This window comes from Methylobacterium sp. 77 (genome assembly GCF_000372825.1).
Classification (GTDB): Bacteria; Pseudomonadota; Alphaproteobacteria; order Rhizobiales; family Beijerinckiaceae; genus Methylobacterium.
In genome coordinates this window covers 2,142,779-2,200,449 of sequence record NZ_KB910516.1, presented here as the reverse complement: position 1 = coordinate 2,200,449, position 57,671 = coordinate 2,142,779, and the positions used below count along the sequence as shown (strand labels likewise).

The 57,671-nt window shown below is 64.3% G+C and carries 48 protein-coding genes and 1 tRNA gene (2 of these 49 running past the window's edge); 25 read left to right on the top strand and 24 right to left on the bottom strand.

All coding sequences use genetic code 11. From position 1 onward, the window contains the following. From A3OK_RS0110440 to A3OK_RS0110425, 5 genes are all read left to right on the top strand, one after another. Positions 1–128: the end of a hypothetical protein gene (locus A3OK_RS0110440; RefSeq protein WP_155911996.1), read on the top strand. The gene continues 820 nt to the left of window position 1, outside the view; 128 of the gene's 948 nt are visible here — the last part of the coding sequence; its start codon lies beyond the left edge, outside the window; its stop codon occupies positions 126–128. A 121-nt stretch (positions 129–249) separates the two neighbouring features. Then, positions 250–540: a putative quinol monooxygenase gene (locus A3OK_RS0110435; RefSeq protein WP_019904809.1), complete on the top strand. Its 291-nt coding sequence runs from the start codon at positions 250–252 to the stop codon at positions 538–540. A gap of 150 nt (positions 541–690) precedes the next feature. Next, positions 691–1,698 carry an aldo/keto reductase gene (locus tag A3OK_RS0110430; protein ID WP_019904808.1) on the top strand — a complete coding sequence of 336 codons (1,008 nt, stop codon included), beginning with the start codon at positions 691–693 and terminating at the stop codon, positions 1,696–1,698. 122 nt (positions 1,699–1,820) lie between these two features. Beyond that, positions 1,821–1,997, top strand: a complete 177-nt coding sequence (locus A3OK_RS23965; protein ID WP_155911995.1) for a hypothetical protein — start codon at positions 1,821–1,823, stop codon at positions 1,995–1,997. A 305-nt stretch (positions 1,998–2,302) separates the two neighbouring features. Beyond that, positions 2,303–3,748, top strand: a complete 1,446-nt coding sequence (locus A3OK_RS0110425; protein ID WP_026597116.1) for a DUF6538 domain-containing protein — start codon at positions 2,303–2,305, stop codon at positions 3,746–3,748. 75 nt (positions 3,749–3,823) lie between these two features. Here A3OK_RS0110425 and A3OK_RS0110420 read toward each other — a convergent pair whose 3' ends face one another. The 5 genes from A3OK_RS0110420 to A3OK_RS0110400 all read right to left on the bottom strand — a co-directional run bounded on the left by A3OK_RS0110420 (position 3,824) and on the right by A3OK_RS0110400 (position 10,632). Beyond that, the gene (locus A3OK_RS0110420) at positions 3,824–5,827 is read right to left on the bottom strand and encodes a hypothetical protein (RefSeq protein ID WP_155911994.1); all 2,004 of its coding nucleotides are present in this window, start codon (positions 5,825–5,827) and stop codon (positions 3,824–3,826) included. Between the two features lie 504 nt (positions 5,828–6,331). Beyond that, entirely contained in the window at positions 6,332–6,565 is a 234-nt protein-coding gene (locus A3OK_RS0110415) for a hypothetical protein (RefSeq protein ID WP_019904805.1), read from the bottom strand. Further along, positions 6,558–8,594 carry an AAA family ATPase gene (locus A3OK_RS22670; RefSeq protein WP_019904804.1) on the bottom strand — a complete coding sequence of 679 codons (2,037 nt, stop codon included), beginning with the start codon at positions 8,592–8,594 and terminating at the stop codon, positions 6,558–6,560. Before A3OK_RS22670 ends, A3OK_RS0110415 begins: the two co-directional genes overlap by 8 nt. 154 nt (positions 8,595–8,748) lie before the next feature. Next, entirely contained in the window at positions 8,749–9,024 is a 276-nt protein-coding gene (locus A3OK_RS0110405; protein ID WP_019904803.1) for a hypothetical protein, read from the bottom strand. A gap of 798 nt (positions 9,025–9,822) precedes the next feature. After that, on the bottom strand, positions 9,823–10,632 hold the full coding sequence (locus tag A3OK_RS0110400) for an IS5 family transposase (RefSeq protein WP_019904802.1): 810 nt from the start codon (positions 10,630–10,632) through the stop codon (positions 9,823–9,825). Positions 10,633–10,683: 51 nt separating this feature from the next. Here A3OK_RS0110400 and A3OK_RS0110395 point away from each other — a divergent pair, with 51 nt between their 5' ends. Then, positions 10,684–11,673 (top strand): aldo/keto reductase, encoded by a 990-nt coding sequence (locus A3OK_RS0110395; protein WP_036302237.1) that lies wholly within the window; start codon positions 10,684–10,686, stop codon positions 11,671–11,673. Between the two features lie 151 nt (positions 11,674–11,824). Further along, positions 11,825–12,748, top strand: a complete 924-nt coding sequence (locus A3OK_RS0110390; RefSeq protein WP_019904800.1) for a hypothetical protein — start codon at positions 11,825–11,827, stop codon at positions 12,746–12,748. A gap of 142 nt (positions 12,749–12,890) precedes the next feature. Here the strand turns inward: A3OK_RS0110390 and A3OK_RS0110385 are convergent, their stop codons facing one another. Next, positions 12,891–13,874, bottom strand: coding sequence for a LysR family transcriptional regulator (locus tag A3OK_RS0110385; protein ID WP_019904799.1), 984 nt, complete (start codon positions 13,872–13,874; stop codon positions 12,891–12,893). Positions 13,875–13,904: 30 nt separating this feature from the next. Between A3OK_RS0110385 and A3OK_RS0110380 the strand changes: the two genes are divergently transcribed. After that, positions 13,905–14,567: an SDR family NAD(P)-dependent oxidoreductase gene (locus A3OK_RS0110380; protein WP_245259341.1), complete on the top strand. Its 663-nt coding sequence runs from the start codon at positions 13,905–13,907 to the stop codon at positions 14,565–14,567. A gap of 89 nt (positions 14,568–14,656) precedes the next feature. Further along, a complete protein-coding gene (locus A3OK_RS0110375) occupies positions 14,657–15,988 on the top strand; it encodes an LLM class flavin-dependent oxidoreductase (protein ID WP_019904797.1) in 1,332 nt (443 codons plus the stop codon). 173 nt (positions 15,989–16,161) lie between these two features. Here A3OK_RS0110375 and A3OK_RS0110370 read toward each other — a convergent pair whose 3' ends face one another. From A3OK_RS0110370 to A3OK_RS0110360, 3 genes are all read right to left on the bottom strand, one after another. After that, positions 16,162–18,402, bottom strand: a complete 2,241-nt coding sequence (locus A3OK_RS0110370; RefSeq protein WP_019904796.1) for a xanthine dehydrogenase family protein molybdopterin-binding subunit — start codon at positions 18,400–18,402, stop codon at positions 16,162–16,164. Positions 18,403–18,412: 10 nt separating this feature from the next. Next, positions 18,413–18,886: a (2Fe-2S)-binding protein gene (locus A3OK_RS0110365; protein ID WP_019904795.1), complete on the bottom strand. Its 474-nt coding sequence runs from the start codon at positions 18,884–18,886 to the stop codon at positions 18,413–18,415. A 189-nt stretch (positions 18,887–19,075) separates the two neighbouring features. Continuing rightward, entirely contained in the window at positions 19,076–19,969 is an 894-nt protein-coding gene (locus tag A3OK_RS0110360; RefSeq protein ID WP_019904794.1) for a LysR family transcriptional regulator, read from the bottom strand. 133 nt (positions 19,970–20,102) lie between these two features. Here A3OK_RS0110360 and A3OK_RS0110355 point away from each other — a divergent pair, with 133 nt between their 5' ends. Continuing rightward, positions 20,103–20,939 (top strand): SDR family NAD(P)-dependent oxidoreductase, encoded by an 837-nt coding sequence (locus tag A3OK_RS0110355; protein WP_019904793.1) that lies wholly within the window; start codon positions 20,103–20,105, stop codon positions 20,937–20,939. Between the two features lie 139 nt (positions 20,940–21,078). Then, a complete protein-coding gene (locus A3OK_RS0110350; RefSeq protein WP_019904792.1) occupies positions 21,079–22,134 on the top strand; it encodes a hypothetical protein in 1,056 nt (351 codons plus the stop codon). A gap of 77 nt (positions 22,135–22,211) precedes the next feature. Here A3OK_RS0110350 and A3OK_RS0110345 read toward each other — a convergent pair whose 3' ends face one another. Further along, on the bottom strand, positions 22,212–23,342 hold the full coding sequence (locus A3OK_RS0110345; RefSeq protein ID WP_196805482.1) for an NADH-dependent flavin oxidoreductase: 1,131 nt from the start codon (positions 23,340–23,342) through the stop codon (positions 22,212–22,214). Between the two features lie 130 nt (positions 23,343–23,472). Here A3OK_RS0110345 and A3OK_RS0110340 point away from each other — a divergent pair, with 130 nt between their 5' ends. Further along, positions 23,473–24,366 carry a LysR family transcriptional regulator gene (locus tag A3OK_RS0110340; protein ID WP_019904790.1) on the top strand — a complete coding sequence of 298 codons (894 nt, stop codon included), beginning with the start codon at positions 23,473–23,475 and terminating at the stop codon, positions 24,364–24,366. A gap of 43 nt (positions 24,367–24,409) precedes the next feature. Here the strand turns inward: A3OK_RS0110340 and A3OK_RS0110335 are convergent, their stop codons facing one another. Further along, complete coding sequence (locus A3OK_RS0110335) at positions 24,410–25,213, bottom strand: metallophosphoesterase (protein ID WP_019904789.1); 804 nt, start codon at positions 25,211–25,213, stop codon at positions 24,410–24,412. Continuing rightward, positions 25,210–25,761, bottom strand: coding sequence for a metallophosphoesterase (locus tag A3OK_RS0110330; protein ID WP_019904788.1), 552 nt, complete (start codon positions 25,759–25,761; stop codon positions 25,210–25,212). Before A3OK_RS0110330 ends, A3OK_RS0110335 begins: the two co-directional genes overlap by 4 nt. Before the next feature lie 452 nt (positions 25,762–26,213). Here A3OK_RS0110330 and A3OK_RS22665 point away from each other — a divergent pair, with 452 nt between their 5' ends. From A3OK_RS22665 to A3OK_RS0110295, 6 genes are all read left to right on the top strand, one after another. Beyond that, positions 26,214–26,363: a hypothetical protein gene (locus tag A3OK_RS22665; RefSeq protein WP_245259340.1), complete on the top strand. Its 150-nt coding sequence runs from the start codon at positions 26,214–26,216 to the stop codon at positions 26,361–26,363. 3 nt (positions 26,364–26,366) lie between these two features. Continuing rightward, positions 26,367–29,480, top strand: a complete 3,114-nt coding sequence (locus A3OK_RS0110320; RefSeq protein ID WP_019904786.1) for a DUF499 domain-containing protein — start codon at positions 26,367–26,369, stop codon at positions 29,478–29,480. Positions 29,481–29,490: 10 nt separating this feature from the next. Then, the gene (locus A3OK_RS0110315; RefSeq protein ID WP_019904785.1) at positions 29,491–30,138 is read left to right on the top strand and encodes a DUF3780 domain-containing protein; all 648 of its coding nucleotides are present in this window, start codon (positions 29,491–29,493) and stop codon (positions 30,136–30,138) included. Further along, a complete protein-coding gene (locus tag A3OK_RS23570; RefSeq protein WP_196805431.1) occupies positions 30,135–33,062 on the top strand; it encodes an anti-phage-associated DUF1156 domain-containing protein in 2,928 nt (975 codons plus the stop codon). Before A3OK_RS0110315 ends, A3OK_RS23570 begins: the two co-directional genes overlap by 4 nt. A gap of 26 nt (positions 33,063–33,088) precedes the next feature. Next, positions 33,089–35,830 (top strand): helicase-related protein, encoded by a 2,742-nt coding sequence (locus A3OK_RS0110300; RefSeq protein WP_019904782.1) that lies wholly within the window; start codon positions 33,089–33,091, stop codon positions 35,828–35,830. 91 nt (positions 35,831–35,921) lie between these two features. Continuing rightward, positions 35,922–37,460, top strand: a complete 1,539-nt coding sequence (locus A3OK_RS0110295; RefSeq protein ID WP_019904781.1) for a hypothetical protein — start codon at positions 35,922–35,924, stop codon at positions 37,458–37,460. 208 nt (positions 37,461–37,668) lie between these two features. On the opposite strand, the gene A3OK_RS0110290 is transcribed toward A3OK_RS0110295, so the two are convergent. From A3OK_RS0110290 to A3OK_RS0110235, 12 genes are all read right to left on the bottom strand, one after another. Next, complete coding sequence (locus tag A3OK_RS0110290) at positions 37,669–38,373, bottom strand: ImmA/IrrE family metallo-endopeptidase (protein ID WP_245259339.1); 705 nt, start codon at positions 38,371–38,373, stop codon at positions 37,669–37,671. 22 nt (positions 38,374–38,395) lie between these two features. Beyond that, on the bottom strand, positions 38,396–38,710 hold the full coding sequence (locus tag A3OK_RS23565) for a helix-turn-helix transcriptional regulator (protein WP_081631181.1): 315 nt from the start codon (positions 38,708–38,710) through the stop codon (positions 38,396–38,398). A 167-nt stretch (positions 38,711–38,877) separates the two neighbouring features. Beyond that, positions 38,878–39,612, bottom strand: a complete 735-nt coding sequence (locus tag A3OK_RS0110285; RefSeq protein ID WP_019904779.1) for an E2 domain-containing protein — start codon at positions 39,610–39,612, stop codon at positions 38,878–38,880. Beyond that, positions 39,605–41,215 carry an adenylate/guanylate cyclase domain-containing protein gene (locus A3OK_RS0110280; RefSeq protein ID WP_019904778.1) on the bottom strand — a complete coding sequence of 537 codons (1,611 nt, stop codon included), beginning with the start codon at positions 41,213–41,215 and terminating at the stop codon, positions 39,605–39,607. Before A3OK_RS0110280 ends, A3OK_RS0110285 begins: the two co-directional genes overlap by 8 nt. A gap of 9 nt (positions 41,216–41,224) precedes the next feature. Next, positions 41,225–42,349 (bottom strand): adenylate/guanylate cyclase domain-containing protein, encoded by a 1,125-nt coding sequence (locus A3OK_RS23310; protein WP_019904777.1) that lies wholly within the window; start codon positions 42,347–42,349, stop codon positions 41,225–41,227. Positions 42,350–42,564: 215 nt separating this feature from the next. Further along, positions 42,565–43,353, bottom strand: a complete 789-nt coding sequence (locus A3OK_RS23960) for a hypothetical protein (RefSeq protein WP_155911993.1) — start codon at positions 43,351–43,353, stop codon at positions 42,565–42,567. Positions 43,354–43,758: 405 nt separating this feature from the next. After that, a tRNA-Ser gene (locus A3OK_RS0110265) sits at positions 43,759–43,850 on the bottom strand. Positions 43,851–43,862: 12 nt separating this feature from the next. Further along, on the bottom strand, positions 43,863–44,693 hold the full coding sequence (locus tag A3OK_RS0110260; RefSeq protein ID WP_019904775.1) for a glycosyltransferase family 2 protein: 831 nt from the start codon (positions 44,691–44,693) through the stop codon (positions 43,863–43,865). A 126-nt stretch (positions 44,694–44,819) separates the two neighbouring features. Next, positions 44,820–46,358 carry an AMP-binding protein gene (locus A3OK_RS0110255; RefSeq protein ID WP_019904774.1) on the bottom strand — a complete coding sequence of 513 codons (1,539 nt, stop codon included), beginning with the start codon at positions 46,356–46,358 and terminating at the stop codon, positions 44,820–44,822. Positions 46,359–46,489: 131 nt separating this feature from the next. Next, positions 46,490–47,821 (bottom strand): methyl-accepting chemotaxis protein, encoded by a 1,332-nt coding sequence (locus A3OK_RS0110245; protein ID WP_245259338.1) that lies wholly within the window; start codon positions 47,819–47,821, stop codon positions 46,490–46,492. A gap of 573 nt (positions 47,822–48,394) precedes the next feature. Beyond that, positions 48,395–50,539, bottom strand: coding sequence for an HWE histidine kinase domain-containing protein (locus A3OK_RS0110240; protein ID WP_026597110.1), 2,145 nt, complete (start codon positions 50,537–50,539; stop codon positions 48,395–48,397). An 80-nt stretch (positions 50,540–50,619) separates the two neighbouring features. Continuing rightward, positions 50,620–50,925 (bottom strand): SelT/SelW/SelH family protein, encoded by a 306-nt coding sequence (locus A3OK_RS0110235; RefSeq protein WP_019904771.1) that lies wholly within the window; start codon positions 50,923–50,925, stop codon positions 50,620–50,622. A 282-nt stretch (positions 50,926–51,207) separates the two neighbouring features. Here A3OK_RS0110235 and A3OK_RS0110230 point away from each other — a divergent pair, with 282 nt between their 5' ends. The 7 genes from A3OK_RS0110230 to A3OK_RS0110200 all read left to right on the top strand — a co-directional run. Then, entirely contained in the window at positions 51,208–51,789 is a 582-nt protein-coding gene (locus A3OK_RS0110230; protein ID WP_051093000.1) for a LemA family protein, read from the top strand. A gap of 49 nt (positions 51,790–51,838) precedes the next feature. Beyond that, on the top strand, positions 51,839–52,588 hold the full coding sequence (locus tag A3OK_RS0110225; RefSeq protein WP_196805480.1) for a TPM domain-containing protein: 750 nt from the start codon (positions 51,839–51,841) through the stop codon (positions 52,586–52,588). A gap of 1 nt (position 52,589) precedes the next feature. Beyond that, positions 52,590–53,201 (top strand): TPM domain-containing protein, encoded by a 612-nt coding sequence (locus A3OK_RS0110220; RefSeq protein ID WP_019904768.1) that lies wholly within the window; start codon positions 52,590–52,592, stop codon positions 53,199–53,201. Between the two features lie 123 nt (positions 53,202–53,324). Next, positions 53,325–55,385, top strand: a complete 2,061-nt coding sequence (locus A3OK_RS0110215) for a carbon starvation CstA family protein (protein ID WP_019904767.1) — start codon at positions 53,325–53,327, stop codon at positions 55,383–55,385. 5 nt (positions 55,386–55,390) lie between these two features. Then, positions 55,391–55,615, top strand: coding sequence for a YbdD/YjiX family protein (locus A3OK_RS0110210; protein ID WP_019904766.1), 225 nt, complete (start codon positions 55,391–55,393; stop codon positions 55,613–55,615). A 223-nt stretch (positions 55,616–55,838) separates the two neighbouring features. Then, on the top strand, positions 55,839–57,134 hold the full coding sequence (locus A3OK_RS0110205; RefSeq protein ID WP_026597109.1) for a DUF898 family protein: 1,296 nt from the start codon (positions 55,839–55,841) through the stop codon (positions 57,132–57,134). Beyond that, positions 57,134–57,671, top strand: the 5' portion of a protein-coding gene (locus tag A3OK_RS0110200; protein ID WP_019904764.1) for a M48 family metallopeptidase. The gene runs 560 nt beyond the window's last position; only the first 538 of its 1,098 coding nucleotides appear in the window; the start codon lies at positions 57,134–57,136; its stop codon lies off the right edge, out of view. The genes A3OK_RS0110205 and A3OK_RS0110200 overlap by 1 nt, the downstream gene beginning before the upstream one ends.

Here is a 57,671-nt window from a genome sequence, read left to right as displayed (position 1 = left end):
GACCGACCGGCTTGGCGCGGGTGGGCGACACCGTCTGGGTGGCGGAGGGCCAGCTCGACTACCTGATGAATCCCGAGAAGAAGGGTCAGACCCCGACCTTCCAATTGCGCGCGGTCCGCGCGCCCTGACGCGCGCCGCGATCATTTCGTTCGAGCGCCCGAGGGCCGCCCACGCGCGTCCGGGCGTGATCGACCGTCGCCGCGCCGTCCGTCGTGCAGTGTCCAGTTCCAGCGAAGGGCAAGGGAAATCATGATCACCATCGTCGCCGAAGCGACCGCCAAACCCGGCCACGAGGCCGCAATCCGCGCCGCCCTGGACGCTTGCGCGCGGCTCAGTCGCGCCGAACCGGGCAACGTCGTCTATCAGCCGCTCGAAGAGGTGGAACGGCCCGGCCGGTTCCTCGTCTACGAGATCTGGCGGGACGAGGCGGCCATCGCCGTCCACAACGAGACGGAACACTTCGGAGCGTTGATCGGCACCGTGAAGCCGCTCTGCGACCATCTCGCCATCCGACGGATGACCGCCTTCCCGGCCGCCTGACGACCGCGACGTCCCGGCATTCGACGTCCGGACTGTCGAGACGTGCAAGCCGCTCGGGGAGCGGCACCCCAAGCGCCCATGACCGCTGCGCTTGCCAAGGTCGCCGCGCCCTGACGCGACTTGATCCCGCTTTCACGAGAAACTTGAGCCATGAGATACGATGTCTTCGGCAGGACGGGCCTGCGCGTATCCGAGATCGCCCTCGGAACCGGCACCTTCGGCACCGGCTGGGGCCACGGTGCGGATGCCGCCGAGAGCGGGCGCATCTTCGACGCCTACGCCGAGGCGGGCGGCAACTTCATCGACACCGCCGACGTCTACCAGTTCGGCCAGTCCGAGGAACTCCTCGGCGGGCTCCTGGCCGGGCGACGCGAGTCCTTCGTGCTCGCGAGCAAGTACACCAGCGGCTCGTCGCCCAACGCCGACCGGCTAGTCACCGGCAACAGCCGCAAGGCGATGGTCGCATCGGTCGAGGCGAGCCTGAAGCGGCTGCGGACGGACCGGATCGACATCTACTGGGCGCATCATCCCGACGGCCTCACGCCGTCCGAGGAGATCGTCCGTGGGTTCGATGACCTCGCGCGTGCCGGCAAGATCCTCTACGCGGGCCTCTCGAACTTCGCCGCCTGGCGCCTGTCCCGCGCGGTCACGGTCGCGGAGATGACCCGGTCCGTGCCCATCGCCGCGGCGCAGTTCGAGCATAGCCTGGTTCACCGCCATCCCGAGGCCGACCTGCTTCCGGCGTCGGAGGCTCTCGGGCTCGGCGTCGTCACCTGGTCGCCGCTGGGCGGCGGGATGCTGACGGCCAAGTACCGGCAAGGTGAGAAGGGCCGTGCCGAGGGGTTCGGCGGAAAGGTGTTCCGGCCCGAGGACACCGCGCAGAGGACAGACATCCTCGATACGGTGCTCGCGGTCGCGGCCGAGCTCGGTGCCACGCCGGATCAGGTCGCCGTGGCATGGGCCGGAACGCATGGCACCGTGCCGATGATCGGGCCACGGTCCCTCGCTCAACTGAAGAGCAATCTCGGCGCAACGACGCTGGAACTGTCGTCGGAGCATCTCGACAAGCTCGACGCAGCGAGCGACCTCGAGCTTGCCGCGCCGCCGCGTCGGAGAATGCGCTGGGGTGCGAACGAGGTCCGGCGTGTCGTGCCCTGAGATCTCGCTTTCGGCAGGCTTCCGAGGAGGGGACCGACCGTGAGGCAGCGGCCTGCCGCCGGATCACGGTCGGTTGCCGCGAGGCAGTCCAGTCCTCTCAATACGCGTCGGCGAACCACGTCGTGTCCCGTCAGGCAAACGTCTTCGCGATCGAGCCGTCCTGCCGGCAGTATGGTGGACCGGATCTCGGGCGAGACAGCGAGCGCTCGACCATCCGCGTCGACGGATCGGCGGCCTACACCGACATCACACGCGGTAGCACCGAGGGCTATCGGTTTAGCCCTGGACTGAAACCATGAACATACCGGCACCGGTCCGATGCCCGATCACGGCCGAAAGATGCCTGACGCTGTCGCGGCATTCCACGGGCCAGAGTTTTCCACCCTCTTACGCAGCAGGGTCAAACGCGATCTGGCCGAAGAAAAAGCCGCTTGTTTGCCAATGGCTTACAGCAGCTTAGGGTAGATGGCGGAGACGGAGGGATTGTCCGAGACCCTCTGCTAAGCCCTTGTTAACCATATAAGTGCTTGGCTTGGCGGAGGATTCCGGGACATGTCTCGGGACATATCGGGGTCATAAGGCCCCTTATCCACCGGAGGACCTCGTGCCTCGCAAGCCGGACCCAAGGAACGCCTATCTGGAGCTTCATGACGGGTATTACCGCGTGAGCATGGGTGTGCCTGCGCCTCTGCGGTCGCTCGTCGGCTGCGCCCGTCTGAAGCAAGGATTGGGCACCAAATCGCTGCTCTCGGCCAACGTCCTGAAGGGTCCCATCGTCAAGGACTTCAAGGCGCGCCTCGATAAGGCTTGGCTTACCCTGGGAGGACGAAAGGGGTCGGAGTTGCAGGAGGCGACCGCCTGGGCAGGCATCCTCGCCCACTCTGGCAAGCCAGGCGATCAGGCGTACGACTACTACGCGGCCGCTCTGCGGGACCGGGAAGCCGAGATATGGTCGGCCGGTTCTCGAACCGAGACCGATCTGGACGAGGATGGTGAGGTCTTCGAGTTCGAGGTGCCCACTCGCGAGGCGAAGGAAAAGGCGGCACAGTTCGGAGCGGTGGCTCGCGGTACGGCCACGCCCATCGCCCTGCATCATCCCGCCTTCATGAAGACCCTGAAAATCAAGGAGCGGTCGCTGACGGACGACCCCAGGGCGCTCAAGATCCTTCTGGAATGGTGCGCGGCTCGGGACGTTCCCCCTTACCTGGAGCGGTTCGACGTCAAGGCCGCAGTCCGCTTCATGGACGAGCTGCAGGACTTCACGGGCCTCGGCTGGGCCACTGCCACGAAGTACCTTGGCCGGCTGCGGCGCTACTGGACCTACCTCGTCCTGCGCACTCCGGTGGACCGGAATGTGTTCGCCGACCTGCACCTGGAAAAGCCGTCCGTCGACCACGACGAGGAGGAGCGCGCCTTCACCGACACAGAGGTCCAGACGCTTCTGATGAGCAAGGCCGACCCCGGCATGCTGGACGTCATGCTGATCGCTGCACTTACGGGCGCCCGCCTGGACGCCGTGATCGACCTTAGGGTCGGCGAGTGCGCCGACGGCTGGTTCACGTTCAAGCCGCAGAAAAAGGAGAAGTCAGCTCGGGACGTCCCGATCCATTCTGCCCTGAAGGCGATGGTCGCCGGCCGCGCCATGGGCAAGGCCCCCGAGGACGATCTCTTTCCGGAATGGCCGGCAGCAGTGGCGAAGGGGTCGATACGGGAGAGGAGCGCCTATTTCTCCAAGCGCTTCACGAAGTACCGACGCGCTCTCGGTGTGGATGAGCAGGTCGAGGGCAAGCGGCGCTCGCTGGTGAACTTCCATAGCTTCCGCCGGTGGTTCATCACCAAGGCCGAGCGGGCCGCGGTCGATGGCGACCTGCTCGCCGCCATCGTCGGGCATAAGCGTTCCGGCCTTACGCTCGGGCGCTACTCGGAAGGCCCCGAGATGGCCGCCGCCAAGATCGCGGTCGCCAAGGTCATGCTGCCTCCGTTGGACGGCAGTCCGGTGACAGAGGCGCAGGCGCTGACGCCGCGCCGACGGAAGACCAGGACGAGCTGAACTATGAAATTGTAGATGGCCGCGGACCGCAGCTGCCCGAAGGCCGTCTGTGATCCGCGTCCTTGCTTCTGTGTTTCAAGCTGCTTTAATGGACGACGGTCCAGAGTTCAGTGAGATCCATTCTCCCGAAGCGATCTTCGCCTTCCGCTCGGCCGCCTGCTTGTCAGCGTGCTCACCAAGTGCCTCGTCCGTCCAATCAGAGAAATCAGGCTCCTCGCGTTCGAAGGGCTCTTCCAACGCGCAGATGATTGGTCCGACGATGAAGGGAAGCTCCCTGTCAAAGCGGAAGTCCAGGCTCGCGCGGTCTTCATCGTCCACGCAATCCGCGTAGAGTCTGGTCATCTCCAGTTCGAATGCGCGTAGCTTAAATTCGTAATAATCATCTGCGGCTTTAGACAGCGTATCAGCCATCTCGTCGATCTCAGATGCCTTCAGTTTGCCTGCTGGCTTATCAGACTGTCTGAGCGTGCCCGCACTCGCAGCCGGTATGAGGTTGGATCCCCCAGCGACGAGATATAGCCCTTGATCGTCCGAAGTGTTGGCCTGTCCAGTCGCCTCATACAGAACGACACCCTGTTTGGCCAAACGCTCGGCCACCGAGGGCATGCCAAAGGAGTTCAAGGCGTCGACCGTGCCGTCCGGGTGTCTGGCAACTTTGCCGGAAACTTGTCGGAAAGTGCCCTGATGGGGCCCAGAAACACCCGTTTTCGCCCGTTTAGGCCCGATGAAAACGCTGGTTTCCTGAGGAAGCTCGGTGTCGGGATTTGCCCCTAATAACCCGGATTTGTCGGGATCCTCTAGGGAAGCATGCACGGAAAGAGGGGTCTTGTCGGGACCTTGTCGGAACAACAAGCCACCCGTCCGAAAATCCAGATCGCGCATCATGGCCTCGGTGGCTACCTTGGAGCGCAGATAGAACTCCGGCAGGTACTCGCCATACTTGTCGTTCGTATCATCACGCTCGAAGGCATGACCCTGCCAGAGGCGTCGCTCCTCCTTGTCGATCTTCCTGCAGCCGTAGTGCACGTGCGCTACGCGCAGCATCGTCGCGATGTAGTCGCGGATGCTGCTCGCCTTCAGTCTGGGAAGGTCGAGTCCGAGGCGGACCTTTCGGATGCGCTCGCCAATCGAGTCCGCTGATAGTGCGACCCAATCCCCATCACCCCACGATTGGATTTCCTGGAGTGCAGACCAAGCCACAGGAAGCGAAGGTCGGATCTTGTTCGGCACCTCCTCCCTCTCATCCGGATTGAGGTGAAAGACGCCATCGACCAATTGCGCGCTTGTGGCTTCGGCTGCAGCTTCGACGCGGCACCCGAAAGCAAGCATAAGAACGAACCACCGGCGAACCGGTTCATCTGCGGCGAAAGCGAGAAGCAGCTTGACTAACTCATCACGCTTCGGTGCGTAATTATCGGCCTTGGGGCGGGGCTGGCGAACGATCTTGGCAATTCGCGTTCCCTTGCGGATAATTTCCGGCCTGAACTTTGACTTGATGATGTTGTGCATGTCTGGCTCTGCAGCCCAGGTAAATGCACGCGACCACAAGGATGCCATGGTCGAAATAGAGCTGACCTTGTATCCGCGAGATGCAAGGTGGTCGAGTACCTCGTGCTGCAAAGCCGGCGTCAACTTAGAAATCTTCGTGTTCTTCAGCAGTGCCGCGAAGGTAGGCTCCATCATTGTCCAAAGCCGATGAATGTAATTGAGCCTCTTTCTCTGAGATCGCATCCATGGCTTAGTAGCTGTGCCTTCAGGCGCGGGCATCAGTGGCGGCAGCTCCTTCGGAAAAGTATTCACGAATTCAAGAACGATATCATAAACGATAGGGTCTCCCCCTAAATACTTTTCGTCAATACCGTTCGCGTAATTGATAACCTTCTCAATCGCTAGATTTAATTCTGTCGTGTAGAGTGAGTGTCGAAGCGTGTCTTGCTCGACCGGGCAGTACCACCAGACGTACCAAGTCTTGCCGCCATTCTTCTTGATGCCGTATTCGCGGTAGGTCCAGTCGCAGTCCTTGACGGTGCATCGACGCTCCGTGGCTGACACTTCGCGGGGGCTTGAACGCTTCGGCATGGTACGAAATCCTTTTGGGTGGCGGCATTTACGAAAGCCACAAGCTCCGTCAGCCGGTACCAGATCATTCTCTTGCGCCGCAGATAGCCAATACGGTGGTCCTGTCGGGCGCGTCGAAGTTCCTTGTCTTCAAGCAGTTTACCGAAACGACGATATGCCTCCGCCTCGTTAATTAGCTCTGAGACTGACCATTCCGCGATAGAAGTTTGGTTGAAAGGTTCTGATGATACATGGTTTATAGTTTCATCACTCAGCCCTTGCTCCGTGTGGGCAGAGTGGGGCATGACGTTGGAGTTGTGCTCAGCCATTGGTTTCAATCTCTCAGTGTTCGTGCCGAAGACGAAAAACAGATTGATTTTATGTGACCTAACTATTGGTTATTACCATTGTTGCGATCACATGCTAAAGTCTAATCAAAATATATATGCGGTTTGATTTGAATGCATGCTGCCGTCTGGCCGAACTTGCTTCGCGACGGGTCCCGCCTGCCGGAGGCGAAATGCGCTACCTAGGCAACGGGTGAATTGGTAATGGGAAATGTAAGACGTTACCTTCGACCTTTTTCCGAAGGCGAGACTCCAGCGCGGCCTCCTCCGCGACCTGCATGCCGAGGTCGAGCTCAACCAGGACGGCGCCGATCAGGTCGTCGAAGGTCTGCGGGTCGTGATGGAGGGCGCGTCTTGCCCTCAACAGGCCGAGCATGACCTGCGCGATGCGCTCGTCGGAGTCCTCAAGCATTGGGACCTCCCCTGCCGGACTTGCGATCCTGCTTGTCGCCAGCCATCGGCGAGCCGGCGATGATCGCGCGGACCTCGGCCCCGCTCATGACCCGGCGTTCGACCAAGCGTCGAGCGATCCGGTCGATGACGTCGGTGTTACGGCTCACCAAGTCGCGGCTGATCTCGTACAAACGGGAGAGGTCGTCCTCAACCAGGCGCCTGAACGCGGGGTCCACCCGAAGTAGCGCCAACGCGTCCGCCTGGTCGCCTCGGTAGAGCAAACTTTGTCCCAGTCCCCACGAAGCGTGCTTCCCGGCCACTAGCGCTGTGGCGTGCGCCAAGTCAGAGCCCGAACCGCCTGCCGAGCCCGCAGTGACCGCATCCCACTGCTGATCGGCGGCGCGACCGGCCAAGACGCTGACGATGAGTGCGTCGAGGTCGGTTACCGACATCACTGACGTGTCGTTGTTGAGTCGGCTTAGGGTTCGTCCTGCAAAGGCCCCCTGGGCGACCAGAGAGACCGTTCTGACGTCTCCGACAGCTTGGGTCTCCAAGATCACCGCGTGACTGGCTTCGTGCCTTGCAACCGAAAGCTGCTGCGCTGGCGTGCGAGTTTCCGGTGGAACGATCCGACCGATGAGGTCCGCCAGGTTCATCTGGCGCTTGCCCGCCAGGGCGACCATACGGGCGCCCCCAACCCACCCGGCGATGTCAGCCCCGGTTGCGCCGATGCCGATGGCTGCGATAGGCCCGAGATCCTCGTTGGCGAGGTCGTCCACGAGGTGCTGGCGCAGAATGCCCTCGATGGCGTCCTCATCCGGCAGGTCGATCCTCACGACGCGGTCGAGGCGTCCAGGCCGCACGAGGGCGGGGTCGAGCCTTTCCGGGAAGTTGGTCGCCCCGATGATGACAAGCCTCGACGCCGGGCTCGATACCGCACCATCCAATGTCATCAAGACGTGATTTACAACAGTTACCCAGTAGTCGCGATGACGACTATCGCAGGTCTCTCTATTTGGCAGGCTATCTAGCTCATCAATGAGCAAGACGCCCCCGTTTTGAGATGCTTCTAAAAATACCTCGTCGACCTTCTTGCAAATGTCGTTGAGATATCCGTTCGTCTGAGCGAACCACGAGGACACGCTTGTCGCAGTAATACGTACGCCGAGCGACTTGGCAATACTGCGCGCTAGCGATGTCTTGCCTGTTCCGGGCGGGCCGGCCAGGATGAAACGCGTCGCCGCCGGCCATGGCGCTCCACGCCGATGTGCCTTGACGGCCTCAACCAAAGCCTTGGCATGATCTCCTGCTGGCCCATAACCACAGGTATCCTCGACGAGGGGAACGTCGGCAAGGTCGGAAGAGGCTGCCCGCTTCGAGGCCGAGGCTGCCTTGAGTCGTCGGACGCAGTCCCGGGGCGTGCTGCCCTTGCGGATGCAGCCTGTGATCTCGTCGAAACCCAAGCCCTGGACGATGTCGGCGGGTAAGCGGCCGGCACGGCGCCCGGTGACGAGCCGGATTGTCGCCCGGAGAGCCTTCGGGGTAGGTGGCTTCAGCTCGATGCGGAGGTCGGCAGTCGTAATGAGGGCGGCAGGCAGGTAACGCTCGGGCGCGGTCGTTACGCCAACGACGCTACGACCCGCCCCTAAAGCGGAAGCGACGAACTCCCCGCCCATGCCCGACTTGTCGCTGACCTTGCTCGAACCGCTGCGCTTGATCACCTCGGTCCAGGCCCGCATCGACGTGAGGGCATGAGCGATGGGCCCGATCCAGTCCGGTCCCGGAACGGCCACCACCAGCGCGAGGCTCGGCGGCGCTTGGATGCGGGCGAGGACCTTTGGCGGCAGCATCGCATGCAACATGCTGATCGCGAGCACCGTGCTGACGCTCGCCGTGGCCAGCACCTCCTCAGGCGTGGACGGCTTGGTCTCGTCGGTGGGCTCACCGTCCTGCGGATAGCCGTCGTCGTAGGCGTCCTCGAAGTCTCGGTTGGCCTTCCGGGGAAGGCTCTTGAGGATGCTGGCGGGGATCTTGGTCTTCTTGGTCATGGCGGCCTCGTAGGGCCGCCGCGCGCATGCGCCGGTCAGGCCCTGGGATGGGTGTCGGGAAGGGGTGTGGGAAGGAGGCTCGGCGAGCGTTTCGGCTGGCCGGCGAAGCGCGGTATCTTGAAGACGGTCATGGTGATGTCCTGGTGGGAGGGGGTCAGCCTTCGGGGAGGTCGTCGCCCTCGGTAGGGCGACGCTGGCCCCAGGGCGTGCCGCTGAAGTCGGTCGGCCAGGAACCGGTCCGCTCGGCGACGCGGCGGCCGCGGGCCTCTGCCTCGGCGTGGGCGGCGCGCGCCACGACCAGGATGGCGTCGCGCAGGGCGGCCCGAAAGACGGGTTCGTGGAAGCCCCTCATGATGAAGAGCCGACGAAAAAGTTCGCCCACGAGGTCGTCGTTGGTCCGGGTGTCGTCGTCGATGGGATGTGTTGTCATGGCGGCCTCTGACGCGGGCCGCCGGGGCGCTGGATGCGCGCCGCCTAGGCCCGGGTGATAGGAGAGGTGGGAAACGTGGCGCTGCCTGAGGGCAGGCGAGGTTTCCATATGAGGCGGCCCAGGGTCACGGACGGGTGTCTCTGTTCGACAGGGTGCGGAGGGCACCAGCTTCGTGGATTCACATTGAATCGCAGAGCTTATACGTCAAGGCCAGGGATTCGAAAGATCTCGCATCTGTGTAGTTTGAGCTGATGGGGCCTGTGGGGCGCTGTGGAAGATACCCCAAAGTCCAGGGTAATTTTCGACATTCACGCCCGTCGACCTCCAACCCCTACGCCGTCTTGTGGTTAACAAGCTTCGGTGACGGCGGGCACGCATCGCGACTTCGAGGCACCCTTTGAGGGCCGCTCCAAAGATCCGAATTGTGCACCCAAAGTTTCGCGTATCGGCGGTTTAGGGGTCGACGAAAAAGGCCGTCCTTTGCTGGGCGGCCTTTGAGATGAGGTGGGCCGTACCACCTTTACTGCTGCCGTCTCTAAGCCGCCAACCGGCGCATCGGGAGCGGTTTAGGCCGGTTCTATGCCGGATTGTTATAAGCCTTAGAGGATTTAGTCCTCTAATTCCGCCCGTGCTTCCGCCCGACATGTGATGGACCGTGCCGACCCCGGTTGCGGTCGCAATCGCGCGCAGTCCATTCGCCCCTAACGGGCCTGCGCCATCGCCGGAGCGAAGACGCTATGAAGTACCGCAAGCTTGGAAATTCCGGCCTGTCCGTCTCGAACCTGATCCTAGCGCGTGTTATGAACCTGTCATCAGTCGTTCTGCCTGTTTCAGCATGAGACAGACGAAGGCGACCATATGAAGTCCTGCCAGCGTGCTGGCATAACGTTCGTAATCCTTGACCAGGCGCCGACAGCGCGTCGCCCAGGCGAAGGACCGCTCCACCACCCAGCGACGCGGCAGCAGGACAAACCCGCGTTTGGCCTCGGGCGCCTTGACCACCTCCAGGGCGATACCGTGTTCCTGGGCCGCGTCCGCCGCCCGCGCGCCGGTGTAGCCCTGATCGACGAAGCCCGTCTCGACGCTTCCGCCCGTCTCCGTTTGCACCGCGCCGGTCAGGCGATCGACCTCGCCGCGATCGTCGGCATCGGCCGGGGTGACATGCAGCGCCACCACGTGGCCGGGCGTGTCTACCGCCAGATGCACCTTCGAACCCCGCTTGCGCTTGGCCCCGTCGTAGCCCGCCCGCTCGCCGCTCTCGGGCGAGGACCGCAGCGTTCGGCTGTCCAGGATCACCGCCGACGGCTCCGGCTCCCGGTCCCCCGCTATCCGTAGAACCGCCCGCAGGTCCCCGGCCACATCGGTGAAGCACTCCGCAGCCAGCCAGCGCTGCGTCTGCTGGTACACCGCCGCCCACGGCGGCAGGTCGTGCGGCATGAACCGCCACGGCGCCCCCGTCTTCACGATGAACCGCAAGCCGTTGAACACCTCCCGCAACTCGTGGTCGCGCTGACCTGAACTCTCCCGCAACAACGCCAGATACGGCGCAACCAGCGCCCATTCCTCATCGGACACGTCAGAGGGATAGCCGGCACGACCTTCGCTCATGCCCAAAAACGCAAACCACACCCTTTCAGTTCATAACAGCCTCTAGGGACCATGGGGTTGGGCACCGAGACGGACGAGACAGAATCCTTCGCGATCCTCGACGCATTCTTCGAGGCCGGTGGGAACGGCATCGACACGGCCGACGTGTACGGCAAGGGTGCGTCGGAAGAGCTCCTTGGCCGTTGGCGTGCAAGCCGTCCGAGCGACGTCACGGATCGAGCCGTGACACTGACCAAGGGCCGGTTCGGGACGGGGCCGGACGTCAACGACGTCGGGACCTCCCGCCGCCATCTCCATCGCTCGCTGGAGACGTCGCTCCGCCGGCTGAAGGTGGAGACCATCGACCTCTACCAGCTTCACGGCTGGGACCCCCTGACCCCGGTCGAGGAGACCATCGCCTTCCTCGACGCCGCGACCCGCGCGGGCAAGATCCACCACGTTGGCCTGTCCAACTTCACCGGCTGGCAGATGCAGCTCTTCCTCTCGACCGCCAAGGGGATGGGGGCCCCCGTACCGGTCACCCTGCAGCAGCAGTACAGCCTGATTTACCGTGAGATCGAGTACGAGGTGATCCCCGCGGCCCTGCACAACGCCGTCGGCCTGCTGCCGTGGTCGCCGCTGGCCGCCGGCTTCCTCAGCGGGAAGTACGTGCGGGGCGGCGCGTCCTCGGATGGCCGCCTGGCCGCGGACAATCCCATGGTCCAGCACCAAGCCAAGCAATTGCACGACAACGACGCCAAGTGGGCGACGCTCGACGCCGTGAGGCAGGCCGCCGAGCGGATCGGGGCGACGCCGAGCCAGGTCGCTCTCGCCTGGGTGATGGCCCAGGCATCCGTGACCGCCCCGATCATCGGCGCACGTACGATGGAGCAGTTGCGCGACAACCTCGTGGCGGCGAACCTCGTCCTGGATGCCGACGTGACCGAGACGCTGTCGCAGGTGAGCGCCCCCAGGCCGGAGGATTACCCCTACGGCCGCTTCGGAGCCCTCCAGCGGGAACGCTATATCGACTCAAGCGAGCAGGCCCTTCGCGAGCTCTGAGCGGTCGATGCGACGGACCGGAGCCGCCTTGTACGACTCCGGTACGATGCTTTGCTTGGTTCGTGCGCCCGGTGACACGTCTCGCGCGTCATCCCCCTGGGATCGCACGACGCCTCGTCCCGCGCGCTGCCGCTCACCCAAGGACACCACCTTGCCCAAGATCACGACATCCGTCGACTATTCCGACCGCGACGCCGCCATCGCCATCAACTCGTACACGACGGTCCTTCGCCACCCGAAGGTCCCGCACGAGCTTTTCGCGACCTACTGGCGGGACGTTCACGGCCCCTTGTGCTCGCGGATCCCCGGGCTTGGCTGGTACGTACAGACACACCTCTCGCGCGAGCAGGACGCCCGTCTCTGGCCCGCGATGGAGGGTATCAGGCCGTTCCCGGACTACGACTTGGACGGCGGCGTCGAGATCGGCTTCCACTCAGCCAAAGACCAGGCCGCATTTAACGAGGCATGCCCGATCCTGTTCGCGGACGAGCAGAACATGTTCGCCGCCACCGTCGCCTACGCGCTGCCGAACGGGTCGACCACGTTGGTAGACCGGGTCGCCGAACCCTCCCCGAACGCCGACGATGGGCTCGACCGCATCCACCTCCACCTCGGCGCCGTCCACGACGATGCGGCGGCGTTCGGCGACCGCGTCGGCCGTCTCGCCCAGGCGCTCGCCGCCGAGGAGGCGGTGCTTCGGCTCCGCCTTCACCTGCCGGATGCCTACGACAACGCCCACCCGGCTCCCCCGGCGCCCAACGTGGGGCACGAGGTCCCTGCCGAACGGCGCCTCGTCGCGATCCTCGACATCGCATTCGCCTCGCCCCTGGACCGGAGCACCTTTTACGCCTCCGATGCCTTCATCCAGGCCGCCGAAGGCCTGAAGGCGGACATAGCCTTCGCCTCCCCGTTCGCGGTCAGCGGTGTCTATACGTATGTCCGCGACAAGCAGCTCACGCTCGCCGGCCTGCGGGGTAGCCGTCCTGCTCAGCTCATCGAAAGGCTCGGTGCCCGGAACCAAGTCGCCGAGGATGTCCGGCACCTGCTGCACACCGGCAAGCTTCTGGGTCGCTGACGACCCAGGCCGGGACGCTCATAAGGTCGGCACTCAAACAGCTTGACTGTGGGAGCGGCCGCATCCGACCCGACATGGTCGTAGAAGCCTTTCGGAGCGATCCTCCAAAGCGAACGCCCGGGGCGTCGCGGATCGCGGCAACCTACCGTATCCAGCCTGCCTTGATCGCCGCCGCGACCTCATCGACGAACAGGCGTGTCTTCGCCGGCACCAAGCGCCCTGGGGGCATGACCGCGTAGACGCCGCCATCCTCGCGCCCGCCCCAGCCCGGTAGGACCTCGACCAGCTCGCCAGCGCGCAGGGCCGGTCCCGCCAGCCAATCAGCCGTGAAGGTGATGCCCGCGTCCGCGATGGCGGCGGCAAGCAGCACTTCGGAATGATCGGCGACGAGGGTGCAGGCCGGGCGCACCGTATGGCGCTTGCCCTCCTTCGTCAGAGGCCAGTCCGGCCAAGCCGCGAAGCCCGTGAAGCCCAAGCAGTCATGGTTTGTTAGATCGGCCGGACCGTTCGGCGTGCCACGAGCGGCAAGGTAGGCCGGGGAAGCTACGAGCAGGTTCCGGTAGGTTGCTATCCTGCGGGTCGTCAGCGAACTGTCGCGGGGCTTGCCCGCCGCCACTCGGATGGAGACGTCGACGCCCTCCGCCACAAGGTCGACGAAGCGGTCGGTGAAGCGTAGGTCGAGGCGGATCTGCGGGTGGCGAGCGAGAAAGCCAGGTAGGATCGGAGAGACCCACTGGCGTCCGAAGGTCAGGGGCAATGAGGCTCGTACGAGACCCTGCGGGCTTGCGGCGTGGTCGCTGGCTTCTCGGTTAGCGCTCGCTAGTTCCTCCAGAAGCGCCTGAACGCGCCGGCAGTACGTTGCCCCGACTTCCGTCAAAGACACGCGGCGTGTGGTCCGGGAGAGCAGGCGGACTCCGAGGCGCTGCTCCAACTGGCTCACGCGGCGCGAAAGCACGGAGGCGTCGCGTTCGAGCACCTTCGCGGCCTCGGTGAAGCTCCCAGCCTCTGCCACCGCGACGAAGGCGGTGAGATCTTCGACGCTGGCCTGATCCGATAATTCCTGCATGATCTGCACGAGTGTAATGCTGCTGACCCGGATTAATCCGAGCCAGTGCAAGACGTACATCGTGTTCATCGAAAACGCGAGGAGATGACAGTGACGAAGACCTTTCTCAGCATCGGCGCCGGCCCGGGTATGGGCCTTGAGACCGCGGAGCGCTTCGCTCGTGAGGGCTTTCAGGTGATCCTGAGCGCCCGCAACGAGGGCAAGACGCAGGAACTCGCACAGCAGCTCAAGGCGAAGGGCCACACGGCCGAGGTGCGCACGGTGGACGCGAGCGATCCCGCGAGCGTGGCTAATCTCGTCGAAACCGTTGAGCGCGAGTTCGGCAGCGTCGACGTCCTGCACTACAACGCCGCCGGCATGCGCCAGGCGACCCTTGCCGACCAGCCGCGCGACACCTTCAACGCCGATCTCGCCGTGAACATCGGCGGCGCCATGGCGGCTGCCCAGGCGGTTGCACCGAAGATGGCCGAGCGCGGTACCGGTACCATCCTATTCACCGGCGGCGGCTTCGGCCTCCAGCCACACCCGGACTACCTGTCGCTCAGCATCGGCAAGGCTGGCATCCGCGCCCTGGCTCAGGGCATTTTCGAGACCTTCCAGGAGAAGGGCATCCACGTCGCGACTGTCACGGTGGCGGGCTTCGTGAACGCCGGCTCCGAGGATGCGAAGGCGGTAGGCGAGCAGTTCTGGCAGTTCCACACGCAGCCGAAGGGCTCGTGGGAGATGGAAGCCGTATACACGCCCAAGGGCTGATCCCGATCCGTCACCGGCCGGCTCCCATGCCGGTCGGTGGCGTCGTTCCGCGCTCAGGCGCGTTCTCCCGAACCCTATGGAGCGCCCGCATGGCCCAGGAACGCCGGCTTCACCTCGGCGCCTTCATGCGCCCCGTGGGCATCCACACCGCATGGTGGCGCTATCCCGGGGCCTATCCAGACGCCAACTTCAACTTCGAGCACCTGGCGCACTTTGCCCGCCGGTTGGAGGCGGCGAAGTTCGACGCCTTCTTCATGGCCGACCATCTCGCGGTGATGAACATGCCAATGGCGGCTTTGCGCCGCTCGGCCACCGTGACCTCGTTCGATCCGCTGACCTTGCTCCCGGCGCTCGCTGTGCTTACCGAGCGCATCGGCCTGATCGCCACTGCCTCAACCACCTACAACGAGCCCTATCATGTGGCCCGCAAGTTCGCCTCGCTCGACCACATCTCGAAGGGTCGCGCAGGCTGGAACCTCGTCACGTCGCACAACCCCGACGAGGCGCTGAACTTCGGCCGCGACGAACATCTCGGCCACGCCACCCGCTATACCCGCGCCCGCGAGTTCTTCGACGTGGTCACCGGCCTGTGGGATAGCTTTGCCGACGACGCCTTCCCGATGGACCAGAAAAGCGGGGTATTCTTCGACCCCGCGAAGATGCATGTCCTCGACCACCACGGCGAGAACCTGAAGGTGAAGGGGCCGCTGAACGTCGCCCGTCCGGTCCAGGGCTGGCCGGTTATCGTGCAGGCGGGCGCGTCCGAGGCGGGGCGCCAAATCGCAGCCGAGACCGCCGAAATGGTCTTCGGCTCGGCCTCTACCCTGGAGGCGGCCCAGGCCTTCTACACCGACGTGAAGGGCCGCATGCCGGCGGTTGGGCGCGACCCCGACCACCTCAAGATCCTGCCGGCTTGCGTGGTCGTCCTTGGCGCGACCGAAGCGGACGCGAAGGCCAAGAAGGAACGCCTCGACGACCTCGTCCATCCCGACAGCGGGCTCGCCAACCTTTCGGTGCGCCTCGGCGTCGATGCCTCGGGCTTCGACCTCGACGCGCCGCTGCCGGACCTACCCGAGACGAATGCGAGCAAGAGCAACCAGGCGCAGATCGTCGCGTATGCCCGACGCACCGGCGCGACCGTCCGGGAACTCGCCCGCAAGGTCGGCGGCTACGGCGGCCTGCACATCGTAGGCACATCGGCCCAGGTCGCCGACCGGATGCAGGAATGGCTGGAGACCCGCGCCTGCGATGGCTTCAACCTGATGTTCCACACCGTGCCCGAGGGGCTCGACGATGTGGTGGACGGGTTGGTGCCGGAGCTTCAGCGGCGCGGCCTTTTCCGCACCGAGTACGAGGGTGCGACCCTCCGTGACCATCTCGGCCTTCCCAGGCCGTCGAACCGCTTCTTTCCCCTGGGCTGAGACGTCCGCTCTCCGGACTGGTACGCTCCGAAGCAGACCGGCAAAGATCCACCCTAAGCTGCCGTTCTGCGCGGGTGCCAGGAGTCAAATTTCCATCATTCGCGGACCCGAACAAGGTCAAGCTGCTGGAGCTCAGCCCCTTGAGCATCTCTCGCAGAACCCGGGGCGCCGATTTACGCCACGGCGAAGGGCAGCTGCCGCATCGGTTTGCCGGTCAGTTTCGCAATCGCGTTGGCGAAGGCCGGCGCCAGGGGCGGCAGGCCGGGTTCGCCCATGCCGGTGGGCGGCTCCGCGCTTGGGACGATGTGGACGGCGAACTCCGGGACGTCCGTCACGCGGGCGACCTTGTAGGCGTCGAAGTTGGCCTGCTCGACGATGCCGTCCTTGAGCGTGATGGCCGACCCCTCCAGGCACATCGACAGCCCCATCACCGCCGCGCCCTGGACCTGGGCCTCGATGGTGCGCGGGTTGACCGCCAGGTTGCAGTGAACCCCGGCCGTGACCTTGTGCAGGACCGGCTGGCCGTCCTTCACCGACGCCTCGACGACGTAGGCGACCACGGACCCGAAGGATTCATGCACGGCGACGCCCCAGGCGCGACCGTCCGCCAATGGCGCCTTGCCGTAGCCGCTCTTATCGACGGACAGTTGTAGGGCGGCGCGATGGCGAGGGTTCTCGTCGCCGAACAACCGCATGCGGTAGGCGACCGGGTCCTGGTTCGTGGCGCGGGCGATGTCGTCGAGCAGGGTCTCCATCACGAAGGCGGTGTGGGTGGACCCGACGCTGCGCCACCACAGGACCGGCACGTTGACCTTGGGATGGTGCACCGTCAGGCGCATCGGCAGCGCGTAGGGCTCTCGCATGCCCTCGGTCGCCGAGGCGTCGATGCCGTCCTTGACCTGGAAGGCGGCGAACACGGTGCCGTCGAGGATCGACTGCCCGACGAGGACGTGGTCCCAGGCCAGCACCTTGCCCTGCTCGTCGAAGCCGATGCGGGCGCGGTGCAGGTGCATCGGGCGGTAGAAGCCGCCCTTCATGTCGTCCTCGCGGCTCCACACCGTCCGGATCGGGACGTCGAGCCCGGCGGCGCGCGCCGCCTTGGCGATCATGCAGGCCTCGACCGCCGTGTCGCTCGTGCTCGAAAAGCGCCGCCCGAAGCCGCCGCCCGACATCTGGACGTTGATGGCGACCTGCTCCGGCTGCAGGCCGAGGGCCTTGGAGGCGGCGGCCGCGTCGAGGCCGGGGCTCTGACTGCCCATCCAGATCATCGCCCGGTCGTCGGCGAGGCGGACGGTGCAGTTCAGGGGCTCCATCGCCGCGTGGGCGAGGAAGGGGAAGACGAACTCGGCCTCCAGGGTCTGGGGGGCCGTGTCGAGCGGCGTCATGTCGGCGTCGAACTTGCGCCGGCCGGGCTGGCCGGAGAGTTCGCGGTACCGGGCAAGCAGGCGTTCGCTATCGACCTTCTCGACGCCCGAGGTGTCCCACTCGACCTTGAGGGCATCACGCCCCTGGGTGGCCTGCCAGTACCCCTCCGCGATCACGGCGATGCCCTGGGCGCCCCCGTCCAGTGGCACCCGCAGGACGGCCTTCACGCCCCGGACAGCCCGGGCGGCGCGGTCATCCACCGTTGCCACCTTCGCCCCGAACACCGGAGGCCGCGCCACCACGGCGGTGAGCTGGCCCTGAAGGGCCATGTCGATTCCGAAAACCTGCCGGCCGCTGCTCTTGGCGGTGGCATCGAGCCGTGGCGTCGGGCGGCCGATGATGCGGAAATCCTTCGGGTCCTTCAGCACCACGGTCTCGGGGACCGGCAGCGCCATGGCGGCATCGGCAAGCTCGCCGTATCCCACCGTGCGTCCCTTGGGTCCGACCACGGTGCCGGCGCGCGTGGTGAGGGTGGCGGCATCGACCTTCCAGCGCGCCGCCGCCGCGGCCAGCAGCATGGCACGTGTCCGTGCCCCGAGTTCGCGGTACTGGGTGAAGCTGTTCTTGATCGTGTTGGAGCCACCGGTCAGGTGCATGCCGAAGGCCGGATCGACATAGGCCATGTCGTTCGTGCCGTGCTTGCTCCGCACCCGGCCCCAGTCGGCGTCGAGCTCCTCGGCCAGGATCATCGCCAGGGCGGTGTTGACGCCCTGCCCGAACTCCAGCCGGTTGATCGTCACCGTGACCTCGCCGTCGCGGGCGATCCGGACGAAGGCCGAAGGCTGCTGCGTCGCCTTGAGGGCGCTGGCGCCCCTGGGCGTCGCTGTCTCGGCCCCGGCGACTTGGGGAAAGACGCCCAGCGCCAGGCCGCCGGCGCCGGCGAGCTTGAGGAAGCTGCGGCGGGCCAGGGCCTTCGGGGCCGGCCGGTCGCGGGTCATCAGGTGCTGGAGCGCGCGCGGGAGATCGCTGAAGTCGACCTTGTGCATCATGGCGTGTCCCTCAGGCGATGGCGCGGGCGGCATCGGCCACGGCGGCACGGATGCGGGCGTAGGTGCCGCAACGGCAGATGTTTCCGGCCATGGCGGCATCGATGTCGGCGGGGCTCGGCCGGGTCCCCCGTGGGAGCCCCTTGAGGAAGGCGATGGCGCTCATGATCTGGCCGCTCTGGCAGTAGCCGCACTGGGCCACGTCGTGCCTGACCCAGGCGGCGTGGACGGCGGCCCCGATCCGCGTGGTGCTCGCGGTCGCGGCCTCGATGGTGGTGATCTTCTTGCCCTTGGCATCCGAGATCGAGGTGCTGCAGGAGCGGACGGCCTCGCCTTCGAGATGGACCGTGCACGCCCCGCACAGGCCGGCCCCGCATCCGAACTTGGTGCCAGTCATGCCCAGCGTGTCGCGCAGGGCCCAGAGGATCGGCGTGGCCGGATCGAGATCGACCGCATGCCTGACACCGTTGATGAGAAGCTGTGCCATCGTGCTGCCCGCGACTGGCCGGTCGGGCGGTCCCAGCCGCCCAGATAGGGACGGGTCGGAAAGCGCCGCATCAGGCCGGTGGAACCGGAGATCCGCACCGAATCCGGTGCGCTTAATCGATGGTACGACCATCGCATCCTTCCGATTAGGAGGCTTCTCGATCTAGGGCTTATGCCTCTGGCGCATCAATTAGGCGCGGTAGCGCAGCGCTTCGATCAGCAGGGCGAAGGCCGGCGCATGCTGATGGCGGCTCGGATAGTAGAGGTGATAGCCGGTCATGGTCACGGACCATTCCGGAAGGACCCGGACGAGGCGTCCCGCCGCCACGTGATCCAGCACGCGATCCTCGGGGACGTAGGTCACACCGAGTCCCTTCAGGGCCGCCCTGACGATCATCGGGATCGCGTTGAAGGTCAGGGCCCCCTCCGTCCGCACCCGCAATTCGCGACCGTCCTTGACGAAAGGCCACGTCCACAGGCCACCCGAGGTCGGCAGGCGCAGGTTGATGCAGGCGTGTTCGGTGAGGTCGTGCGGGGTCGTCGGCGGGGGACGTTTGGCGAAGTAGTCAGGCGACGCGACGACCGCCTGGCGGAAGTCGGGACCGATCCGCATCGCGATCATGTCCTTGGCGACCTGCTCACCGAGGCGGATGCCGGCGTCGAACCGGTCGGCGACGATATCGGCCAGGCCGTAGTCGTTGATGATCTCTATGCGGATGTCCGGGTACGCCGTCAGGAGCTTGGCCACGGCCGGCATGAGGACCGTGTCCGTGGCGTGCTCGACCGAGGTGATGCGAAGGCTGCCCGCCGGCTTATCACGATGGTCACTCAAGGCCGCCAGACCGACCCCGATCCCCTCGAATAGCGGTCCCACCGTCTGGAGGAGACGTTCACCCGCCTCGGTGGGTGCCACGCTGCGGGTGCTGCGGGTCAGCAGACGGACGCCGAGACGGGCTTCCAGGGACCGGATCGTTCGGCTGAGCGCCGGTTGCGACACAGCGAGTTGGGCCGCCGCCCTGGTGAAGTTGCGTTCGCGCGCCACCGCCAGGAAGGCGATCAGGTCGGCGACGTTCTCCCGGTCCATTGATGCGTCTCGGATATGGGTTCAAGCCGATTGAGCCATCTAATCGGGTGTGGGGCCGTTCGCTAGCTTGGGTCACGAGACGGATGAAGAAACGCACGGGTTTCTTCGGCTCAGAATCCAAAGGGCGAATGTCATGAGCAAGGTGTGGTTCATCACCGGCGCCGGCAGCGGCATGGGCGCGGAGACGGCCAAGGCTGCGCTGGCCGCCGGCGACCGCGTTGTCGCCACGGGGCGCGACCTCGACAAGGTCCGGACGGCCATCGGGCAGGATGCCGGCGACAGCCTCACCTATATCCGCCTCGATGTGGCTGATGCCGCGCAGGCCAAGGCGGCGGCCGAGGAGGCCGTGCAGGCCTTCGGGCGCATCGACGTGCTGGTGAACAATGCCGGCTACTGCATACTCGGCAACTTCGAGGAGATCACCCAGTCCGAGTTCGAGCAGCAGTTCGCCACCAACTTCTGGGGCGTGAGCAACGTCCTGCGCGCCGTGCTGCCGACGTTGCGTCGGCAGCGTTCGGGTTACGTCCTGAACATCAGTTCCGTGGCCGGCGTGGTCGGGCAGAGGCATTGCAGCGCCTATGCGGCGTCCAAGTTCGCGCTGGAGGGACTGTCGTTCGCCATCGCCAACGAGGTCGGCCAGTTCGGCATTCGCGTGACCGTGGTCGAGCCCGGCTTCTTCCGCACGGACTTCCTCGACTCCCGCAACGCCCGGTACGCAACCAGCAGCATCGCCGACTACGCCCATGAGGGGCCGGCCGAGGCGATGTACTCCTCGTTCAGCGGCCAGCAGAGCGGCGACCCGTCCAAGCTCGGACCGGCGCTGGTGAACCTGTCGCGCCTCGCCGAGCCGCCCGCGATCTTCGCCGCCGGCGGCGACGCCCTGGCGATGATCACCCCGGTCGTCGAAGCCCGCCTGAAGGACATGCGCGATCACGAAGCCCTGTCCCGGGCCGCCAGCGGCGAGGCCTGATCCAGGGCCACGGTCACGGGCCGCATTCAGGGGTCGTGACCGTGCGAGAGGACACATCCGACCAAGCCCGGCGGCGTCAAACCGAGGCCACAAGGCTCCGGTCTATTCGACCTGCCCGTCGGGGCGCCACGAGACATCCATGACCATTCCCGTCGATCCCTCCCCGGATGCGGAGCCGCACAGCCTCCACCGTCGCCGCTTCGGTGCCATGGTCCTGGCGGCAGGCGTCGGCGGCCTGCTTGGGCGCAGTTCGGCATCGGCGCTGCCAATGTCCGCCGAAGCACGCTTCATCGACTTCGAGTGGGTCGATCCCGCACGCGACCGCGCCGTACCGGCCCGGCTCTACTGGCCAGCGGCCTCCGCCACGAAGGGCCCGGTCCCGCTGATCGTGTTCTCCCACGGGCTCGGCGGTTCGCGGAAAGGCTATAGCTACCTCGGCGAGGGGTGGTCCGGGCGCGGCACCGCCAGCCTGCACATCCAGCATGTCGGGAGCGACGAGACGCTCTGGCAGGGAAACCCGATCATGCTCCTCGACCGCCTCGACGGGGCGGCCGACGAACGCGAGGCCATCGAGCGGACGCGGGACGTGAGCTTCGGCCTCGACCGCCTGCTCCACCGTGACAATCCCTTCCACGCCGCCATCGACCGGAAGCGCATCGTCGCGGCCGGTCACTCCTACGGGGCGAACACCACCCTGATCCTCACCGGCGCCCAGGTGATCCGGGACGGTAAGCCCCTGGGGTACCGGGACCCGCGCTTCACGGCGAGCATCGTCATCTCGGCGCCGCCCTTCTACGGCGAGACCGACCTCGCCGCGGTCCTCGCCTCGGTCGACGTTCCGACCCTCCACGTGACCACGACGGAGGACACGATCCGCATCCCGGGCCGGTACTCCCCGGTCCAGGACCGCATCGACGTCTACGCGGCGATTCCGACGCCGCAGAAAGCTTTGGCCGTCTTTCAGGGCGGATCGCACAGCGTGTTCACGGACCGCTCCCTCCGGAACGGCGGACCGCTGAACCCCCTCGTGAAGCGCGCGACAGCGGAGGTGGGGCTCGCCTTCCTCGATCTCGTTCACCGGTCCGATCCGGTTCCGCTCGAAGAGTGGGGTGCCACCTGGAAGCCGATCCTGGCCGCGGCACCGAAGCCGTTCATGGTCGACACTCGCCGCGTGGATCGGAAACGACGCGCCTGAGGTCCGTCGGCGTCGCGTAACATGCGACCTCCTCGGCCGTCATCGACTGGACCTTTACTGGCCGACCGGTCGACGTGTCAGGCCGTCTGCCTGACCCTAAACCAACCGGTGGCTGCTTCGATGACCTGCCAGAGCTTTTCCGGGATGGCGAGTCGGGGGACGTCCGATGCGGCGACATCCTGCGCGATGGCATCCTGGCGCCGACTTTCCGCCAACTCGACCCAGTCGGGGTTCATCACCAAGCCTTGGCCGATGGCAACGAGCGAGAGTCCTTCCGAAAGGGCCCGGGCCGCCTCGTACGGCGTCCGCATCCGCCCCGCGGCGATGACGGGGATACGACCGCCGACGTGCTCGACGAGGATTTTCGCGATAGTCGCACCTTCGGGGGCGTCGAGTGGCTTGGTCGTCAGCGCATCCTGTAGCGAGGCGTGGAGATAGTCGATCCCGGCTTCCACGAGGCGGTCGACGAGGACGAGCGTGTCACAGATCCTCAGGCCGTCCTTCTCGGGCTCCTCGGGCGAGATCCGGTACCCCAGGACGAACGGCCGGTCCGCGTGGGCGGCGATGACGCGCCGGACCTCCTCCACCACGGCGAGCGGGAAGCGCATGCGATTGTCGGGGGATCCGCCCCAGGCATCCTCGCGTCGGTTGAAGTGCGGGGATAGGAAGTTCTGGATCAGGAAGGCGTGTGCACCGTGGAGTTCGACCCCGTCGAAGCCGGCCAGGATCGCGCGCCGTGTGGTCTCTCCGAAGGCCCGGATGACCCCGAGGACTTCCTCTTCCGTCAAGGCGCGGGGCGTCGCCGCTGCGTTGGACGCCCCCGGCTTCATGGCGACGGCGCTGGCGGCGACGACTTCGGGCACCAGGTCCGGGGGGGCCTTCGCGCCGGCGTGGAAGATCTGGAGAATGGCCGGGGCTCCCCCGCTCTTGGCCGCCACCGCTAGCCGCGTGAGGCTCGGGATGAAGGCGTCGTCGTGGGCGGCGAACTCCCCGGTAAAACCGACTCCGTTCGCCTGAACGTGGGTGCAGCCGGTGATGACGAGACCCACGCCTGAGACGCGGCGGCGATAGTAGGCGTCCTCGGCGTCCGAGACCGTGCCGTCGTCATTGCTCGCCCAGGTCGTCATCGGGGCCATGGCCACGCGATTGCGCAGTGCGACGCCAGCGTTGAGTTCGAAGGGCTCGAAAAGGGTGGCCTGGGACATGATCGGGATCTTCGCTGGGTTGCCTGCCGGCATGCCGTGACGCCGGACGCCTCGTTCACCATCGAAGCTAACGTCCGTTTCCTCATGCGATTAGATGCCTTAAACGGCATGGGTTCATAACGCCGGAGCATCAATGGCACGGGAGACCATCACCGACCTGCTGGTCTTCATGGCGGTTGCCCGGGAGCGGAGCTTCACCCGGGCGGCGGCCCACCTTGGCGTTTCGCAGCCGGCGCTGAGCCGGACGATCCGCGAGCTTGAGGCGCGTCTGGGCGTGCGCCTCCTGACCCGAACCACCCGCAGCGTCGCACCGACCGAGGCCGGAGAGCGCCTGCTAGCGTCGGTCGGACCTCACTTCGAAGGGATCGAGGCCGGGCTGTCCGACCTGACGGCGTTGCGCGAGAAGCCGTCCGGAAGCCTTCGCATCACCTCGGTCGAGCACGCCTCGAACACCCTCCTGGCGCCCGCGCTGGCGAAGCTTCTGCCGGACTACCCCGACATCAAGGTCGAGATCATCAACGACTACGGCCTCTCCGACATCGTCGCCGACCGGTTCGACGCGGGCGTGCGCCTGGGCGAGCAGGTGGCCAAGGACATGATCGGCGTCCGTATCGGCCCGGATTTCAAGCAGGCGCTGGTCGGATCGCCCGCCTACCTCAAGAGCCGTGGCCGCCCCCGTACGCCGCACGACCTCGCCGACCACGACTGCATCAATTTGCGCCTACCGACGTCGGGCGGTGTATACGTGTGGCCGTTCACGAGGCAGGGCCAGTCCGTGCGGGTGCGTCCCGAGGGACAACTCACCTTCAACACCATCACGCTGATGCTGGACATGGCCATTGCCGGCCTCGGCCTCGCCTTCCTGCCCGAGGATGTCGTGCAGGCAGGCATCAACGACGGGCGCCTCGTCCGGGTCCTGGCCGACTGGTCCCCGACGCTGCCGGGATACCACCTTTATTACCCAAGCCGGCGTCAGCAGACGCCCGCCTTCGCCCTGCTGGTCGAGGCCCTGCGCTATCGGTCCTGAGCCTTCCGAGAGGCACGGTGCGACGTCGTCCGCGAGGGGTGCGTCAGACCTCGACGATCATGTCGGCCAGGAACCTTGTGTCCTCGTCGACGTGGCCGCGGGCGTTGCAGACGATGCGGGTCCGTCCGATCCGGTAGTCCGAATGCCGGTGGACGTGACCATGCACCCACAGGTCCGGCCCCTGCCCCTCGATGATGTCCGACAGGTCGGAGGCGTCGCACCAAGCGAGAGGCTGGTGCCGCGACGGCAGGCTGTCCGGATGGGGTGCGTGGTGGGTGACGACCACGGTGGGGCCGTCGTGGGCCTTGGCGAGCCCGGCGTCGAGGAAGGCCCGCGTCGTCCGGTGTAGGGCGAAAACCTCCTCGGGCTCGATCCGGTGCCTTGAGCTCGGCCCGGTGCGGATGCGGCGGTAGTCCACCATTCCGCCGCGACCCTGGGCGGAACGGAACCCGTGCGTCAGGCTGAAGGACCCGAGCCGGAAGTCGGTCCAGAGCGTGCCGCCCAGGTAGCGGGTACCGCTGAGCGTTACCGCGTCGTCCATCAGAAGCGTGATGCCGAGCGCGGCACCCCGGTCGCGTCCTCGCGAAATCTGATCGTGGATGGTGTAGCGCTCCTCGCCGCGGTCCCACCAGAAGTCGTGGTTGCCGGGGACATAGATGACCGGGACGCCGGGCAGGCGCTCGCCGAGCCAGTCCAGCGCCCGCAGGAGCGGCATGTGGACGTCGCCCGCGATCACGGCCACGTCGAAGCCGCCGGCAGGCGCGTGGGCGGCGGGGTCCCAGGCGTTCTCGGGGCAGTCCTGGTGCAGGTCCGAGAAGATCCAGAGTCGTGTGGGGTCGTGCGTCATCGCTCGCCTCGCGCGGCCATGGCGTTCTCGGCGAGGCGAACGCGGATCTCGGCCAGGGTCACCGGCCTGAAGCCGAAGCAGTCGACGCCGACGTCGGTGCTCGTCGCCGTGCCGGGCAGGCTGCCGTGCGAATGTCCGAAGAGGTGGAGGTCGCCGTAGTGCTGGCGCGGCCAGACGCGGTGGGCGTAGTGCGAGCACCAGACCCCGGTGGTGGTTCCGTCGGCGTTCTCGACGACGACCCTGATGACGTCGACGACGGGTCCATCCCAAGGCAACCGCGAGGCGATCCTATCGTGGTTGCCCCGCACCAGTCGGCGCTGCCCGGCCAGACGGCGAAACACGCTTCGCGCGCGGGCCTCGGGGCAGCGGTAGCAGAAATCGCCGAGGTGCCAGACGGTGTCCTCGGGGCGCACGACGGCGTTCCATCGCGAGATCAGGGTCTCGTCGTGCTCGTCGATGGAGGCGAACGGTCGGGGGGCCAGCATCCGGGTCGAGAGGATGTGCGTGTGGCCAAAGTGGGTATCGGAAACGAAGAATTGGCGTGACATGGAAGCCTCGAAAAACGGAGGCTTACGCACGCGGCGGCACCCCGGGATCAGTCGAATGGGTGCATGTGCTTGCGTATCATCGTGGCTCTCCTCGAAGCGGCGTGACCGTGACCTGGCCGGTCCCACAAGGCAAGGTTGGTATCGCGGATCCACAAGATCGGCAGCCCGAGACGCTCCCGGTGACCGATCAGGTTCGGGGCGATGGATGTCAGGGGATTCCCGCAACCCGCATATTCCGCGGGTGACCGGCTCCTCGCCCAACTACAAATTGGCTCTGTGGCGACGAAACCCGTAACCCAGGAAATCGCCTAGGTTGCAGCTTCCGATCCAGCCAGACGATTGCCGAATCGTCCTCCACGTGAGAGCCCAGCAATCTGGATATCTGGATTGCCAAAATGGTCTTCACCCCTGACGATAGCAGGCAATCGCCCCGTCCAGACGGGCGAAAGCCCTTGTACGTGTACCTGCCGCCGGAACTGATCGTCAGCCTCAAGAAGGCCGCGCTCGATGACAATCGGCCTGTCTACGCCTTGGTCGAAGAAGCCGTGACGCAAATGCTGCAAGCCCGCGAAGAGGCGGCAGCTAACGGGGGGAAGAAGTAGGCGATGGCCATTCAGAGCGTACGGCAGCTTTGCGAACTCAGCGACATCGTCTCGAAGGACGGTCTCGTCGATCAGATCGCCAACCTAGACGACCTGCACAAGGGCAAGATCGACGCCGACGCATTCTTCCGGCGCAACCACTTTACGGAGGGTCTAAATGCGCTTGTCCGGAACGGTTTTGACCGCCTTTCGGGCAGAACCGGGGACGGCGCCTTCTATCTTTCCCAGTCGATGGGTGGCGGCAAGACGCACTCCCTGATTGCCTTTGCCCTGCTCGCCCAGGACGACGGCCTACGCCATCGTATCATACCTAACATCGCCCCAACCGCGACCTTCGGCTCGGCAAAGGTCGTCATCTTCAACGGCCATCAGAACCCCTCCAACTTCCTCTGGGGCGAGATCGCTGATCGCCTCGGGCGGCCGGAAGCTATGACGCGCTTCTGGAAGGATGGGGCCAAGACCCCAGGCGTCGATGACTGGGTCGAAGCGCTCGGCGACGGCCCCGTCCTGATCCTATTGGACGAGCTCCCAAGCTACCTGCAGATGGCTGAGGGCCAGGCGGTTGGGAACTCGACGCTTGCGGACATCACCATCGGCGCCCTGGAGCGTCTGTTCAACGCCCTGTCTCAGCTGCCGCGGGCCTGCGTGGTCGTCACGAACCTTATTGACGACGTCTTCGCCGAGGGCTCCGGCAAGCTGAAAACGCTCATCAATACGCTCAACAAGCAGTACGGAAAGTACGCCCAGGCTATCACGCCGGTGCAGCAGAACTCGGGCGAAGTTTTCCAGATCATCCGGAAAAAACTCTTCGACAAACTTCCGGACGGCGACGTCATTGACGAGATCGCCCAGGCCTACGTCGACGAGCTCAATCGGGCAAAGAAGGTGGACGACGTTCCATCGATACCCGAGAGCTTCATCGCCCGGATTAGAGAAACCTACCCCTTCCATCCGTCGATCCGAGACATCGTCGCCCGTTTCAAGGAGAACCCTGGGTACCAACAAACCCGGGCTCTCATCCGTATCCTTCGTCTCGCCGTCCGGAATGCCTGGGCATCTGACGATTCGATTTTCCTCATCGGCCTGCAGCATCTCGACCTCAACCATCCCGGGACGGTCGAGGAGATCCGCAAGATCAACAACCATTTCACGAACGCCATCTCGAAGGACATTGCGGACCGAGGCAACGCCTTGGCCGAGCAGGTCGACGCCGGCGAAGGCTCGTCCACGGCGACCTCAGTCGCCAAGCTCGTCCTGATGTCCTCGCTCTCGACGGCGGAGCAGCCCATCCTTGGCCTGCGGCGGTCGGAGATCATCGAGTGCCTGATCGACCCCTTGACCCGGACCCCGGCGATCTCGACGGCTTTGGATAGGCTCAGCGGCAACGCCGAGTATCTGTTCAAGGGCCCCGACGAGCGGATCTACTTCGGCCAGACGGCGAACGTGGTATCCGAGATCAACAACACCGCCACGAGCTTAGCGGAGGAGGTCGTCGACCAGGAGCTACGCAACAAGCTCGCAGAGGTCTTCGAGCCGAAGACCAAAGCGCTCTACAACAAGAACCTGGCCATCCTGCCCTCACTCGATGAGATCAAGGTCGGTGACGAGGACGTGACGCTGATCATCGTCGAGCGTCCGGCCCAGAGCCTGCCGCCGGCCCTCGTCGATTGGTGGAAAAAGCTCGACCGCCAGAATCGTGTGCTGATCCTGACGGCGGACCTGAACTCACTCGGGTCGCTGCGGACTATCGCGCGCCAGATGCGTGCGATCTCCATCGTTGAGAAGGCCATCGCATCGCGGCACGGCAAGGAGACCAGCCAGATGCGCGAGGTGGAGGCGATCAAGGGCCGCGCCGCGAACAGCTTCACCTCAGCCGTACGCGAGACGTTCACCACCCTCGTTTTCCCGACCGGATCGGGCCTGCGGGACTACGGGCAGTTCCGCATGGAGTTCGATAACAACGACTACCGGGGCGAGGAGCAGATCCTCAAGACCCTGGAGTCCCGCGGGAAATACTATCCGGCGGCCAAGCTCGAAGCCGAGATCGCGACGTTGCGCGAGGAGGCCGAGCACGAGCTCTTCGACGCCGATGCGGTGCAGCGCGGCGAGCTGAGGCGAAAAGCGGCGGCCAAGGCGGGCTGGTACTGGCTCTCCTCCGGCGGGCTCGACCACCTCGTCGCCGAAAGCGTTCGCACGAAGCACTGGCGCGAGCGCAACGGGCTGGTCGAGAAGAAGTTCGAGCGGGTCACGTCCGTCACCGTCCGCTTGGAAGGCTCGCTCGACGCCGCCTTGGAGAAGGGGGTCTACAAGCTGATTGTGACGCCCGAGGAGGCGGACACCGTCTACGCCTCGGAGACGGGCCATCCGGACCCCACGGTTTCCGGGAAGGTCGTCGGGCGCAGTTACGAGACCAGCGCGACCAGAGCCTGGTTCCTGCCGGTGGACAGCCGGGGAGAGGCGAAGTCGGGTCCGCCTGTTGAGTGGCTCGCGCCCGTTAAGCTCACGGCCCATGCGGCTTCGACATCGACCGGGACGATCATCGACTGGACAGTTGTCCCTCGCTTGGCCCAGGTCCGTGCATCCTTCGACGGTTCGGACCCGGCGCAGGCCGCGGTGGTCACGAGCCCGCTCTCGGTGCCGACCTCCGCGAAGGAAGTCCGGCTCCTGCCCATGATCGACGGACGATCAGGCGAGGAGGTGCGCCTGGCCCTGGGCGGTGGGTCTCAGGCGCCTCAGCCCTCTAGAGAGATCCGCGATGACCGGCCGCTGCTGCTGCGCCACGCTCTGCGTTTCGATTCCATCACCCGTCTCACCGACGCGATGACGGCGCTGCAAGCGGCTACGGGGGCTTCCGTGCGCGGGGGGCAGATTGAGATCGGAACCGTCGACAGCGACGTGTTCGCCGACATCACCTTCGGCGAGGGTGTGGCGATGACGGCGGAAGCGGTGACGGCGGTCATCGCTTCGGTCTCCCAGTCGGGCGGGTTCACCGCGAGCCGGGCAAGCGCAAGCTTCAACGAGACCCGGTTCGCCTCGGGCAAGGATTACAAGGTGTTCGCCGACGCCGTGGGTCTCGATTTCGAGACCATGAAGTGGGCGCAGGACGAAGGCGTCTGAGGGGAGCATCATGGCGGACTTCGATTGCACCGACTACTACGTCGAGCACTGCTACCTCGTGCAGGTGCCACGGGCCACGAAGGAGACGGTCGACGTCTTCGAGGTATTCGGTCGCCCTCCGGTCGCGACCGATCCGGTTCTTTCTCCGGAGGTGATCCTTCGAGCCCAGCTCCCTAAGGCAAAATGGGACGCTGTCTCGGGCGAGGTGCGCTCTGAGTTCAATCGGCGCCTCAAGACCGAACGCAAGCGTTCGGGCTCGTGGGCTCAGGGAAATAACGGCGTCCAGCGCTTGCTTGGTAAGGAGCTCTTGGTCCTGGTCTGGGCCATCGAGCAGGACGACGTGTCCGTGGAGCACTGCGATGTGGCCATCCGGAACTGGCTTGGTCTCAAGCCGGAGGAGCGCTGGTGGCTCTACACCATGACCGCCGCCTCGACGGGCTACTCGCACCAGGTCGGCATGGGCTGGCGCGACGCTTTGCGTAAGGCCCTTTGCTTTGGGACGAAGCGCGACGTGTTCTCCCTTGGGGTCATGACAGGTCGGGGGCACTTGCCACCGAGGAAGAACACAGGCGCCACTCAACAGCCTGACGTCGCGCAGAAGCGCAACGAGTTCGCCGCGCTCAGGGCCATCTCGGGTCGACTGGAGGCATTCGCGTGAACATCCATCATCATGCTGAGAGGAAACCCGCGGTGACTCCGTATTCCCTCAAGGATGCGCCATCGTTTATCGAAGCGCAATTTCCCGTTGGGAGAATATCGGCTGAAGCTTACAAAGAAAGAATGGCTAAACAAGGCCAGACTCTAACCTCTCTTGGGGCTTACTGGAAAGGACGCAAGCCGCTAATCCTTGTGCGTGCAACGCTGCTCGGATGTTTATTGCCGGCAACGGTTGATCCAGTAAATGACCTTCGCGTATTCCTACTGCTAATGGGCATGGATGACTCCAGCTTCGCTCAAAGAATAAAGTCAATTAAGCCAAGTGATATTGCCACAGATTTTGATCTCTACGGCGATTTAGTTGATATTAATGCGGCCGGTCGAGCACGTTGGCGGGAAACGTTGAAGCGTGACGAGCGCGACACTTTGATCGCCCAATGGCTTTCTACGCTTCCTTACGACAGTCGGTTATCATATACTCACCGTCCGGAAGAAGTAGGTGATTTAATTATAGGCGCACCTGCCTGGCGTATAATCAACGAACATCTCGGTACATCCGCCAAATCAATGGCGGAGTTGATCGAACAGCTTGGAATTATGCGCTATGGTCATAGACCTAGAGTTGCGGACACGTTCTGCGGCGGAGGTTCAATCCCGTTCGAAGCGGCGCGCATGGGATGCGATGTGTATGCATCGGACCTAAACCCTATCGCCTGCATGCTTACCTGGGGCGGCTTTAATATAATTGGGTCGGCTCCTGAGGACAGAACTATCATTCAGGTGGAGCAGCGCCGAGTATCGGACTTAGTTGCAGCCGAAATTGACCGTTTAGGGATCGAGCGTAATAGCTCTGGAAACAAAGCAAAAGCTTATCTATATTGTCTGGAGACCAAGTGTCCAAAGACTGGGTGGATGGTGCCAATGGCTCCATCGTGGGTAATTTCTAAGCAAAAGAATGTTATAGCAAAACTTGTTCCCAATGAAGCAAGTAAAACATATGACATAATCGTCGAAAGCGGCGTTGATGCTGCATCGATGGCCAGTGCAGAGCGCGGTACCATTGTAGGCGGCTGCTTGGTTCACCCAATGAACCCGAACCGAGATGGCGTCGCGGTGAAGGTTATCAGAGGGGACTTTCGTTCGGAGGGTCTAAACGGTAACGGCCTGCGTATGTGGGAAAAGGAAGATTACAAGCCTCTGCCGGACGATGTTTTCCAAGAGCGTTTGTATTGTATACAATGGATAAGAAACCCAAGGGTTGATGGCGGTCGTCAGGAAACGTTCTTCGCTGGCGTCACTGAAGAAGATTTGGTTCGAGAAAATCAGGTGGACGCTATAGTTGGTGAGAACCTTGCACGGTGGCAAAGTGCAGGTCTCGTACCAGAGATGAAAATTCAACGGGGTGGCAAAACGGACGAGCCAATTCGTACGCGTGGATGGACTTATTGGCATCACCTATACACTGCGCGGCAACTCCTGTTTTTTGCTGAATTCAACAAGGTTGCTTCATCGCCTTTGATGAACATCATTTTAGCTCGCATGCTGGACAGATCGTCGAAACTGAATACGTGGATACCCTCCGCAAGTCGCGCCGATGCGCCTGCAAATGTATTTGCAAACCAAGCACTCAATACGTATTACACTTATGGGAGTTACGCTGCATATAACATGCTAACGTTCATTGACGAGGATCGGAGATATTCTCACATCGGGACAATAGGCGTAGTAAACTCTCATCCTGCAAGCGATATTTTATTCAATGCTGACATCTTTGTTACCGATCCGCCTTACGCAGATGCTGTCAATTACCATGAAATAACAGAATTCTTTATCGCTTGGCTTAGTCGCCGTCCGCATCCGCCATTCGATAAGTGGACCTGGGACTCGCAGCGTCCAATCGCGATCAAAGGTAGTGATGAAAAATTCCGATCTGATATGATTGCCGCTTATCGGGCGATGGCGAACCATATGCCTGACGACGGACAGCAAGTGGTTATGTTCACTCACCAGGATGCGGGTGTTTGGGCTGATCTTGCTGCTATCATGTGGGCTGCTGGTCTGCGTGTTTCCGCAGCCTGGAACATAGTCACCGAGACCGAAAGCGCTTTAAGAGAAGGTAATTACGTTCAGGGAACAATTCTCCTTGTGCTCCGTAAGCGCGTGCTATCGGGAAATATCAAGCGCATGGACATTGAAGGGGAAATTGAGGAGGCAGTTGACCATCAGCTATCTTCGCTAAATGCCCTTGATGAAGACTGGACATTCGAGAGACTATATACGGACGGCGATCTTCAGCTTGCAGCTTATGCTGCAGCGCTTAGAGTGATAACAACATATGCCACCATCGACCGAAAGGAAGTTGGTGCGGATGTTTACCGAAAGCTTGAGAAGGGAGAGAAGACCGTTATCCGCGAGCTGATCGAGTACGCAGCCTCAGTCGCCAACAACAAGCTTGTTCCAGATGGTTTCCCCCCTGCCATGTGGCGGGACCTCGATGCGCCGTCTCGGTTCTACGTTCGCATGCTCGACATGGAGAGCAAGGGCACGACTAAGTTCGCCGACTATCAGGACTTCGCCCGAACCTTCTCTGTTGCGGACTACGCCGATCTGATGGACTCGACCAAGGCGAACGCAGCTTCGCTCGCAGGTGCGGGTGCGCTGAAGGCAAGGATGCTAGGCGGCAAGGGCTTCGGGACGTCTCCCCTGCGCCGCGTGCTCTTCGCGACGCACAAGACGATGCAGAAGGACGACCCGCGCGAGGGATTGGCATTTCTCAAGACGGAACTAGGGCAGGATTACTGGCCTAACCGGGCCAAGCTTGTCGCGCTCGCTAAGTACGTCTCAACCAAGACCACGAGAACGCGACCTGTTGAGAGCTCTGCGGCCGACCTTCTCGGCCAGCGCCTCGAAGTCGACAAGGTCTGAGGGCGGGCTGGAGCGAGCCGGTGGTCATGTTGCGTCACTCCTCTCGTCGCGAGCCCCTGCGTGACGTCCTGGGCGAGCGGCTCTCGCGCTCGCGCCGCTACCTGCGCATCGCCGGATACTTCCGGTCGTCGCTCTTGGAGCTCATGTCGGAGGAGCTCTCCGGCGTCGATGAGATCCGGGTGGTGTGCAACGCCGAGCTCGATCCGAACGACGTTAGAATCGCCAAGGCCGCCAGCGAGGGTTCCGACGCCCTGTCGCGTGCCCTTGTCTCTGGCTGGATGGCCGGACAGTCCAGCATCGAAGAGCTTCTCGCCAAAGGCCGCTATCGCATCCTTCACGACCTGCTCGCGTCCGGGCGCATGCGAGTGAAGGTCGTGCCACGGGACGGCACGAACGTGTTCGTCCACGGTAAGGCCGGCATCATGGAGTTCCGCGACGGCGGCTCGACCGCTTTCGTCGGCTCCATGAACGAGAGCGCCACCGGCCTACTGCACTCATACGAGATCCTTTGGGAGGATGACGCGCCTGAGGCGACCCAATGGGTGCGGGAGGAGTTCGAGCACTTCTGGGACCTGGGCGTCGACCTGCCGGAGGCGGTCATCAGCCACATCGGCGCGGTCTCGCAACGTCTTGAGTACGGCTCCATCGAACAAGCCCGGAAGGAGGGGGGTCTTTCCAATCCTGCCGCCGCCCTGGTCGAACGACCGATCTACAAGACGGGCCAGATCCTCCGCCCCTGGCAGAAGCGCTTCGTCCAGGCATGCGTCGACGACCACGCCCTATACGGCAAGGCGCGCTTCCTGATCGCGGACGACGTCGGACTTGGCAAGACCCTGTCCATGGCCGCGGCCGCTCTGGTGCTGTCACTCCTCTCGGGAGGCGGCGTGCTTATCCTGGCGCCGGCCACCCTGACGCGGCAGTGGCAGACCGAGTTGGAGGACATGCTCGGGCTTCCGTCCGCCATCTGGTCCTCGGCCAAGAAGCAGTGGCTCGACGGCAAGGAATTCGCCGTGTCGCCCAAGGGCGACGCCAGCGCGGTCGCCCGCTGTCCGATGCGCGTCGGCATCGTCTCGACCGGGCTGATCGTCAGTGGAGACGAGGATGGCGAGATCCGGCACCTGCGGGACCGGCACTTCGGGGTGGTGATCCTCGACGAGGCGCATAAGGCCAGGGCGGACCGCAGCGGGAAGGACGATGCCCGAGTCGGTGCCAAACGCCTGTTGGACTTCATGGAGCGGCTTGCGGCCAACTCCGACAACGTCATCATCGGGACCGCCACGCCCATCCAGCTGAAAGCGGTCGAGTTGCACGACCTCATCGTCATGCTGGCCAAGGGTACGACCCACGTCCTCGGCAAGGAGGGTAGCCGGGGGTGGTCGTCCGACGACAGCATCGGCTACCTCACGGGCGAGAAGCCGTGGCCAGAGGACCCCACCGACCAATGGGCGCTCCTCCGCAACCCCCTTCCACCGGGGGGCGAGGCTGGCTTCTACAAGGTGTTGCGCACGGGGCATCGGCTGCCCGACGCACGCGTCGACGGGCCCCGGTATGATGATCTCTCGCAGGGGCAGAAAAGCAGGTTGCGGAACGAGTTTCCGACTCTGGTGGCGCAGACCAATCCCATCATTCGGCGCGTGATACGACGGTCCCGTCCGATGTTGGAGAATGCTGGCCTCCTGCCAAAGATCGGCGTGGTCGTGCACCCGCGGGCCGGCGACGGGCTCCCGGCCGAACTTTTCTCCGGCGAGGGGCTGGAGATGGGCTTCTCGTTCCGCCAGGCTTACGATGCCGCGATACGCTTCTGTGGCCTGTATGCCCGCACCCGCCCTGCGGCGGGGTTCATGAAGACCATCCTGCTACGTCGGATCGGCTCGTCGGTTGCGGCGGGGCTGTCGACAACACGGGCTCTACTCGCCGGGGCCATCACCGGTTCGGCCATCGACGACGAGGACGAGGATCTCTACGCCCAGGAGCGCGAGCGCATGCCGCTCACGCCGGACGAGGTGGCTGCTCTGCGCGAGGTCGAGACGCACCTCCTCGCCGTACTCGACCGTGGGAAACGAGATCCCAAGGTCGAGGTCATCATCCGCTACCTCACCGACAACAACTGGCTTGCCGATCACGGCATGATCGCGTTCAGCCAGTTCTTCGACACCGCTGAGTTCGTTGGCATGGGGCTGGCCGCACGCTTTCCCGATCAGGCGGTTGCCATCTACGCGGGCGGCGGCCGCTCTTTCGTTCTCCACGGCGGCGAGCGCCGCCGGACGGATCGCAACGTCATCAAAGAACTCGTACGCACCGGGGGGATCAAGCTGGTGGCCGCAACCGACGCCGCTTGCGAGGGGTTGAACCTGCAGCGCCTTGGTTCGCAGGTGAACGTCGATCTGCCCTGGAACCCCTCACGGCTGGAACAGCGCAAGGGTCGTATCCAACGTATCGGACAGCCGCGACCCGAGATCCACGTCGCAAACCTCCGCTACGCCGGCACCTACGAGGATGAGGTATACGGAGCCCTCTCGGAACGGTTCGAGGACATCTTCAAGGTGCTCGGCCAGCTTCCCGATTCATTCGAAGACGAGTGGGTCGATGCCGTCCTCAAGGACCGAGACGCGGTCAAGCTGTTTCCCACGCGGGTGGAGCAGATCCGGTCGCCCGTCGAGCGGCGCTACTTCCGGGATATCGCAGATGACATCGGCCTGAACTGGGAAGGGACCGAGCGCATCATTTCGTCCCGGGATATCGAGGAGTTCATGCGCAAAGGCTGGTGATCGTGCTCTCGGTTTAGGCGACGAAACCAGGAATATGGCGTGACGAGTGAGTTCGCGCCCAGCCTTTTCCCCTGTCCCGTCTAGGCGAAGCATGACGAAGTTCGACAGGTCGGGTCACTACCGGACCAACCAGAACGGCACGACATTTTGGGTCAGCGACCATAGCGTCAGCCGGGATGACTGGCCGGCCGGAGTCCCTCGTCCGGAGATGAGGGTCTACGGGCACGACGACGCGTCCTCGGTTTCGCGCAACGTCACCATTCCGAACGCGCGTTGCCCGGTCTGCGGTGACCCGGTGTTCTTCTTCATGGCCGCGAATGGCGGTCGGGTCTTCTTTAATCACCTGGGGCAGCCCTGGCCCAAGCACGGATGCACCGATTCTGAGAATGGCCGTGTTTCGGCTTTCGCCGACGCCGGCGGCATCGCCCGATGGCAGCAGGAGCGACGCGCCTGCCTCGGACCTTCCGCATCCGACGAACACTTGGCCGTCAGTCCGGGCCATGCCCGTGGCGGCGCACGCATCGTTCGTCGCGCTGGGAAGGCGATTGCCGTGGTCGAGACCTCCGATGGGACGGCGGCATTCGAGGTAGAAGGAGCGTGGGAGGGCCGTTCCTCGAAGACGGTGTACTTCCGGGTGGTGCCACCGCCGGAGGCGCCGGAGACCTTGGAGTATCTCGGACCAGGCCTAGACATCGTCGCCCTCAAAGTCGTTGCCCGGGTCGAGGTACCGACAAAACCTTCGTCGGACGATTTTGCGGCCATAGCCGAGACCTTCATCGCCGACGTCGATGCGTGGATGAGGGAGTACCTGCCGATGTTCAGGCCGGGGCCTCGCCTCAAGCTCAGTGGTCATGTCGTTGGGATCTTCGGCAGGGTCGGCCGCTCTCGTGCCGTCCTGCTTCCCGTGGCGGCCTGCTTCGACGCCGACGAGGATGAGTGGGCCTACGACAATGACGTGGTGAAGGCTGCTGAGCGCCAGGTCGTCGAGTGGACTGGGAAGATCATTCGGACCCTGGACCGCTTCGAGAAGACGCGGAAGGATCCCCTCTATCGCGACCTCATCATCTGGGTAGTCCCGGGGTCGATCTGGAGTTTCGAGCTCGAACAGCTTGCCCGTAACCACAACCTTGATCGGACCCTGCAACTTTCTCGCACGGGCGTACTGGGACCACCCCCGGCCCACGTCATGCAGTCCATGGACAACGAGATCGAGGAGGGCGTCAGAGAGGAGGGGCTCGGTTTCCATGAGGTTGCAAGGGGCGAACGCTCCTATCTGAAGGAGGGGGCGAAACGGCAAGTCGAGAAGCGTTGGCTCGCGGCCATGATCCGGGAAGCTGGCCTGGACCCTGTGTTCGCCCAACTGGAGAAGGACGGGGTCCTATTCCAGTTCATGGGGACCGTCGTGTCACTTCCCATGCGATGGGGACAACAGGCCATGTTGCCGGACGGACGAAGGCTCCTGGTCCTGCTACACCTTTCCAACCCGGAGCTCGGTCTCGCCTTCGTGCACTTCGGGACGACCTTGGAGGATGAGTACGGTGGCGAGACGTACCCGGCGGACGCCATTTTCCATGCGAAGCGGGTCCGCACCATCGTGAAGTTCTTGGAGACCGGTGCGGGCTCCGTATGAAACGTCCGACTCTGGCCCCTCCGAAGGAGACGTACAGAATCATGCCGGCCCATACGGGATCACCCGCAAAATAGTGAGGTCGCTCGACACAATCCCCGTCCTGAAGGCCAGGATGTCGATCAGTCTTTTAGCCGAAAGATTGCGCCAACAGCCGTCGATAAGGCTCCCATCGACGAACGATCTGGGCGTCGCGCCTAAAAGGTTTGCATCAGTCGAAGAGCGTCGCCGCCACGGGCTTGTCCGATAGGTAGTTCAGTTTGGTCAACCGCACCCTTGCAGCATCTCGCGACACCGCGAAAGCGTCGATCACGGTTGCAATCAGGACGTTCGCGGTTTCGGAGCCCACACGGAACGGCGCCAGCTTACCGCTTGCGACCACGAGCGGCCGGAGCAGGTCAGACATCGCCTCCCTCGGCATGAGAAACGCGCAGCTGGCGTAGGACGCCTGCCATTCCATCCAATCAACCTGAGGGGCGTCAATCATCGTTTCGCGCTTGCAAACGATGCGTGCCTCGCCTCGGTCGCTTAGCAGATCCCCGGACGCGAAGCGCAACTGGAACACCTCGTCGTGGAAGACCGCGTGGCCGAGCTCATGGGCTAACGTCGTCCGGTACCGGTTCTCCCGTCCCTCGCTGGCTGACAGTTTTTCGGAGACCTTGATGGCCGGGCGCTTTCCGACAGCGAAGTCGGTGGCGCCCTCTACCTCAAAGCCTTCATCCGTCAGATCGGCATAAACATCGAGGTCGGAGACGTGTTGCTCGACGAGGACGAATAACTCGTCGGTCGTAAGCGGGAACCGAACACATCCGACCTTATCCTGCAGCAGGCGCCGGACCATGACCTCGCAGGCTCTGTCGAGGTCCTTCTCCCGGTAGTACGGGCGTTTACCAAAGCGGCCAGTCCTGTCGTCCACCCAAGAGATCACGTCGTGAACCCTATTTTGCCGTTCGCCTGAAGGCCCGGAACATCTGCACGACCTCTTCACGAGGCATATTTGCTTGTCTCACATCGGCAGGGAATATTCCAGAACGATAAAACAGATAATCGGCCTCTACTTCAAGCGCCTTTGAAAATTGATTGATGATATGCTCCGAATTTGGCTGTCGCCTGTCTTTTTCAATGTCATTAAGATACTGAGGCGTAATAGGCTTGCCGTCTTCTTCCTTCAGGATTTTACTGGCAAGTTCCTTTTGGCTAATGCCAAGTTCTTTTCTCCTGCTCACGATGTATGAGCCAAATGTTGCGGTCATGGTCGATCTACCACTGTAAGCCAATTCGCGGATCAGCGTACCATCGCATGATTCGGTCGGGTAGCCGTTCTGAAAGTTATGGTGAAAGACGCCGCAGGCTCAACGCCTCGCACCGCCGGCCCATGCCTCGTCGGCCCCTTGGGGGGCTCGTCCGCGTCCGAACCATGTCACCGCAGCGGACATATCTGCATCGTGCCGCAGCAGGACATGCCCGAACGCTTCGTGGTCTCGACGAAGACCGCCAGCTTCTCCTTGCGCAGTCGTTCCTCCCGCAGAACCGCAACTACATCCTCGCGATGCGGGCATTTCCGCCTCAGAAAAGGTTGCCCATCCCGACGCCTGCGCCCGCAAGGACACGGGCAGCGACCGTTTCGAAGCCGGTCACCCGCCTTCCGCAAAAGCGGATCGAGTACCGTCAACACTGATGCGTCGCCCTGCATAAACGTGTCATAGGCATCGGAAATGCCGGCCTTCCGGGCATGATCGAGGGCATTCTGGTGATGGAGGCCAGCCTCGCCATGCGAGAGAGCGTGATGCTCAGGCCATAGGCCGGTCTTGGTCGCCGTACGCTGCATGCGCAGGTAGGTTTCCAGCCGCTCCCACCAGGTCGTGGCCGATTGCCCGTCAAAGATGGCCACCTGGTCCGCGAGACCGAGGCAGAACCAGCCTTCCCCCTCGATATGCCGCTCGAAGCACCGGATCGGGAAGCGAGTTCCGGGTACGAGTTCCCTAGCCCTGACGGCCCTGCCGACCGTCCTAACCTCAAGATCAACCTCGAACGTCGCCTCCACGGCGTTGATGGGAACCGCGGCTAGGCCGATGACACGATTTTGGGAGGTGGCGCCGATCCGGAACCAGTCGGGCGCCGCCGCGATTGCCAGCGCGAACGAGCCGCTAGCCATTCCCATGGAACCGGTGCTCCGGCTCCGGCCGCCTTACCGCAGGCGCGGCCGCCACCGACCTTGCTGCGGTTGGCACGGTCGGCTTGTCTAGCAATGCCTCGACAGCCGCATAGTCCAGGTTGCCGGCCTTGCCCGAGCGGAAGATCTGCCTCACCCGCAAGTGAGCGGCTTCCTTGGCGGTTTCGCCGAGGCTCGTTTCCGTTCCCGAGCACTCCTTCTGAAGCGCCTCTGATCCCGAGACCGCTCGGCTCGATGCGCACCTCACGCTGCGGTCGCCACGAATCCCGAGCCGCGTCACGGGCGTCGGGCCGAGCTCCAGTCCGATGGCTATGCCAAGGTCATCGATGCCGCCCAGCATCGCCTGGCACAGGTTGAATGAACTGCGGATGCCGCCCGCCATCCGGACCGCCGTCTCGACCGAGGCCGCCTTGTCGGTCTCGACGCGCGTACCTTCAGCGACGATGCCGTGGACGCAATCGCCGATGAAGCGCACCTTCCTACCGTCGAAGTCCTGCTTCACCACCGCAGCGAGCTCGCCTCTGATGCAATGCAGGTTGGCTACCATGGCAGCGATCTGGTTCGTCGCGATGCAGCGGTCCACATAGGCGGTGAAGCCGTCCAGATCGGCGAAAACCGACATCATCGGCATTCGAACGGAGTAGCTCGGCGTCAGGTCGCCGAAATCGACCGTACTCAGGGGCGGCGGGTGATGGTGGAAGCGGAAGACCGCATCGGTCGCCAGGCTCTCCATGAGCACGGCGTCCGCCTTCAGTGACCGCACGGCGGCATCGACCTGGTTGCGGATCGGCTGGCTGTCCTGGGTCCAGAATGAGCGTCCGAGGCTTTCGTTGAGATATCCGAGACGCTCCGTGTCGGACAACGCGGTGGCACGCTCGTGGAACAGGGAGCCTGTCCGGGGCTGACCGACCACGGCACGGGCGTTGTCGCTCAGGTAGATCCCCGGCCGGTCGCCGTCCGCGATCTTGGCGGCGTGGTTCGCGGGCCGCCCCAGGAAGAGCGGCTCCGGCTCATGCTTCCGGCCGCTGCTGATCGCGACCGCTTTGCCCGTATCGATTCCGATGCGCACGCGGGTGTTCAGGTTCGTCTTACCTAGGCGAGGAGCCGCCGTTTCGATGGTGTCCTTTAGGGCGTTCGCCATCGCGATGGCGCGCAGGACCCTCTGTCGTTCGTTACCTCCCCCGGGCGGCGTCACCACTACGGCATGCAGGCGTGGCCCATGGAAGTCGACGCGCTGTGCCTCGTAGTCGGCGACGATCCGGTCGGCGGCCGAGTAGTGGAGGTGCAGGAACTGCATGACCCGGCGATGGGCGGCTTCCGTCTCGCGGCCCTCCTCCAGCATCGCGTCATGGTAATCGATGAGGTTCACATAGACATGGACGCCGTCGACGAGAACCGCACGGCGGTCCGGGACGCTGAAGATCGGTGCCTCGTCCTGACCGAGCCGACGACCGCGACGCCCCAAGTCGATCCGACGCCGGTCGAGATAGCCCTGGTCGAAGGTCTCGACGAGAACCGCCGCCTTCGGCACGGTCCCCATCAGGTTGGCGATGCGCGCGCGGCTGCGCGAGTTGTCCCAGGCCATGGCCGTTCCTTAAGCGATGGAAAAATGAGCGGGATAGGTGCGGCCGTGCTTGTCCGGCATCGCAAAGGGGTCGGGACTGAACCGCGACCTACCGTCGGCATGCAGGCGTCCGTAGACCCGGTCGCTGATGCGCACGGGGCCGTCCGGCTGCCCGTCCTTGGGCTTGTACTGCTCGTAGCGGCTCGCCGCGTTCACGGTCTCGCCGATGATGGTGTAGGCACTCCGCCCGGCCGCGCCGAAATCGCCGACCACGGCCTCGCCGAGATGCAACCCGATCCGCAGGCCCATCTCGAAGCCGTTTTCCGAGGCGATCCGTCTGACCTCCTCGACGGACGCCAGCGCCGCCATGGCCGCGGCGTTCGCCGCCTTCGCCAGGCGGGCCTCGTCCATCGCGGGCCACCAAGCCATCAAGCCGTCCCCGAGGAACTTGTCGACCTGGCCGCCGGCCGCGCTGATCGCACGGACCTGGGGCTCCATCAGCAGTTCGACGGCATCCGCGGTCGCCGCCGGCTCCAGACCTACCGCGTGGGCCGAGAACCCGGAGATATCGCTGAACCAGGCCACGACGTGTTTTTTGACCGGCCTGATCTTTGGGATGGATACCCGCATGGCGCCGAGCGCGGCCTGGACCCCATCCGAGCAAACGAAGCGGCCGATCACGTCCTCGATGTCCCCAACCTCACCGGTAAGGGCCGCACGGTGCTCCGTCGCCTCGTCGAGCTTCGCAACGAGGGCGCTGCAGATGGCCTCCAGCCACATGGCCCTGCATTCCGGGTCGAGGCCGTCCAGAACCGCCCGGTCGATCCGCCATGCCTTCGAGCGCTTCGTTGCGACGACATCCGCACCGCGCCGGGCCGGACCACCATCCTGTCGCAACCTGAAAAAGGCGGCCTCGCCGACGATCTCCCCCAGGCCGCGACTGGTGAACTTGTGGGAGGTGCGGATACCGAATTCGCCGTCCTCGACGATCCAGACGCAGTCGGCCTCATCCCCCGCGCGGCACAGAGTGTGATCGGCGGCGCATGAGACCAAGTCGAACTCGGTCACCAAAACGGCTGCCAGCCGCTCCGGGTCGGAGGCGTAGCGGCGCAGGAAGCGATGCACGCCGGTATCAGTCTGGGTGGTCGAAGCCATGCCGAATCCCTCAAGTACGGGATTTAGCTTATCGCGCGATTAGCTGAGGTCAATAGCGATGTTCGCCGGCGGTTCGCACGTTCGACGCCTCGGACCGGCGCATTCTAAAGAGGTAACAGGTAGCGCTACGTCCTACCTGTTACCATTGACCATCTCGTGGATGGGTAGCGCGTGGTTGGATAGGGCGAAAAGCAGAGGCTCGAATTTTGCGATCCCTAGTCTTTCTTGGCGCGGGCGGCACGCCTCGGGAGTAGGTCGTAAAGACCTTCCGACGTCCGTTGAAAGAAGCGGCCTTTCTTGACCCGAAAATCGACCTTTTCGGTGAGTGTGACGACCGTCACCGGCTCAAAGGCGGCCTCTGCCATCGCGAGAGCATCTTCATCCAATGTTTCAAGCAACTGGGTCGCCGTCATGGGGCCGCGTTTGCGTATCGCCTTCACAAAGTCCTGCATCATGGCATCCCAGAACTTGCGACCCATCGCAGCGGCTAGACCACGTCGACGGCCTTCACGTTTGCGAGCAGACGGTTCCTTGAGTGCGGGCGGATCTACGTGGCGGGTAGAGGGCGTGATGCCCTGGTCTCGCAGAGAGCGATAATTTTCCGCAAGGGCATCCAGCTGCTCCTGCACCGAGGCCGCGAACTCGGCGAACTGCTGTCCTAGCGTTGGCTCACCTTCAGCCGGCCCAACGGGCTTCGCATCCGGTGCAGAAGGTTTCGGTGCGGGATGTTGCCGACCGACGCTCATGGCCCTTTCAACGAAGGACGCAATCGCCTTGTCCATCTCATCCGGCAGGTCGAGATGAGCGAGGTATGGACGATACCGACGACGCCTCTTCCAGTCGTCGAACGGCCGTTGGAGATCCCGATCCGATTTCCCACGTCCCCGTCCTCCGGAGGCGCGGTCACGCTCTTTGAATGCATCGTTCAAGGAGTCATAGGTGACGCGGACGCCCTGCTCGACAAGCGCGTCGGCGACAGCATCGAAAAAAGCCTGGTTAGACATCCGTGCACATGACCGGTCGCATTCTGCACATCATGTCAGCAAGGCCTTAAGGACCCGTCAGCCTCCGCTGCAGGACGTCACCTCTGACCGGCCGCCGAGAATAGGCGAGCCCCCTGGGGACCCAGCCGGTTGGCATCCCAAACCGTGCATCGCCACCACCCAGCAGTCTGAGCTCCCTTCCGGCCCCTGAACTGAAGCGGCGACAGATCCAAATTCGTGTGGTGGCCAGAATCATTTTCGCCAATCGCACAGCGACGCATTCGCGACGGTGCCTGGAGTCGGTCTCGACCCCATCGACCAGGGTTTTCCACACGCTTCAGCGTCGGGGTCATATCGGGGTCAAATGTGTTTTCGGCAAAGAAAAAGCCACTTGTCTGCCAATGGCTTACAGCGGCTTGGGGTAGATGGCGGAGACGGAGGGATTCGAACCCTCGATACCCCTTTCGGGGTATGCTCATTTAGCAAACGAGTGCCTTCAGCCGCTCGGCCACGTCTCCGTAGGGGTGGCTCTAGAATTTCGCGTCGGACGGGTCAACCCGCTTCGCCGGCTCGATGGACGGCAAGGGCATGGAAATCAGCGCCGTGCGCCGTTCATAATGCTTCGCCACCCTGAGATGGCGGGAAATCGCGTAGTTCGTGGCGGTGAGGAAGCCGTAGACGCCGCGCACGAAATGGCGCCGGCCGAAATAGGCCTTGAGGAAATTCAGCGGCAGTTCGACGAAGATTCGCCAAGTCGGGATCGTGACCCCGCGGGCTTCCAGGTCGCTCGCCTGCTGGTCGGAATAACGGTTGAGCTTGTCGAGCTGATCGCCGAGCGAGCGCACCGAGAAATGGTGGATGACGCCCTTGGCTCGTCCGACGCTCGCACCGGGATTGAGCTCCACCCGGTCATGGACGGGGGAGGGCGAGTAGCGGCCCCTGTCCTTGCGATAGAGGCGCACCGGGTGCAGGGCATAGGCCCAAGTGTGCGGCTTGGTCTCACCCGGAAAAATCTCGGCGATGGCGATGCGATAGGCCGGATGGGCGGGCTCGCCGGAGGCGAACAGGGCACGAATGGAATCCGCCAGGTCCGGAGGCACCACCTCGTCCGCATCGAGGTTCAGGAGCCAGTCATGACGGCACTCGGCCTCCGCGAAGCGCTTTTGGGGGCCATAGCCGGGCCAGGCATGATGGATCACGCGCGCGCCGAGCGAGGCGGCCAAGGCCTGCGTCCCGTCGGTGGAGCCGGAATCGACCACCACGAGATCGTCGGTCAGGTCGCGCACGGCGCGGATGGTCGCGCCGATCCGGTCGGCCTCGTTGAAGGCGATGAGGAAGATCGAGAGCGGCAACGCGGACATGGTGAGGCCTCTACGGCATCGGCCCGACCAGCCGATACCACTTTCTCGAAAAATCCGATGTGAAGCGAAAGCTTAGGGCGCGGTGCCGGATGCCATGTCCCGCAAGATGCGCGAGCGCTGACCGACTCACGCCACGACCGGCTGCTCGGCCAAGCGCTTGCGTTGCACCTTTCCGTTCGCGGTACGCGGCAAGGCGTCGAGGAAGCGGATCTCGCGGGGACACTTGTAGGCGGCGAGCCGTTCGCCGCACCAGGCCAGGATCGACGATCCGTCCGCCTCCTTACCGGGTTTCAGGACGACGAAGGCGGCGATGATCGTCAGATCGGACCGGACGGGCAGTTCGGCGACGCCGACCTCGGCCACGGACGGGTGCAAGCTCACCACGCCCTCGACCTCGTTGGGAGAGACCCGGTATCCGAGAGCGTTCATCAGATCGTCGTTGCGGCCGTGGAACCAGAGGTACCCGTTCTCGTCGAGGCTCGCGAGATCACCACCAGCGAACCATTCGCCGCGCATGACGGTCGCTTCCTCATCGGGCCTGTTCCAGTAGCCGAGCATCAGGCCCGGCTCGGAGCGGTGGATCGCGAGGAGACCCCTCTCTCCCGTCGCCAGCTGTTCGTCCGTCTCGTCCACTGGCAGGATCGCGACCCGGCGCCCGGGTTGGGGCTTGCCGGGAGAGCCCGGTCGGACAGGGATGGTCGGGCCGCTGGAGACGTAGGTCGAGATCTCACTCATGCCGAGGGCCTCGTAGAGCGGCTTGCCGGTCGCCCGTGTCCAAGCCTCCAGCAATTCGGGGGCAAGCGCCTCACCGGCGGTGCAGCCATGGCGCAGCTTTGAGAGATCGAAGGCGGCGAGGTCGGCGTATTTTAGGATCTGGCGGTATAGGCTCGGTACGGCAGCGAAAAGTGTCGCGCCGTGGCGGGCGATGAGGGCGGGCCACACGGCGGGATCGCGCGGGCCGTCGTAGAGCACGCTGGTCGCGCCGCAGGACCACGGATCGGTGATGCCGACGCCGAGCGTGTAGGTCCAGTTCATGATGCCGGCATGTAGCATGACGTCGGCTTCCGTCAGGCCGAGCCAGTGGGCATGCATCGGCCGCCGCCCCCAGATCGCGCGATGGGCGTGGAGGACGCCCTTCGGCCGGCTGGTGGTGCCGGAGGTGTAGACCAGCGTGGCGGGATCGTCGGCTGCAGTATCGGCGTAATCCGCGATCGGGTCGGCGCGCTTCATCGCGGCGATGTCGGACGGGCCGAGCAGGATCCGGCCGCCGGCATCCGTCACGTCGAGGCGGTTGCCCGCACCGGTCACCACGGCGGCGGCACCCGAATTCTCCATCAGGAACGTGGCTTCGGCCGGCGTGAGCTGCGGCGATGAGGGCAGCGCCACGAGGCCGGCTGCGAGCGCACCGAAATAGACGAGGACGTAATCCGCCTCGTTGCCCATCCGGATCATCACGCGGTCGCCACGCCTCAAGCCGAGGGCGAGAAGCCCGCCGGCGATGCCGCGCACGGCTCGGTCCGCCTCGGCGAAGGTCAGGCGCCGGGCCTCTTCGCCCGCACCGGCCATAATCAGCGCGACCTTGTCCGGACGGATCCTTGCGTTGTCCGCGAGGCAATGGCGGGCGGCGTTGAAACGGGGCGGTGGCGAGGCGTCCGGTCGGGTCATGGGGACGGTTCGGGCTCGATCATGGCGACGGGCCCAAGCCATGACGAAACGCGCGGTCGGCAACAAGTGGCTCGACCGCGCGTTTCGGAAGATTCAAAAGGATGCCACCCGCGATGGCTGACGGTGACGGCCTACTTGCCGTCGAGCAGATCGTTGGCGGCGCGGAGCATCTCCTTCATGGCGGCGGCAGCGGCCTGGTAAGCCGGCGTGCCGACGTCCCAGTTATTCGCGGCAACAGCCGCCACCATCTTCGCCGCTTCGTCGAGAGCCGTCTTTTCGGAGGCGGAGAGGCGGCCCAGCGCCGGATGATCGCGCATGGGGCCATTTTTCAGGTCGGTGCAAACGCTGTGGTTAGGGCGGCCGAGCATCGTCGCATCGGTGGAATCCGCCGGAGCGAGTCCGACGAGGATGCGGGCGAGCTTGCGCTTCCACATGCCGATATCCGCCGGCAAGCTGACCAAGCCGTAAGCTGTGACGCGCTCGCTCTCCGCAGCGAGAGCACTGCGACCGAAGCTCTCCGCCTTCACGAGGCGGATCGTGATCTTGTCGATCTCCTCATGGGTCTTGGCGGCCTTGCCGGCGATGCTCTGGACACTGGTCGAGATCTCCGCCGTAGCGGAACGCTGCTGGGACAGCATCTGCGAGATGGCCTGGTTCAGGTCGCTCGCCTGGGAGATCCGCTCGTTGGTCTGCTCGACCCGCATTTCCAGTTGCTCGACGATCGCGCGGCCGGAGGTAACGGCGTTGCGGCTCTCGCCGACAGCGACGGAGATGGCCCCCATCTCCGCCGTCAGGGTGCTGAGAAGGCCGCGGATCTCACCCGTCGACTTGGCGGTCTGGGCGGAGAGCGACTTGACCTCGGCGGCGACGACCGAGAAGCCGCGCCCGGCTTCGCCCGCACGTGCGGCTTCGATGGTCGCATTCAGGGCGAGCAGGTTGGTCTGGGCTGAGATGGACGCGATGGCGGTCGCCATGACCTCGATCTGAGCGATGGCGCGCTCCAGCACCACGACGCGGTCTGAGATCAGCGACGTGCGGGCATCGATCTCCTGCATGGCGGACTTGGCCTCTCGCCCGTCGCCGATACAGGCGCTCATGGCGGTCAGCGCATCCTGGGCGACGGTGACGACCGTGTCGGACGTCTGCGAGACTTCGGCGATGGAAGCCGCCATCTCCTCGGTGGCTCCGGCGATCGTCTGCGTGGCACGCGCGACTTCGCCGACATCGTAAGTCATCCAGCCGATGTTGATGGCTGCTTCGGACGCTTCCTTCGCCATCGAGGCGATGGAGGACAGGTTGCGTTGGTTGTCGTCCGCACCGCGGCTGCGAAACCGCTCGAGCGAAGATTTGAGCTTTCCGTCCGGCAGATCGACCGCGGCCATTCCTTGGCTCGACATCAGCGCCTCGACAGCTGCGCTGAGGCGGAGATCATCGGCCTCGACCTGCTGAGCCGCGGCAGGCATCGCAACCGTTTCATTGACGGCACGCTTGCGGGAAAAGCCAATCATCAAACTACGATCCTAAACCGTCGATTGGAAAAGGCTTAGAACCTATTGCTTAATGCTGCCTTAGCGGACAGCTTTTTGCGCCGCGCCGGAATGCAGGGATGGCTATTTTTCTCCCGATGCGATGTCAGTCAATGTTTTGCGATGCAACCGGGTTTTTGAGACTCGACAGTCGAAAATTGGCCGACAGTTCGATCCTCTGATGCATCTCGCTATCAGGACCTCGTTGCGATTTTAATTCTTCCCAACGTCTAGATAAGTGCCAATATCTTGATAAAACGGATTTTATCGACTTAATATCTCCAAAATATAGCCTCAACTAGCAAATGATGTAAAATATCGGTAAGGTCTAATCATTTTTACAGATAAATCGGTGTAATAATAGAAATTTAATTCAACTATAATGCTGCACACCAACGTCCGTGCACTCATCTCGACTCAGGATTCCAGCCAGCACACCATATGCGATCGTTATAATTCGTGACGATGAGAACGCGTTCGCATGTGATCCCCTTCGCTGGCCGAGGCGTATCAGGCCGAGCGAGGAAGACGCGGCGCAGTCGGTGCCGGGATAATCCCGGCCTTGCGCTCCAGCAATGTCGGTGGTGGCACGGGCGCCTCGATCGAGCAGACGACCCCGCTCGCCGCGAACAGAAGCTGGACTTCGCCGGCGAGTTCACGAGCGAGGCTGCGTTCGATGAGTCGGGAGCCGAACCCGGTGCGGGTCGGCTGAGTCACCAGAGGTCCACCACTCTCGCTCCAGCGTAGCAGGAGCCGTATCTCTGCGCCTCTCTCCACACTCCAAGCGATCGTCACCGTACCGCCCTCCTGAGAGAGCGAGCCGTACTTCACGGCGTTTGTGCCGAGCTCGTGCAGGGCCATGGCGATGGAGAGGGCGAGCCGTGGCGGGAGGCGCAGATGCGGCCCGGACACGATGAAGCGGGACTGGGCGGCTCCGGCGGAATCGAGGGGAGCGATGGCGTCGGCCACGACGTTTCCAAGCTCCGCTCCTTCCCAACTCTCGCGCGTCAGCACGTCGTGGACGCGCGCGAGTGCCAGGAGTCTGGCCTCGAACGCGGCCTTCGCCGCGGCCGCCTCCGGCGTATCGAGACCGCGCAGGGACTGGATCGCGATGGATTGCACGGTGGCGAGGGTGTTCTTCACGCGGTGGTTCAGTTCGTGGATGAGGAGCAGAAGATGCTCCTCCGCGCGCTTGGCATCCGTGATGTCGACGTTGCAGCCGGTATAGCCGAGGAAGGCTCCGGTATCGTCGAGGCGCGGCACGCCCTCGCAACGCAGCCAGCGCACCTCGCCATCGCGATCCAGCACCCGCACCTCCGCCTTCACCGGAACACGACCGGCGAAGGCGTCGGAAAACTTGGCCGAGAATGCCGGGAGGTCGTCGGGATGGACGATCGTCTGCCATCCGCCGGACGCCAGCGCACTGGCCGGCTTTCCGAACAGGTGATCGAAATGCATGTTGGCGAAGCTGATCTCGGCCGATTCATCCGTCATCCAGATCAGTGCGGGCGCGGAATCCGCCATGTGCCGGAACCGGGCCTCGCTCTCGCGGAGTGCAGAGAGGCCGCGCTCCGTCTCGGCGAGCGCCCTGTCGCGCTCCTCGCTTCGGGTTCGCAGACGCAAGGATGCGTCCGCCAACACATCGCCGAGACGGCGGATCTCGTGGATCGGCGAAGTGATGCGCGGAATCGCTTCACCTCTGGCGAGAGCCGGCCCGCTCGCCACGAGACGGCGAAGCGGCTGCGACACCTTGGACCAGAGGTTGATGGCGAGAATCGACGACGTCGCGAGGACGAGGAACCCGAAGCCGGTAAAGGCCCAGATCCAGCCGCGCAGCCTCGCCTCCACCAACGCCTTCGGAATCACGGCGCTTACCGTCCACCCGGTGAGGCGGGAGCGCGCCTCCACCACCGTGACGGGCCGCATGTTGAAATCCTTGCCTTCCCAGACGCCCGGCGTCTCGGCCTGGCGCTGGCGAAGCGTCGCCAGACGTGGGCGGCCGACGATCGATGCCGGGTCTGGAATTCGGGCCAGGGCGAGTCCATCCCGGTCCGAAACTCCGGTCATCCAGCCCTGCACGTATTCCCGTCCGAGGATGCCCTGCAGCCTGTTCACCGGCGCTGTGAAGCTGAGAAGGTAGGCGACCTCTCCCTCGTTCTGGACCGGGACGGCGATGGCATAGGTCGCACGATCCGGCATGCTTCCCGAGAGAATGCCGGAGATCATTGCCCGCTGCGTGCCCGACGCGATCTCGCGATCGAAGGGGAGGGTGGTCCTCGGCAAAGGCGCCCCTCGCGGCACCGACGTGTTCACCAATTGCTGTCCGTCGGGCCGACGCAGAAGGATGTCGAGTCCGACGGTTTCACGGACGAGCCGCGCCTGCGCGTCGAAATTCTCGAACTCCGAATCCTTCAGGCGAGGCGACGTTGCCAGTGTCTGCAGGACGGAGACGAGCCCCGCCGTATCGCGGTCGATCGAGAGGGCGATGCCGCGGACGTTCTCGCGCGCATCCTGCTCGAACCGAGCCCGTTCGGTTCCGGCATAGCGCACGAGCAGGATCGCCGTGAACAGCAGGCCCGGCCCGATCAACGCCACGACGAGGGCGATCAGGTAGACCTGGGTCGAGAACCCGCGCTGCCGGATGCGCGCGATCATGCGCCCCGGTCCTGTTCCCTGCCATCCGCCGACGGTCTTCTCGTCTGAGCCGGATTTCTTTTCGCTCTTGGTCTCGGCGTTCATGGCCTATCGATGTGACCGAGGTCCCGGGACGGCGCCAGCCGATCGCGGACGCGCTGCTTCAAGGTCTTCACGTCGGGGAATCCCCCGTCCCGCGTCCGGTCCCAGATCGTTTCGGATCCGCAGGCGATCACGAACACGCCGCCGGTCCCGGGGACGAGGGCGACCTCTCCGATCTCATCACGGAAGGTGGAAAGGAGTTCCTGCGCCATCCAGCCCGCGCGCAGGAGCCATTGGCACTGCGTGCAGTAGGTGATGGAAACCCTGGGTTTCTCGACCTGTGGGGCAGGTGACTCTTCGTCCATGGCCGGCACAGCGACCCATGCACGGTTGCTTGTCAACCTGGACTTCGGGAGAGTCGTGCTTTCGGATGCAGCCGGATGTGGGTGAAGGTTTGTCGCGTTGGAGCGGCGGGCCGGCCTTTCTCGAGAGACGCCGTGACCCTATCTGCCAAAAAGTCGCCGGGCGGCGAAAGCAGGCTCCGCCATGCCGCGTCCGGTTACAAGGAGACCCCGATGTCGTCAGTCTTGCGTCCCGATGCCACCGCGACCTTCGAGCGGACGCCCCGCCCATCGGTGCTCCGCCGGATGCGATCCGCACTCGTGGCCGTGGCCTTGGCCACGACGTTGTCCGGCTGCGGCGCAATCAACCGGGTACCGACCCTCGAGGAGAGCGCGAAATCCTCCTGGAGCGAGGTGCAGAACCAGTACCAGCGCCGGGCGGACCTCATCCCGAACCTGGTCGAGACGGTGAAGGGTTATGCGCAGCAGGAAAAAGACGTTCTCATCGGTGTCACCGAAGCCCGCGCCAAGGCGTCGAACGTGAAGGTCGATGCCTCCACCGTCTCCGACCCGCAGAAGTTCAAGGAATTTCAAGACGCCCAGAACCAGCTCTCCGGTGCCCTCGGACGTCTTCTCGTGACCGTGGAGCGCTATCCCGACCTCAAGTCGAACCAGAACTTCCTGGCGCTGCAATCCCAGCTCGAAGGCACGGAGAACCGGATCGCGGTGGCGCGTCGCGATTACATCGGCGCTGTGCAGGCCTACAATACCGAGGTCCGCACCATCCCGGGGCGCTGGATCGCCGCGTGGTTCTACCCGGAGGCCAAGCCGATGGAGACGTTCTCGGCAACGCCCAATTCGGACAAGCCACCGACCGTGAAGTTCTAGGTCCGTGACCCGTGCCGAGGCCTTTCGATGGAGCGTGCTCGCGCCGCTGCTGGCATGTTTCGTCGTCTTCCTGGCGGGCAGCGCCCTTCTTGCGGGCGGCCATGCCCTGGCCGCAGACCCGGCGTTTCCGGCCCTCAGCGGCCGGGTCGTCGACGCTGCCGGCATCCTGAAGCCGGAGGAGAAGTCCGGGCTGGAAGCACAGCTGAAGGCCTATGAGGACAAGACCTCCGATCAGGTCGTCGTCGCCACGGTCCCGAATCTGCAGGGCCTGACCATCGAGGATTACGGAAACCGGTTGTTCCGGTCCTGGGCCATCGGCCAGACGAAGACCAATAACGGCGCGCTGCTCCTCGTGGCCCCGAACGACCGCAAGGTGCGGATCGAGGTGGGCTACGGTCTCGAGGGAGCTCTGACCGACGCCTTGTCGAAGGTCATCATCACCACCGCCATCACCCCGCGCTTCAAGACGGGCGATTATGGCGGCGGCATCAAGGCCGGGATCGACGCCATGCTGTCGATCCTGTCCGGCGATGCCGAAGAGTGGCAACGCAAGGGCAAGATCCGGAGCGACGAGGCCGAGCCTGCTCACGTCATCGGCTTCATCATCCTCTTTCTGGTGATTCTGTTCGTGGTCTACCGGATGAACCGCGGTCGGAGCGGTGGCGGTTTCATCATCCTGCCCGGCCCATCCTCGGGCGGATGGAGCGGCGGCGTCTCGGGCGGCTTCGGCGGAGGCGGAGGCGGCTTCTCCGGCGGCGGTGGCTCATCGGGAGGCGGTGGCGCCTCCGGAGACTGGTAGGATGCTCAGCGAGACCGACAGGACACGGATCGCGCAGGCGATCGCAACGGCCGAAACGGCGACCTCCGCGGAGATCGTCGTCCTGGTGGCCGCCCGTGCCGGCCTCTATCGGTCGGCAGCTCTGGTGCCTGCCTTGGCTCTCGGGCTTGCGATACCCTGGCCGCTGATCCTGCTGACGCCATGGAGCGCAGCGTCCATCGCCTTGGTGCAGGCTGCGACCGTGCTGATCGCGCTGGCAGCGGCGGCGCATCCGCGAGCCCGGCTCGCCCTGGTGCCGCACGCGATCCGCCGGGAACGGGCCCATGAGGCGGCAACGCGGGAATTCGCCGGTCGCGGATTGGCCGGGACACGCGGGAGAACGGGAATCCTGATCTATCTCGCCATGGCCGAGGGCCATGCGGAGATCGTCGCGGATTCCGGCATCGCCTCACGCATCTCCCCGGCAGCATGGTCGTCGGCCATCGGGGGGCTGCTGTCGTCGCTCAGAAGAGGCGAAGCAGCCGAGGGACTTGTCACGGCCGTCGAAACGATCGGCGCGATCCTCGCGCAGCAATTGCCGCGTCAGGCGGGAGATACGGACGAGTTGCCGAACCGGGTCATCGTGACGGACTGACGCGATGTACGACTGACACCCGACACCGGATTGTATTTTTCGCCTCTGGTCCTGCCTGATTTTTTGCGCGAGAAGGGTCTTGACGATCCGCCAGCAAGGACGGGTCGCTGGAGCGAGACGTCGATGAGTGCGATACAAAAGCACGGGCCCTGGGCCCTTGTCGGTGCGCTGGGCGCTGCGGCCCTGGCGATTGTCGCGACGAGCCGGGGCGAATCGATCAACGCCCTCTGGATCGTGGTGGCCGCAGTCTGCGTCTATCTCATCTCCTACCGCTATTACTCGCTCTTCATCTCCGAGAAGGTGATGCGGCTCGACCCGAGCCGCAAGACACCGGCCCATCAACACAATGACGGGCTCGATTACGTCCCGACCAACAAGACCGTCCTGTTCGGCCACCATTTCGCGGCCATCGCGGGTGCGGGCCCTCTGGTCGGCCCCGTCCTGGCGGCGCAGATGGGCTACCTGCCCGGCATGCTCTGGATCCTGGCCGGCGTCGTGCTGGCGGGCGCGGTGCAGGACTTCATGATCCTGTTCATCTCCATGCGACGCGACGGGCGCTCCCTCGGTGAGCTGATCCGGGCCGAGCTCGGTGTGATCCCCGGCGTGATCGCGCTGTTCGGCACCTTCATGATCATGGTGATCCTGCTCGCCGTCCTGGCGATGATCGTGGTCAAGGCGCTGGCCGAGAGCCCCTGGGGCACCTTCACGGTGGCTGCCACGATCCCGATCGCGATCCTGATGGGCCTCTATGCGCGCTTCATCCGGCCGGGCAAGATCGGCGAAGTCTCCATCATCGGCTTCATCCTGCTCATGGCCGCCATCATCGGCGGCGGCCAGATCAACGAACACCCGTTCTGGGGCCCGGCCTTCACCTTCACCGGCACCCAGCTCACCTGGATGCTGATCGGCTACGGCTTCATCGCCTCGATCCTGCCGGTATGGCTGCTGCTCGCCCCCCGCGACTACCTCTCGACCTTCCTCAAGATCGGCACCATCATCGGCCTCGCACTGGGCATCGTCGTCGTCGCTCCGCACCTGCAGATGCCGGCCATGACGAAGTTCGTCGACGGCACCGGTCCGGTCTGGGCGGGTTCCCTGTTCCCGTTCCTGTTCATCACCATCGCCTGCGGCGCGGTCTCCGGCTTCCACGCGCTGATCTCGTCGGGGACGACCCCGAAACTCATCGACAACGAGATGGACACCCGGTTCATCGGCTACGGCGGCATGCTGATGGAGAGCTTCGTCGCGATCATGGCGCTGGTCGCCGCGACCGTGATCGATCCGGGCATCTACTTCACCATGAACGCGCCGGGCGCCCTGCTCGGCACCTCGGCCGAGTCCGCGGCGACCGCCGTGACCAATCTCGGCTTCCCGATCTCCGCCGACTTGATCACCCAGACCGCCAAGGATGTGGGCGAGCACTCGATCATCTCGCGCACCGGCGGCGCCCCGACCCTCGCCGTCGGCATGGCCCACATCATCTCGTCGGCCATCGGAGGCAAGACCATGATGGCCTTCTGGTACCATTTCGCGATCCTGTTCGAGGCCCTCTTCATCCTCACCGCGGTCGATGCCGGCACGCGGGCCGGGCGCTTCATGCTGCAGGACCTGCTCGGGCTGATCTCGCCGAGTTTCAAGAACACCTCGGCCTGGGCGCCCAGCATCCTGGCCACGGCCCTGTGCGTGGCGGCCTGGGGCTACTTCCTCTACCAGGGCGTCACCGATCCCCTCGGCGGCATCTACACCCTGTGGCCGCTCTTCGGCATCTCGAACCAGATGCTGGCGGCGGTGGCCCTGACGCTCGCCACCGTGGTGATCTTCAAGATGAAGCGCGAGCGCTACGCCTTCGTCACGATCATCCCCACCGTCTGGCTGCTGATCTGCACTCTCAACGCTGGCTGGCAGAAGATCTTCTCCGCCGATCCCAAGATCGGCTTCCTGTCCCATGCCGACCGGTTCTCGGCGGCCATCGCCGAGGGCAAGGTGCTGGGTCCGGCCAAGAACATGGTCGACATGCACAAGATCGTCTTCAACGACCGGATCGATGCGGCGCTCGCCGTCATGTTCGTCGGTCTCGTCGTGGCCATCGCCGTCTTCGGCATCATGGCCTGCGTCAAGGCCTATCGCGCCGATCGCTGGACGGCCCTCGAGAGCGGCGGCCCGTCCGCCGTCCCGGCGGAGTAACGGGCATGGCGCTGTCGTCGTCGGAATTGCGGGATCGGCTGAAGACCTTCTCGAAATGCGTCTGCGACGGCGCCCGGCTCATGGTGGGACAGGGCGATTACGAGGCCTATGCCGCCCATATCCGCCGGACCCATGCCGATCAGGAGCCGATGAGCGAGCGCGATTTCTACCGCAACCGGGAGAATGCCCGGTTCGGTGTGGGTAATCGGAACGGATTCCGTTGCTGCTGACCGGACCGGCCGATGGCGATCCACGGGCGCATGAGAGTCGAATCGTCTCTCATCCATGGTCGAGACTGAGCACATTCTAAAGCCGGCAGTGGGATTGCGATCCGGGCTTCGTGCTCGGCCGGCGGCGTCCTGTTTGGTCGACGCGGATGGGGATCGCCGAAGCTTGGCCATGGCTCGACCCGAAAAATAGGCTTATGTGGTGCAACCTGAGTGAGGAGGCACCATGTCGCAGCCGCCAGTCAACGAGACGCCATCCGGGATGGGGCGCTCCGGAGCGATCACCTTCGACAGGCGACTCCAGGGGCTCACCGGCATCGCCGTACGTGGCTTCCTCCTTACCCTGGTCACGTTCGGCATCTATCGGTTCTGGTACATCTCCGAGTTGCGGCGCTATTTCTGGAACCGCACGGTGGTCGATGGCAGCCCGGCCGAATATACCGGAACCGGCAAGGAGCTGTTCCTCGGCTTCCTCGTCGCCATCGCCATCCTGATTCCCATCTACGTCCTGATCTTCATCGCAACGATCTCGGCACCATCGGTCGCCGCCTTCGGCAGCGGCCTGTCCTTCCTGGTCCTGTTCGTCCTCGGCAAGTTCGCGGTGTATCGTGGCCGGCGCTATCGCGCCTCGCGCACCCTGTGGCGCGGCATCCGACTCGGACAGGACGGATCGGCGATCACCTACGCGCTGATGGCGATCGGCTGGTCGCTGCTCACGCTCCTGACCCTCGGCCTCGCCTTCCCCTTCATGCGCGCGAGCCTCGAGCGCTACCGCATCAATCATACGCTGATCGGGTCGAGCCGGATGGAATCCACCGCGCGCGGGCGCTCGCTCCTGCTGCCCTGGCTGACATTCTACGTGGTCGTTCTCCTGCCCATCGCCGCTGCGTTCCTGGCCTTCCTCTCGGCAACCGATTTCTCCTCCATTCCCGGCGACCTGTTCGTTCCCAGGCAAGGCGGCAAGCCCGGCGAGTTTGTCTTCAACAGAGTCTACGACCACACGCCCATCCTCACCTTCGGGGCACTCCTCATCAACACAGTCAGCATCACGGTGCCCCTCGGCGTTCTCCTCATCCCGTTCTACCGGGCACGCGAGACGCGGATCTTCATGAACGCGGCAAGCCTCGGCCCGGTGCGGCTGATGTCGACACTGAAGGCTCGCCAGTTCTACTGGCCGTATCTCGTCTACTTCCTGTCGTTGGTCGGGTTCGTCCTGGTCCTGGGTCTCGTGATCGGCGGCGCCGCCCTGCTCCTGCGGACGAAGGGCATGGAAAGCAGTCTCCACTGGGCGATCGTCCTCTGCATAATGATTGGCTATTTTGCCTTCGTTCTGCTGTTCTCGGTGCTCTATGTCCGGGTCATCACGGCGCGGCTCTGGGCGGCGGTCGCCACCACCACGACCATCGAGAATGCTGACGGTCTCGACGCCATCTTGGCCTCGAGCCGCCGCGTAGGCAGCGGCCTCAACGAAGGACTCGCCGACGCACTCGATGTCGGCGGTGCGCTCGAAGTGGGGTTCTAGTGCCGGCACCCTCGGTTCACGGCACGTATTTCGATGGCCAGAGCGCCAGGGCCCATCCTGTGTCCCTCGTCCTCGAGGACAGTCTGGAGATCACCGGGCGCGACCTGCGCCTCGCCTGGAGCCTGCCCGATCTGGTGGCCGGAGACACGGCGCGCCCGCTCATGCGGGTCGGCCCGACCGGAAGCGCCGCCCGGGTCGAGTTCACCGACGAGGGTCTGGCCGAGGCGCTCAAGGAACGATGCCCCGGCCTGTATCGGACCGATCCCTCCGCATCGGGTGGTCGCCTGCGTCTCGTCCTGTGGTCGATCGCGGCCGGGATCTCGGTGATCGGTCTGGCGGTCTACGGTGTTCCGGCCATCGCAGTCCGCCTGGCCCCGGTGATCCCCGCGGCGATGGAAGCGCGGATCGGCGGGGCGGTGGACGGGCAAATCGGCCGATTGCTGGGCGACCCGCCCTTATGCGACGACGCTTCGGCGCGGGCCGTCCTCGATCGGCTGATCCAGCGGATGACGGCGAATGGCGACCTGTCGGTCGATC

Bases quoted from the DNA above. Each gene is read 5' to 3' on its own strand.
- A3OK_RS0110435 (WP_019904809.1), top strand. From the start codon at position 250: ATGATCACCATCGTCGCCGAAGCGACCGCCAAACCCGGCCACGAGGCC.
- A3OK_RS0110430 (WP_019904808.1), top strand. From the start codon at position 691: ATGAGATACGATGTCTTCGGCAGGACGGGCCTGCGCGTATCCGAGATC.
- A3OK_RS0110420 (WP_155911994.1), bottom strand. From the start codon at position 5,827: ATGCCGAAGCGTTCAAGCCCCCGCGAAGTGTCAGCCACGGAGCGTCGA.
- A3OK_RS0110415 (WP_019904805.1), bottom strand. From the start codon at position 6,565: ATGCTTGAGGACTCCGACGAGCGCATCGCGCAGGTCATGCTCGGCCTG.
- A3OK_RS22670 (WP_019904804.1), bottom strand. From the start codon at position 8,594: ATGACCAAGAAGACCAAGATCCCCGCCAGCATCCTCAAGAGCCTTCCC.
- A3OK_RS0110405 (WP_019904803.1), bottom strand. From the start codon at position 9,024: ATGACAACACATCCCATCGACGACGACACCCGGACCAACGACGACCTC.
- A3OK_RS0110400 (WP_019904802.1), bottom strand. From the start codon at position 10,632: ATGAGCGAAGGTCGTGCCGGCTATCCCTCTGACGTGTCCGATGAGGAA.
- A3OK_RS0110395 (WP_036302237.1), top strand. From the start codon at position 10,684: ATGGGGTTGGGCACCGAGACGGACGAGACAGAATCCTTCGCGATCCTC.
- A3OK_RS0110385 (WP_019904799.1), bottom strand. From the start codon at position 13,874: ATGTACGTCTTGCACTGGCTCGGATTAATCCGGGTCAGCAGCATTACA.
- A3OK_RS0110375 (WP_019904797.1), top strand. From the start codon at position 14,657: ATGGCCCAGGAACGCCGGCTTCACCTCGGCGCCTTCATGCGCCCCGTG.
- A3OK_RS0110370 (WP_019904796.1), bottom strand. From the start codon at position 18,402: ATGATGCACAAGGTCGACTTCAGCGATCTCCCGCGCGCGCTCCAGCAC.
- A3OK_RS0110365 (WP_019904795.1), bottom strand. From the start codon at position 18,886: ATGGCACAGCTTCTCATCAACGGTGTCAGGCATGCGGTCGATCTCGAT.
- A3OK_RS0110360 (WP_019904794.1), bottom strand. From the start codon at position 19,969: ATGGACCGGGAGAACGTCGCCGACCTGATCGCCTTCCTGGCGGTGGCG.
- A3OK_RS0110355 (WP_019904793.1), top strand. From the start codon at position 20,103: ATGAGCAAGGTGTGGTTCATCACCGGCGCCGGCAGCGGCATGGGCGCG.
- A3OK_RS0110350 (WP_019904792.1), top strand. From the start codon at position 21,079: ATGACCATTCCCGTCGATCCCTCCCCGGATGCGGAGCCGCACAGCCTC.
- A3OK_RS0110340 (WP_019904790.1), top strand. From the start codon at position 23,473: ATGGCACGGGAGACCATCACCGACCTGCTGGTCTTCATGGCGGTTGCC.
- A3OK_RS0110335 (WP_019904789.1), bottom strand. From the start codon at position 25,213: ATGACGCACGACCCCACACGACTCTGGATCTTCTCGGACCTGCACCAG.
- A3OK_RS0110330 (WP_019904788.1), bottom strand. From the start codon at position 25,761: ATGTCACGCCAATTCTTCGTTTCCGATACCCACTTTGGCCACACGCAC.
- A3OK_RS0110320 (WP_019904786.1), top strand. From the start codon at position 26,367: ATGGCCATTCAGAGCGTACGGCAGCTTTGCGAACTCAGCGACATCGTC.
- A3OK_RS0110315 (WP_019904785.1), top strand. From the start codon at position 29,491: ATGGCGGACTTCGATTGCACCGACTACTACGTCGAGCACTGCTACCTC.
- A3OK_RS0110300 (WP_019904782.1), top strand. From the start codon at position 33,089: ATGTTGCGTCACTCCTCTCGTCGCGAGCCCCTGCGTGACGTCCTGGGC.
- A3OK_RS0110295 (WP_019904781.1), top strand. From the start codon at position 35,922: ATGACGAAGTTCGACAGGTCGGGTCACTACCGGACCAACCAGAACGGC.
- A3OK_RS23565 (WP_081631181.1), bottom strand. From the start codon at position 38,710: ATGACCGCAACATTTGGCTCATACATCGTGAGCAGGAGAAAAGAACTT.
- A3OK_RS0110285 (WP_019904779.1), bottom strand. From the start codon at position 39,612: ATGGCTAGCGGCTCGTTCGCGCTGGCAATCGCGGCGGCGCCCGACTGG.
- A3OK_RS0110280 (WP_019904778.1), bottom strand. From the start codon at position 41,215: ATGGCCTGGGACAACTCGCGCAGCCGCGCGCGCATCGCCAACCTGATG.
- A3OK_RS23310 (WP_019904777.1), bottom strand. From the start codon at position 42,349: ATGGCTTCGACCACCCAGACTGATACCGGCGTGCATCGCTTCCTGCGC.
- A3OK_RS23960 (WP_155911993.1), bottom strand. From the start codon at position 43,353: ATGTCTAACCAGGCTTTTTTCGATGCTGTCGCCGACGCGCTTGTCGAG.
- A3OK_RS0110260 (WP_019904775.1), bottom strand. From the start codon at position 44,693: ATGTCCGCGTTGCCGCTCTCGATCTTCCTCATCGCCTTCAACGAGGCC.
- A3OK_RS0110255 (WP_019904774.1), bottom strand. From the start codon at position 46,358: ATGACCCGACCGGACGCCTCGCCACCGCCCCGTTTCAACGCCGCCCGC.
- A3OK_RS0110245 (WP_245259338.1), bottom strand. From the start codon at position 47,821: ATGCCTGCCGCGGCTCAGCAGGTCGAGGCCGATGATCTCCGCCTCAGC.
- A3OK_RS0110240 (WP_026597110.1), bottom strand. From the start codon at position 50,539: ATGATCGCGCGCATCCGGCAGCGCGGGTTCTCGACCCAGGTCTACCTG.
- A3OK_RS0110235 (WP_019904771.1), bottom strand. From the start codon at position 50,925: ATGGACGAAGAGTCACCTGCCCCACAGGTCGAGAAACCCAGGGTTTCC.
- A3OK_RS0110230 (WP_051093000.1), top strand. From the start codon at position 51,208: ATGCGATCCGCACTCGTGGCCGTGGCCTTGGCCACGACGTTGTCCGGC.
- A3OK_RS0110220 (WP_019904768.1), top strand. From the start codon at position 52,590: ATGCTCAGCGAGACCGACAGGACACGGATCGCGCAGGCGATCGCAACG.
- A3OK_RS0110215 (WP_019904767.1), top strand. From the start codon at position 53,325: ATGAGTGCGATACAAAAGCACGGGCCCTGGGCCCTTGTCGGTGCGCTG.
- A3OK_RS0110210 (WP_019904766.1), top strand. From the start codon at position 55,391: ATGGCGCTGTCGTCGTCGGAATTGCGGGATCGGCTGAAGACCTTCTCG.
- A3OK_RS0110205 (WP_026597109.1), top strand. From the start codon at position 55,839: ATGTCGCAGCCGCCAGTCAACGAGACGCCATCCGGGATGGGGCGCTCC.